Below are 40805 nucleotides of genomic sequence, written 5' to 3' on the forward strand. Positions count from 1 at the left end.
ACCGCGTCCCACACGAAATCGCCACCGCCCCAGGGTCCCGATCCACCTGCGCACCAAACACCACCGGAACCGACACCCCCACCGGCCCCGACCCACTCAACACCGCCCGATTACCAACCCCATCCAGCCAAACCCGCTCACCCTCACCCACCACATCCACCGACGACAACCGCCGCAACGGATCACCAACCAACCCCACCAACACCCGCTCAAAACGCCCCACCAACGCCTCAACACCGCCCACATCAAACACATCGGTGCGGAACTCGACTTCGCCGACGATCCCGGCAGGCTCACCGGCCTCGCTGAAACGCTCGGAAAGCGAGAACGTCAAATCCACTCGCGCAGTGTGTGTCTCGGTCGGCAGCGGAGCGATTTGAACATCACCGATAGTCAACTCGTCGCGGGAGTCATTGTTCTGCCATGCCAACATCACTTGCACCAACGGGTGATGAGTCAGCGACCGCGCCGGATTGAGCCGCTCCACCAACACCTCGAACGGCACATCCTGATGCTCGAAGGCGGCCAGGCTGCGCGCCCGCACCTGTCCCATCAACTCACCCACCGTGGGATCACCGCCCACATCGACCCGTAGCACCAAGGTGTTGACGAAGAAACCCACTAAGCGATCCAGGGCAGGGTCGTGGCGGCCGGCGATCGGGAACCCAACTGCCACATCGGAACTCGCGCTGAGCTTGGCTAGTAGCAGCGCGAGGGCCGCTTGCACCACCATGAAATTCGTCGCATTGTGCTCACGAGCCATCCGAGTGATCCGCTGTTGCAGCTCAGCGGACCACTCAACGGCCACCCGCGCCCCCCGGTAATCAGCCACCGGCGGATAGGGCCGATCCGTGGGAAGATTCAACCGCTCAGGCACCCCAGCCAAGGCCTGTTGCCAGAATCCCAGCTGCGCGGAGATACGACTCTGGGGGTCATCGAGATCCCCCAATTGTTCACGCTGCCACAGCGTGTAATCCGCGTACTGCACCGGCAAGGGCGTCCACTCAGGGGCTCGCCCCGCACAGCGGGCCTCATAGGCGATCCCCAAATCGGCGACCAGCGGGGTGATCGACCAGCCATCGGCGGCGATGTGATGCACCACCGCAACTAACACGTGCTCGTCGGCGGCCACACGTAGTAGCTTGGCCCGCAAGGGAATCCGGGTTGCGAGTTCCAGCGGCTCGCCCACTGCCGCTTCGATGGCCTCTTGGATCCGAGCCTCGGGCCAGCCGCTGGCATCGACGATCTGCCACCCGAAATCGGCCTGCTCGACCGGCACCACCAGTTGCTGAGGAGCCCCTTTCGGTGCCGGGAATACTGTGCGCAGGCTCTCATGGCGGCCCACCACATCAGCCAACGCCGCACCCAACGCCTCGACGTCCAAGCCCCCAGTCAGCCGTAGCGCCACGGCCATGTTGTAAACCGCAGACGGACCCTGCAACTGGTCGATGAACCACAACCGGTTCTGGGCGAACGACAACGGCACCACCGCGGGACGCTCGACTGCGACCAATCGCGCCAACCCGCCACTACCATCACCGATCCGCGGCGCCAGCCCGGCGACAGTGGGTGCCTCGAACACGTCGCGCACTGCGAGACCGGCTTCCAAGCCGGCGTTGACTGCAGCGACCAACCGCATCGCCGACAACGAATCCCCGCCGAGCTCGAAGAACGAGTCGTCGACTCCGACGCGGTCCACGCCGAGCACATGGGCGTAAATACCGGCCAGCAACTCCTCGATCACATTGACCGGGGCACGATAGCTATCGGTGTCGACGTACTCCGGTGCCGGCAACGCGCGAATGTCGAGTTTGCCGTTGACTGTCAATGGCAACGCATCCAGCGCGACGACCGCGGTCGGCACCATATATCCAGGTAGCCGCTGACCCAACATCGCACGGACTTCGGCCGGGTCCACGACTCCGCTCACCGACTCGGTGACATAGCCGACGAGGCGCTTGTCGCCGGGGCGGTCCTCACGGGCGATCACCGCCGCCTGCTGGACTCCGTCGCAGCCGGCCAAGACAGCTTGGATTTCACCGAGCTCGATGCGATAGCCGCGGATCTTGACCTGCTCATCAGCCCGCCCCAGATAGCGCAGTTGCCCGTCAGGACCCCATAACACGAGGTCTCCGGTGCGATACATGCGTGTTGCGGACGTACCACCGAAGGGGCAGGCCACAAACCGTGATGCGGTCAACCCAGCGCGCCGCCAATAACCCACGCCCACCCCGGCACCGGCTACATACAACTCACCGACTACCCCGGGCGGCACCGGACGCAACCAGCCATCGAGCACAAACAGCTCGGCACCCGGCACCGGCGCACCGATCGGCGGTGCACCCGACCCCGCCTCCAGCGGTGCGCTGAGCATTACGACCATCGTCGTCTCGGTCGGGCCGAAGGCATTGATCATCACCCGGCCCGGTGCCCACCGATCCACCAACTCGGTCGGGCAGGCCTCACCGGCGACGACCAGCGTCAGCCCGTCGAGCCCCTCCGGCGACAACACTCCTGCCGCCGAAGGGGTCTGGGTCAGCACATTTACTTGTTCGGCTATCAGCAGCGCACGCAAGTCTTCGGCAGAGCGGGCCACCGCATCGGGCACCACCACCACCCGGCCCCCACCCAGCAGCGGACCCCAGGTCTCCCACACCGAGGTGTCGAAACCGTAGGAATGACACTGCGTCCACGCCTCCGCCACCGGCAGATACGCGCCCAACCGCACCAACAACTGGGTGACGTTGTGATGGGTAACCGCCACGCCCTTTGGCACTCCGGAGGTACCAGACGTGTAGATCAGATACGCGATGTCGTCCGCGGACGGCACCGGCATTTCGGTGCCGGGTTGGCTCTCGATGGCGGGGTCGTCGATATCGATGACCACAAGGTGGTCGTACTCGGCCAGACGCGAGCGCAGGTCGGCGGTTGTCAGCGCCGCGCTCGGCGCAGCGTCGGCGAGCACGAAGCGGATCCGAGCGTCCGGATGGGCCGGGTCGATCGGTACATACGCCGCACCCGTCTTGAGCACCCCCAGCATCGCCACGATCGCCTCAGCAGAGCGCTCCACCAGTAACGCCACCCGCTGCCCCGGGCCTACGCCGTGAGTAGCCAGCAGATGCGCCCACCGGTTTGAGGCCTCGTCGAGCTCCCGATATGTCATTGAGCGGCCGATACCGCTGATCGCCACCGCCCCGGGAGTGCGGGTGACCTCGGCAGCGAACAGCGCCGGAATCGACGCTGCTGGCGGCGCCGAGGTGGTCGACAATGCGCGATTACCCCACCCTTCCAATTGGGCATGCTCGCCGGAGTCGAGCACATCGATCGACGACATACGACGTGACGGGTCAGCAGTCATGGCTACCAAGACGCGCTCGAACCGCTCGATCAGCGCCTCGATGGTGGCCGCGTCGAACACATCGGTGCGGAACTCCACCTCTCCACCGATTCCGGCGGCCGTGCCGGCCTCGCGGAAGCGTTCCGAGAGCGAAAACGTCAGATCCACGCGGGCAGTCTGGGTGTCGGCAGGTATCGGCGTGACGTGCAGATCACCCAACGCCAGCTCGTCGGGCAAGTCGTTGTTCTGCCAGGCCAGCATCACCTGCACCAGCGGGTGATGGGTCAGGCTGCGGGTTGGTTTGACTTGCTCGACCAGGACCTCGAAGGGCACATCCTGGTGCTCATAGGCGGCCAGGCTGCGCGCACGTACCTGACCCAACAACTCGGCGACGCTGGGGTCGCCGGCCACCTCGACCCGCAAAACCAATGTGTTGACGAAGAATCCGACCAGGCCATCGAGTGCGGCGTCGCGGCGCCCGGCGATCGGAAAACCCACCGCCACATCAGAACTCGCGCTGAGCTTGGCCAGCAGCACCGCAAGGGCGGCCTGCACCACCATGAAACTGGTCGCATTGTGCTCACGAGCCACCCGCACCACCTGCTCGTGCAATTGCGCGGACCAGTCCACGGCCACCTTGGCGCCGCGGTAGTTCGCCACCGCCGGATACGGTCGATCAGTGGGAAGATTCAGCCGCTCGGGCAGCCCGGCCAGGGACCGCTGCCAATACGCCAACTGAGTTCCGATGCGGCTGCGCGGGTCGTCGAGGTCACCGAGCTGTGCACGCTGCCAGAGTGTGTAATCGATGTACTGCACCGGCAATGGCGCCCACCCGGGTGCCTGCCCCGCGCGCCGGGCGGCGTATGCCACTCCCAGATCCGCCACCAGCGGGGTGACCGACCAGCCATCAGCGGCGATGTGATGTACCACCGCCACGACTACATGCTCGTCCTCATCAACACGAAAAATTTTGGCGCGCAACGGAATATGAGCGGCCAGGTCAAAAGGCTCACGCACCACCGCGTCGATGGACTGCTGAAGCCGCGCCGCCGGCCACCCGTCGGCATCAATGATTTGCCAGCCGAAGTCGGTCTCCTCGACGGGCATCACCACCTGCTGGGGGCTTCCCTCGGGCGCGGCGAACAGGGTGCGCAGGCTCTCATGGCGGTCCACTACGTCGCCCAGCGCCGTCCCCAAGGCGTCCACATCAAGAGGGCCGCTGAGCCGCAATGCCACCGCCATGTTGTAAACCGCCGACGGGCCCTGCAACTGATCGATGAACCACAACCGGTTCTGGGCGAATGACAACGGCACGACCGCCGGGCGCTCCACCGCCGCGAGCGGCTCCGGCCGACCCTCATCGACGCCGATGCGTGGGGCCAGCCCGGCCACGGTGGGCGCCTCGAACAAGGTGCGGACCTTGAGGCCGGCGTCCAGACTATTGTTGATCGCGGCGATCACGCGCATCGCCGACAGCGAATCGCCACCTAGATCGAAGAACGAGTCATCGACCCCGACTCGCTCCACTCCAAGCACCTTGGCGTAGATGCCGGCCAGGATTTCCTCGGTCAGGGTGGACGGTGCTCGGTACCGGTTGATATCGGCGTAGTCCGGCGCAGGCAACGCGCGGACGTCGAGTTTGCCGTTGACCGTCAGTGGCAGCGCGTCGAGAGCGACTACCGCGGCCGGCACCATATAGGTCGGCAGTCGCTCGGCCGCCGCGGACCGCAGCGTCGCGGGGTCGACTGTGCCGGTGACATACCCCACGAGGCGTTTGTCGCCGGGACGGTCCTCGCGAGCAATCACCACTGCCTGATCGACGCCGTCCAACTTGGCCAACGCTGCTTGAATCTCGCCGAGTTCGATGCGATAGCCGCGGATCTTGACCTGCTCATCCGCGCGACCCAGATACCGAAGCTGCCCATCGGTACCCCAGCACACCAGATCCCCGGTGCGGTACATCCGCGCGCCGATCCCCCCGAACGGACACGCCACGAATCGGGACGCCGTCAAAGAGGCTCGACCTACATAGCCGAGACCGACGCCGGCACCGGCCACATACAGCTCCCCGACCACGCCGGCGGGTACCGGACGTAACCGCGTATCAAGGACGAACAGGGCCGCCCCCGGCACCGGTGCGCCGATCGGAGCGACCCCCGAGCCCGCCTTCAGCGGCGCGCTCATCGCCGCATAGACCGTTGCCTCAGTGGGGCCGTACGCGTTGATCATCACCCGCCCGTGCGCATACCGCTCCACCAACTCCGGTGGGCACGCCTCACCACCCACGACCAACGCCGTCGAATCCAGCCCCTCAAGGGAGAACGTCCCTACCGCCGAGGGGGTTTGGGTGAGCACGCTGACGCGCTCGGCGACCAACAATGCGTGAAAGTCCTCCGGAGAAGCCACCACCGACTCGGGCACCACCACCAGTCGGCCTTCGTGCAGAAGCGCACCCCAGATCTCCCACACCGAAAAGTCGAAGATGTACGAGTGACACTGCGTCCACACCTGCCCCGGCGGCAGGCCGACTCGTACTCCAAACAACTGGGTGACGTTTCGGTGAGTGATCGCCACGCCTTTGGGCACGCCGGTCGTGCCTGAGGTGTAGATCAGATAGGCGATATCGTCGGGTGCAGGCGCCGGCAGCCCCGTGCTGGGTTGGGTCTCAATAGCTGGGTCATCGACGTCGATGACGAATGGTTCGTGCCCGTCCAGCCGAGCGCGCAAGTCCGAGGTGGTGATCGCCGCGATCGGAGCGGAATCGGCCAGTACGAACCCGATCCGCGCATCCGGATGCACCGGATCGATCGGCACGTAGGCGGCCCCGGTCTTGAGCACTGCCATTATCGCCACGATTGCCTCGGCCGAGCGGGAAAGCAGCAGGGCCACACGGGTTCCCGGACCCGCCCCATGAGCGGCCAGCAAGTGTGCCAACCGATTAGCGGCCTCATCGAGCTCGCGATAAGTCATGGACCGGCCATCGCAGGTCAGCGCAAGCGCATCCGGGGTGCGGGCCACCTGCGCAGCAAACAGCTCCGGAACCGACACCGCGGCAGGCGCCGGTTGGCTCAACACCGCTTGATTGCCCCACTGCTGCAGCCGAGTCTGCTCATGCTCATCAAGCAGATCCACCGACGACATCAATCGCTGCGGGTCGGCGGCCATTGCCACCAACATCCGTTCCAGCCGCTGGACCAGCGCCTCGATACTGGCCGCATCAAAAACGTCGGTGCGATACTCCACCGCGCCGCTGATTCCGGCGGGCACCCCGGCCTCAGTCCACCGTTCCCCCAGCGAAAACGCGAGATCCATGCGCGCCGTGTGGGTTTCGGTCGGCAGCTGGGCGACTTGGAGGTCACCCAGGCTCAAGCCGGAGACAGGACCGTTTTCCTGGCCGGGGAAGTTCTGCCAGGCCAGCAACACCTGCACAAGCGGGTGATGAGCCAGGCTGCGCGTCGGGTTAAGCCGTTCGACCAGCACTTCAAATGGCGTGTCCTGATTCTCGTAAGCTGCCAGGCTGCGCTGGCGCACTTGAGCCAATACCTCGGCCACACTGGGATCACCGCCGACATCGACCCGCAACACCAGCGTGTTGATGAAACACCCCACCAGCCCGTCGAGAGCGGAGTCGCTGCGCCCGGCGATCGCAAAGCCCAGCGCCACTTCACTGCTGGCGCTGAGCTTGGCGAGCAACGCCGCCAACGCGGCCTGCACCACCATGAAACTGGTCGCATTGTGCTCCCGAGCAAGCCGAGCGACCTGCTGATGCAGAGCGACCGGGAACTCGACCGCCATACTGGCCCCGCGGTTCTCGGCCACCGCCGGATAGGGCCGATCGGTGGGCAGATTCAGTCGCTCGGGCATCCCGGCCAGCGCGTCCTGCCAATACGCCAGTTGCGCGGCGATGGGGCTGTCGCTGTCGGCCATATCACCGAGTTGTTCACGCTGCCACAACGTGTAATCGATGTACTGCACCGGAAGCGGCGCCCAGTCGGGCGCTCGCCCGTCGCGCCGTGCGGCATAGGCCACGCCCAGGTCGGCGACCAGCGGGGTGATCGACCAACCGTCGGCGGCGATATGGTGCACCACCGCCATCAACACATGCTCAACATCATTGAGACGCAAAAGCGTTGCCCGCAAGGGGATCTCCGCCGCCAGATCGAACGGGTGACCCGCCGCGGTGTCGATGGCCCGCTTGAGCTCACCGTCAGACCAGCCGCTGCCATCAACGATGTGCCAGCCGAAGTCGGCGTCCTCCATGGGTACCACCACTTGCTGCGGGGTGCCCTCCGGAGCGATGAACAGGGTACGCAGGCTCTCGTGGCGGTCCACCACATCACCCAGCGCCGCCCCCAACGCCGCTGCGTTCAGGCGCCCACCCAGTCGCAATGCGACCACCATGTTGTAAACGGGTGAGGGACCTTGCAATTGATCGAGGAACCACAGCCGGTTCTGGGCGAATGACAGTGGCGCCGTCGGGCGGTCGGTGGGCACCAGCGGTGCCAGCCGGGCCTCCTCAGTGCCGATACGCGGCGCCAACTCGGCCACCGTGGGCGCCTCAAAGACCGCACGTACCGACAGCCCGGCATCCAGACCGGTGTTGATCGCCGCGATCACCCGCATCGCCAGCAGCGAGTCCCCGCCCAATTCGAAGAACGAATCGTCAACCCCGACCCGCTCCACCCCCAACACCTGAGCGAAAATGCCGGCCAGAATCTCCTCAGTCGCCGTGGACGGCGCGCGGTAACGATCGGTGTCGGTGTACTCCGGTGCCGGCAACGCGCGTTTGTCCAGCTTGCCGTTGACCGTCAACGGCAACGCCGCAATGGCCACCACCGCCGAGGGCACCATGTACCCCGGCAACCGCTCACCCAGCGCCGCACGCAACTCGCTCGGGTCCGCGGTGCCGGTCACATACCCGACCAACCGCTTATCACCGGGACGGTCCTCGCGTGCGATCACCGCCGCCTGCTCGACACCGTCCAGCGCACTCAGCGCGGCCTGGACTTCACCGATCTCGATGCGATGCCCGCGGATCTTGACCTGCTCATCAGTGCGGCCCACATACCGCAACTGCCCGTCGGGTCCCCACCACACCAAATCCCCGGTGCGATACATGCGCGCGCCATGCGTCCCATACGGACAGGCCATGAACCGCGACGCGGTCAACCCGGCCCGACCCATATACCCGACCGCCAACTGCGGGCCCGCCAGATACAACTCCCCCACCACTCCGGTCGGCACCGGACGCAACCAGGAATCCAACACGTAAAACGCCGCGCCCGGCACCGGCGCGCCGATCGGCGGTGCCCCCGACCCCGCCTGCAAGGGTGCGCTGAGCGCTACCCACATCGTGGCCTCGGTCGGGCCGTACTCGTTGATCATCACCCGACCCGGCGCCCAGCGCTCCACCACCTCCGGTGCACACGCCTCACCACCGACCAGCAACGTCACCGACTCCAAGCCCTGCGGCGACAACATCCCCGCCGCCGACGGCGTCTGACACAACACCGTGACCTGCTCGTCAATCAGCAAGGCGCGCAACGCCTCCGGAGACGCCGCCACCGACTCAGGCACCACCACCAACCGCGCCCCATGCAACAAGGCGCCGTAAATCTCCCACCCCGAAATATCGAAACTGTAGGAATGCCACTGCGACCACACCGCCCCCGCCGCAGCAAGCCGCGCGTCGAACGAGCCCATCAACTCAGTGACGTTGGCGTGAGTGATCCCCACCCCCTTGGGCACCCCCGTGGTGCCCGAGGTGTAAATCACATACGCCAAATCATCAGACTCCGGCACCGACAGCGCCGCACTGGATTCCGCGTCGATGCGCGGATCATCAACATCAATGACCACCAACTCGATATCGACCAGCCGATCGGCGACATCAGCGGTCGTCAGCGCAGCGATCGGCGCGGCGTCGGCAACCATGAACTCGATGCGTGACTCAGGGTGGGCCGGATCGATTGGCAGATACGCGGCCCCGGACTTGAGCACGCCCAACATCGCCACGATCGCCTCAGCACACCGCGGAAATACCAACGCCACGCACCGGCCCGGACCCGCACCCAAGCCAATTAACAGGTGTGCCAACCGATTAGACGCCGCATCGAGCTCGGCATAGGTCATTGCACGGCCCTGGCAGCTCAGGGCTGTCGCCTGCGGGTCCGAGGCCACCTGCGCGGCGAACACCGTGGGGATCGACAGCGGCGTGCCCGCGGGTCGGCTCAGAACCTCGTGGTTACCCCACACCTCCAACCCGGCCCGCTCACCAGTATCAAGCAACTCGATCGATGACAATCTCCGCCCAGGGTCGGTGGTCATCGCACCCAACAACCGCTCCAACCGGCGCGCCAGATCTGCGACATCGAAGTTCGACCACGGTTGCCCCTCACCGACGGTGCTCAGGGAAAGCTCATCACCAGAGCTGGAGAAAAACAGTCCGAAGCCGTCCACGACCGCACCGTTGGTCAACGACGCCGAGGCCTGGGTCCCACCGAAGGGCAACGTGAACCGCGACGGAAGGAAGTTGATGTTCACCCGGCCATCGGAACCCCCGTGCAGGCGAGCTCTGCGTTCCAGGGCGTGCACCGGAAACCGCTGATGCTGCAACGCTTCCCGGATGCGAGTGTCCACAAGCTCGCAGAAATCGGCAACCGTCGACTCGGGGGTAACCCGCAACACCAGCGGAACCACCCCGGCAACCATCCCGGGAAGAGTCTTGGACTCTGGCAGAACTCGCCTGTTGACCGGGAAATCGAACACTACTTCCGAGTTTCCGCCGCACCATCCACGCACCAGGAGCGCACACGCCGCAGTGATCACCGACGAGCGCGGCACACCCCTTGCCCGGCAGAACTCATCCACCCGGCCAAGAACCACCGGATCCAGATGCACGGGCTCGGATGGCCAGAACGAATCTTCCTGGCCTTGCGCCTCAGGCAGCCGATGCGGCGCTTCGCTTTCCGTCGGAAGGTTCTGGGCCCAATAGGCCCTATCATCCAGATAGTCACTGGAGGCCTCGTACGCCTGCTCGCAGTCCACTAGGTCCTGCAGTGAACCGAAAAAACCGGCAGGAATAGGCGCACCGGAAACAACGGCAGAGTAAACAGCGGCCACCCGCTGCCCGATCAAGACAATGCCGGATCCGTCTACGACGATGTGGTGGCCGCAGGCAAACAAATAAAATTCGTCAAACCGCGTCTGGAATAACGCGAATTTGAATAACGGGCCGGAAAGCGACATCGGGGTGCGCTGAATCGACATCGCCAGCGCGCGCGCTTCTTGCACTGGATCGTTGGCCGAACTCAAATCATGGAACGCCAACTCGACATCCGGGTAATCAATAACCCGCTGTGCCACCTGGCCGTCGACCTCGTAAAAGGCCGCCCTGACGGGTTCGGCCTCTGCCACCGCTCGGCGGATCGCCCACTGCAGGGCGTCCCGCTCTACGCGCCCGTCGATCCTGACGAATAGGCCGAGTTCCCACTCCGAACCGGAGTGACGCGTTTCCTGCGCGAGCCAGATGTCCAGCTGGGCGCGCGTTAGCGGAAGCGCCTGGTTATCCGACTCCATCCAGCTCCCCCACCCCCCCAGGCTCAGTTATCAGATGCTCGGCCTGCTGCCAACCTCTCGCGTAGGCTCTTGGGTCGAATATCGGGCCAGTTCTGCTCGATGTAGTCCAAACACGCGGCACGGTCCGCCTCGCCGAAAACCACCCGCCAGCCCGCTGGCACGTCGGCGAAGGTCGGCCACAGGCTGTGTTGCTCCTCGTCGTTGACCAACACGAAAAAACTGCCATTGTCGTCGTCGAACGGATTGACGCTCACAAAATCTCCAGATCATCTCTCGATTTGATTGGAACCGATGCAAACCATACTGAAGGCCAGCACGGTCGCTGCGGGGTTTCGGCAAAGTTCCTGGTATTGCGACCCTGCGAAGCTCAGCAAAGCAGCTCGGCGTTGGGCACCGCGCAGGGTTCCGGCGTGATCGTAACCTGTGGCAGCTCAGCGTCAACCAGCATGTCAACTCATCGCGCGCGAACGAGCAGCCAATCAAAGTCGGCAGCATTAAACCGTCGCTGCGTCGAGAGGGTTGGCTCCAGTTGTTTATTGCCCTCGGAATGCCGTGTTGGACAGCAAGCGCAGGAGTATATGCGACATTATCCGCGGCGAGAGCGAACCACGGCCTATCCTGTCGTGGTGAGCAAGAGCCGACGTACTGCCTCGACGCCCACCGCTAGATCTACACTCCGCAGTCCAGCTGCAGCGCGGACGGATCACCTCCCCGCAGCAACCCCCTCCAAGGGTTTACGAATCGACGCCGCGCGCGTCGCTGGCAACCTTCGACCGGCGTGTCGGACGCCGCGGTCCCTACTGCAAGACCGATGTCCCTTGCGGTGGCAACATTCTGCGCTGGACTCCGCATCAGGATTGTGGGCGTGACCCTTTCCCCCGAGCAGTCAGAGTTCCTTGGCCGTCCGATTGCTCTGTTCGTGCTGGGCATGCACCGATCCGGAACATCGGCGCTGACAAGGGTTCTCACACTGTGCGGTGGGACGCTCCCGACCGCGCTATTGACTGCCGATGTGGCCAACCCAAGTGGCTATTGGGAGCCGCGCGCGGCCGTCGACCTCAACGACACAATCTTGCAGCGCCACGGCAGCGACTGGGCCGACCCGACTCTGCGCCTGCAGGAGGAGGGTGCGTTCGAAGCGGAAGAGCGTGCCGCCTGCGTAGCCAAAATCTGCGATTTCTTTACGACGCTGCCGACCGCGCCACTCGTGGTGATTAAGGATCCGAGGATCACGGTGCTGTCCGGCATGTGGTTCGAGGCCGCCCGGCTGGCGGGATTTGAAATTGCGGTCGCGATTGCGGTGCGCCATCCGCACGAGGTCACCGCGTCGATTACCAAGGTCAGCGGAGCCTCGTCGGAGCCCTCAGCGGACCTTGCGAGTGCATTGTGGCTGACATACAACCTGCTAGCCGAAAGAAACACGCGCCAATTGCCGCGCGTGTTCGTCGACTACGCAAACTTCCTCGACAACTGGCCCCGGGAAGTAGAGCGGATCTCCGCCGCACTTTCGATCGACCTCGCGAGCCGAGATGAGGCCGCAATCGAGGAGTACCTCCAACCGAGTCTTCACCGCCACCGGCACCACGGTCCGGTGACGGACCTTTCTGGGACAGATTGGATTTCTGCCACCTATGAAGCGTTGCGCGCGGCCTCGCGAGACGAGCCTGTAGATGAAACTACGTTCGATCGCGTTTTCGAGCAGTATCGAATCAAGGCACACCGTTTCGAGGTGGCATTCCAGGATTACCGCAAACTGCGTAACCGCGTGCAGCGTAGGCGATCCGTTGTGCGGCCGATCAATACGATGATCGCGTTAGCACGCCGGCGTCGCGGCCCTAGCCGCCGAAGCTGACCAGGAGCCAACGCCCTTATTGAGAGGCGGGCGGAGGTTCTCTGCCGTCGCGGCCAAGCAGGAGTCTCCTGCATCTTCGGGACGATCCACAATCCGAAACGCCTTGACGGCGTGTATCGAGGTCTACGCTCATCGCCGGGAACGCTGGAATGCAAGACTGCCATGCGAGGTAGGGGGTGGCTATTTGGTGACCGATCACGACGCCGGTTCTTTGTACTTGGATCTGACTCGGCGCTACCTCACCAGATACGGCATGGACCAACTGGTACCCGTGGGCTGGTGGTCACCCGAGCGCTCCACCTGGCGGTCATTCCTGTGGAGGCGCCCCCTCATCAAAGCCCACGATCTCATCCTCGCGCGCAGAGGTCTCATGCTCGTGCGTAAACGCCCCTTCGATCAGGCCGCACGAGACGTCGGCGCAGATTGGCCAGCGGACGCCGAAACGATGATTGGAATGCAGAGACTCACCAGTCTGCAGCGTTGCGTTGAGACAGTACTGGCCGACGACATCCCCGGCGATCTGGTCGAATGTGGAGTGTGGCGAGGAGGGGCCTCCATCCTGATGCGGGCAGTCCTGGCAGCGTACGGGGACGAGACTCGACGCGTGTGGCTAGCCGATTCGTTCGCGGGCCTGCCCCGCGCGGACGCCGCAAAATACAAGGCAGACAAAGGGTTTAGGCTTGACCGCTTTTCGCCCATGCTGGCGATTTCCGAAGCGGAAGTCAGGGCTAATTTCCGGCGATATGGGTTGCTGGATGACCAGGTCCGTTTTCTCCCTGGCTGGTTCAAAGACACGCTGCCAAATGCTCCGATTGATCGCATCGCTGTGTTGAGGCTTGATGGTGACTTGTACGAATCGACCATTCAAGCGCTGGATGCGCTGTATCCCCGACTGTCCCCAGGAGGGTTCTGCATCATCGATGATTACCAGCTGAAGATGTGTCGACAAGCTGTCACGGACTACCGCGCGGAACATGGGATACGCGCGAACATCGTTGACATAGACGGCAGAGGCGTGCTGTGGCGGAAGCAATGAAGTCCATGTGACGCTCTGAAACAAAGTAGGCGTTGCGGCGGGTCGGAAGAAATGGGGGGATATGGCGCCGTATCAATTGTCGGTCGTAGTAATCGCTTTCAACATGGAACGGGAGTTACCGCGGACGCTCCACTCGCTGTCGCCCGTCCTGCAGCGTGACCTCGTCGGTGACGACTACGAAATCATCGTTATCGATAATGGCTCTGCCGAGCCGGTCGATGTTGGCCGTTACCGTCAGTGGGGCGGCAACATCTGCGTGCATCGCATGACGAATGCGGCGGTGTCGCCGGCGGCGGCCATCAATGCGGGATTGGCGTTAGCTCAGGGCGAGTTGATCGGCGTGATGATTGACGGGGCGCGAGCGGCTTCACCGGGACTGCTGTCCGCGTCACTCCGCGCGGCCACGCTCCACCCCCGGCCTGTGGTTGCGTCGCTGGGCTTCCACCTTGGCCCGGACGTGCAGATGCGGAGCACTCAAAAAGGCTACGACCAACGAGCAGAGGATGCCCTATTGGCGGGCATCGATTGGCCTACAGACGGTTACCGGCTCTTCGACGTCTCAGTTTTCGCGGGATCCTCGAGAGAGGGTTGGTTTCGCCCGATCACCGAGTCGAATGCGCTGTTTCTCTCCCGCCCTATGTGGCAGGAACTGGGCGGTTACGACGAGCGATTCGCTTCGTTAGGCGGCGGGCTGATCAATCTCGACGCGTACGTGCGGGCGTGCGAACTTCCGGACAGTCAGCTGGTCGTGTTGTTGGGCGAGGGAACTTTCCACCAAGTGCACGGAGGGGTCGCCACAAATGCGCCGGCTAAGCGCCAGCGCAGCCTCCTTCGCGAATTTCATTCGGAATACATTCGAGTACGGGGTAAGCCTTTCGCTCCGCCAACAGCGCGGCCGTGGTACTTCGGGGAGGTTCATCCTCACGTACTCAAGTCGATCGAGCTCTCCGCACGACTGGCTAGGAGGCGCCGGCGCGCACACTCGTTGGCGCCGACGGTCGCTCGGCTGCACGCCGCAACGCAGGCGCTTCGGCCGCGGCTGCTGCGCACGACGAATCGCACGTCTCTGGAAAACACGGCGAAAGTGGCGGAACCCTGAGATCGAAACTGTCTCAGGCAATCCCGAGCTAGAGATGGTGAACGCCTTCCGGGGCCTGTGCCGATCACTTCGACGATTTGCCTTCGCCGATCAGGCCCACGCGCGCATTCTCTTCGAGAAGATCGGCGGCGGCAGCGATACTTGCGGCAGGTTTACTCATCTGGGCGGCCACCGCGCGCGCTCGAGCGACGTACTGCGGTTCGAGGATTGTGCGCAGATCCGCGAGCAACGATTTCTGAGTCGTCGTCGAAAAGCGCCGGGCGGTACCCACTTTCAGTCTTTTGACCACAAGTCCCCATAACGGCTGATCGGCCATCGTCCACAGGATCAACGTAGGGACACCCGCGCGCAAGCTCGTTGCCGTCGTGCCAGAGCCACCATGATGAACGACCGCGCGGCAGGCTGGAAAGACCGCCGCGAAATTCACCGCACTCACCACCTTGACATGCTCCGGATGGGAAATACCGCTGAAGTCACTCCAGCCCCCGCAAATCAAGGCCCGCTCGCCCAACTTCGCGCAGGCCGCGCTGATCATTGCGAACGTGTCGCCCGTGGACTCCAGCGGTGTACTGCCGAAGCTGAAGAAAATGGGTGGCGTTCCCGCGGATATCCACGCGGCGACCTCTTCGTCGGCATCAGTCGGCAACTCGAGTGTCATAGCGCCAACAAAAGGCCTTTTAACGTCCCGTTTCGCCCACTCGGTTGCCAGCCCAGGGAAGCAAACCTCATCGTAGGCCTGGATTTCCAGCGATCCGCGCTCGGCGATCCGCTGCGGTGCGGGGCCGGTCGCCTTCGGTAGGCCGAGTTTGTGGCGCTGCGCATCGTTTATCTTCTTGGCACCCATGCGCCAACTCAGCCACTGGTTGAATCTCATAGCGGAGCGGGCCAACGCCCCTGGTACAAACGGCAGGAGCTGCCCGTTGGCCTGAACCGGGCGGTAGTAAAACGTAGCCAGTGGAATCCCGTGATATTCCGCGACGTTGACGGCGGCCTGCTGAAAACTGAGGCCGCTCAGGAGGAGATCGAAGCCGTCCGCCAAAGACGTCAACGTCGTCGTGATCTCCTCCCAGCAGCGGGTAACCTGCGCCATGAGTTCCGCGTTCAACCTACGCCGCTCCTGGATCTTCCAGAAGTTGCGAAAGATTGACACCCACGCGTTGCGGTAGGTGTCCAGCCACGCCTGCGTCTCCAACCCAAAGCCGACCGCCGAAAGTCCAGCCGACTCGGCAAAGCCAGTTAGGTCGGGCGGAACGGCGATGCAGACCTCATGCCCGCGACGCTGCAATTCACGACCGACAGCGACGCCGGGTTCGACATCTCCACGGGTTCCATAGCATGCCAGCAGAAATTTCATCGCGCGGATCTCTACCTCTCCCATCTCCTACATGTAGGCGACATCGTCGGTCGAGATAACTATCCCGAATATTCATCTCACGGGCTGGGCGTTCAACCGTTGGTTCGGCTGATTGTTAGTTCCGTGCGGCGTCTACAGGGCTTTGAAGTTCGCTGTAGCGTACGGTATCGACCGACATCAAGGAGGACCGTGAAACCCGCTTCCACCAGGTTGGCCGCAAAATTTGCCGAGTCCGTCGCGCACGGGTTGATCCTCTTCCTGGCCGCAGGCACGTTTCACTACTGGCAAGCGTGGGTCTTTCTCGTCGTTTACAACCTTGCCGGATGGATTCCGAGCATCTATCTGATGCGAACCAATCCCGATGCCTTCGAGCGCCGAATGCGAGGTCCGACCGCCGAAACTCGAATTGCGCAGCGAATCCTGATCGTCGGCTGGCTCCTGTCGGTGCCGGCGGCGTTCGTCATCAGCGGCTTGGACCATCGCTTCGGGTGGTCGCAGGTACCGACCGCGATCTGTTTAGCCGGTGACGTGCTGGTAGCCGTCGGACTGATCCTGGTGACAGTGGTCGCAGTCCAGAACAGCTATGCGGCGGCCAACGTCCAAGTCGAGGGAGGCCAGAAGATCGTCTCTACCGGCCTGTACGGGATGGTTCGGCATCCGATGTACACCGGCAGCATGATCATGATGATCGGCATCCCCCTTGCGCTCGGTTCTTATTGGGGACTTCTCACCGTGCTCCTCGCGGCAATATCACTCGCCCTGCGAATCCGGGACGAGGAAAAGATGCTGCAGGAAGAACTCGAGGGATACCGCGACTACACGCAGAAGGTCCGCTACCGCCTGGTGCCGTGTGTCTGGTGAATTGACGACACCTCTGGGCTGAACCAAGCGCCGAATTCCGCGACGACACATCCCAATTCGAACAAAGCCGGTATTCCGCTGCGACGGCGACTCTATTCCAATGAGCCGGCGACATCTGCGAGCTGCTTACTCAAGCTTCTGACCGACGGCGCGTTGAAGATGCCGGTGACCGCAAGCTGGACGTCAAGAGCCGCGTTGATTGCGGCGATCAGCCGCATCGCGGAAAGCGAGTCTCCGCCGATGTCGAAGAATGACTCCTCGACCCCCACCCGGTCGACACCGAGGACCTCCGCGAAGATGTCGGACAGAACCCGCTCGATCGGCGTGGTCGGGGCGCAATACTCTCCGACCGCGCCGGAGTATTCCGGTGTCGACGCCTTGGTGGTCATTGCCTGACTCGACGTTCCCCGGTCTGTCTCGCCGAGGTGGTCGACGTCGACCGCAGGGACCAGACCAGTCGATGAAAGCTGCTGTGCCGGATCCTCGATCATCGCCGACAAGATCCGCTGCAACCGCTCCATCAGTGCCTCGATATCGGCCATGGAGAAGACGTCGGTGCGGAATTGGACGTGGAGCGCCAGTTCGCTCCCCGGTTGTGCCTGCACCGCGAGTGGGTAGTGGTAGTAGTCACGTGCCGCCAAGTCGGTGATGGCCAAGTCATGGCCGCTCGACAACGCCGCACTGTCCACTGGATAGTTCTCGTATACGAAGACCGTGTCGAACAACTTGTCGTGTCCGGCCAGTCGGTGGACTTCGGCCAGCCCCAGGTGCTGATGCTCGTAGGTGTTGTTGTGCATTGTCTGCAGCTGCTCGAGCAGGTCGCTGGTGGTGGGCGCGTGCGCGAGGCGTGCGCGCACCGGCACAGTGTTGATCAGAAGTCCCGCCATCGATTCGGCGCCAGCCAACTCGGCAGGCCGCCCGGAGACCACAACGCCCAGCGCGACATCCTGCCTGCCGGTCACGGAGCTCAACAGCAGAGCCCAGGCAGCCTGGAGCACGGTGCTGACCGTGGTCTGATGTGAGCGGGCCAGCTCGCCAAGGGCGTGCGTGGCTTGTTCCGGCACCCGGAACTCCGCAATCGAGCGCGGGCCCAGTCCCAATCGGTCCGGCGGCGCCACCAAGGTCGGGTTCTCGAAACCGGCCAAGGCATCTGCCCAGGCCGTACGCGCGGCCTGCAGATCCCGCTCGGCCAGCCAGGCGAAGAACGAGCGATACGGCAAAGGCTCAGGCAGGCGCTGCCCGTAGTAATCGGCGATGATCTCCTGCAGCAGGATCGGCATCGACCAGCCGTCGAGCACGATGTGGTGATTGGTCAGCACCAACCGGTGCTGCTCTGCGCTGATGCGGGCCAACGCCACCCGGAACGGCGGTTGGTTCGCAAGATCGCAGACGGTCGCGCGCTCGGCAGCACCCAGGCGCTGCATCTGATCGTCGATGTCGACCCCGGCCTCGGTCAGGTCGACGTGGCGCCACGGCACCACCGGATCAGACGGGATGAGCTGAACCGGCTCATCGTACTGAGCGCAGAAGTGCGCCACCACGTTCGGATGGCGAGTGACGACGGCGTTCACCGCATCACGCAGGCGCGTCGGCTCTAGCGGACCGGTGATTGTGAGATCCAGTTGCACGGCGTACACGTCGTCACCGTCACCCTGCGCGGCGCCGGCGTGGAATAGCAGCCCCTGTTGCAGCGGAGTCAGCGGCAGAACATCGGCGACCGCATGACGCTGGCACACCTCGTCGAGCTGAGGCTGGCTCAGCCGGGCGGGCGCGATGTCCGACGGGGTCAAACCGCCGCCGCCGCCGCGCACATGCGCGCAGATACCTGCCAGCGCCTCGAACCACAACTGGCTCAGTCTTTCCACCTGTGTGGCGTCCAGCGCCGACGTTGCCCATGTCCAGTCGGCGTGCAGCTGCGGGCCGGTGTCGGTGTCGGCGGTGGCGGCGTTGAGCTCGACGGTGTGCGCCAGCGGCAGAGGCAACGCCGTGACTGCACCGGTCAACGCCAGACCTTCGGGGCTGATACGCCACGCGTCCTCGGAGGTCTCCCCCGCCGCGCCCAGCCGGCCCAGATAGTTGAACCCCAGCACCGGGGCCGATCCGGCCAATTTCACGTCGGGGTTCAGATACCGCAGCAGACCGTACGTCACGCCGTCCGGAAGGCCGCGCAATTGCTCTTTGGCGTCCTTGACCGCCGCCCCCAGCGCCGCGTCGCCGGCGCTGACCTGGCCCCAGTCCAGTCCGCCCCCGGCCAACGCGACCGGATAAAGGGCCGTGAACCAGCCCACCGTGCGTGACAGGTCCACCTCGGACGAAAGCTCCTCTGCACGGCCGTGGCCCTCCACGTCGATGGTGATCGGCGCACCACCTATGCCGGTGAACTCCGCTGCCGCCAACCCGAACGCGATCAACAAGATTTCCTGGATCCCCGCATGGAAGGCCGTCGGCACCTCCCCCAACAACATCCGGGTGGTCTCGACATCCAGTGACACTGACAAGCGTCCAGCCGTCTCGAATGTGTCTAGGGCGGGTTGCACCGCCGGCAGCGCGGGCGCGGTGTCAGTCACCTGGCGCCACATGTCGGCCTGCGCGACGACTTCCGGGCGCTGCGCGTAGTCGGCCAGCAGTGCCGACCATCGGGCAAACGACGTCCCGCCTGAGGGCAGCGCGATCGGCTGCCCAATGCGGTGCTGCGCCCAGCCGATGTTGAGGTCTTCCAACAGGATTCGCCAGGACACCCCATCGACGGCCAGATGGTGGCCGATCAAGGCCAACTGCCCGGTCGCACTCGCCCACACCGCGGCCAGCATCACTCCCGCTGCCGGGTTCAGCTGCGACCGCGCGTCCACCAATGCGGCCTCGGACAGCACGTCGACGGTTCGCAGGCACTCATGCGCGTCCACCGTCCCGGGCTCGGGCACAGTGAGCGCCCACCCTCCCGCGCCGTCATCGGAGACACGCAGGCGCAGCATCGCATGCCGATCCATAAGAGCCTGCAACAGCGCAACCACGTCGGATTGGCTCACCCCAGCCGGAGCCTGCACCGCCACGGTCTGGTTGAACTCGTCGGTCGGACCCCGCATGCCCTGCAGATAACGCATGATCGGCGTGGCCACTACGGGCCCGACGCCCGCATCAACGATGTCATTCGTACCGTCGGTCACCTCGGCCACCCGCGCCAACCGGGCGACGGTCTGCTCGGCGAAAACATCACGCGGCCGGCACAACACACCCGCGGCCCGCGCTCGGGCCACCACCTGCATCGACAAGATGCTGTCGCCGCCGAGCTCGAAGAACGACTCGTCGACCCCGACCCGCTCCATACCCAACACCTCGGCGTAGACGCCGGCCAGTACTTCCTCGATCGCATTTGATGGGCCGCGATAGTTATCGGTGCCGGTGTATTCCGGCGCCGGCAGAGCGCGGGTGTCGAGCTTTCCGTTGACGGTCAACGGAATCGCGGCCAACACCACCACCGCTGTAGGCACCATGTAGCCCGGCAACCGGTCCGCCAAGGCGGCGCGTATGCCGTTCGGGTCCACCGTGGCGCCGAGCCCCTCGGTCACATAACCGACCAGACGCTTGTCACCGGGGCGGTCCTCGCGGGCGATCACCACCGCGCGGTCGACGCCTTCGCAGCCGGCCAGCGCCGCCTGGACCTCACCCAACTCGATGCGGTACCCGCGAACCTTGACCTGCTCGTCCGCACGTCCCCAGTACCGCAGTTGGCCATCGGGGCCCCACGACACCAGATCGCCGGTGCGGTACATGCGTGTCGCTTGCGCTTCGGCGCCGGCGAATGGACACGCCACAAAACGCGTGGCGCTCAATCCGGCCCGGCCCAGGTATCCGCATGCCAGACCTTCACCGGCCACATACAACTCGCCGACCACCCCAGCCGGCACCGGACGCAGCCAGTCGTCCAGCACGAACAACGCCGCGCCCGGGACCGGCGCACCGATCGGCGGCGCACCCGTGCCCGGCATCAGCGGCGCGCTGAGCAGCACGACCATTGTTGTCTCGGTCGGGCCGAAGGCGTTGATCATCACCCGTCCGGGCGCCCACCGGTCCACCAACTCCGGCGGGCAGGCCTCGCCGGCCACCACCAGCGCCATCCCGTCCAACCCGTGCGGCGACAACACGCCCGCCGCCGACGGCGTCTGGGTGAGCACACTGACCTGCTCGTCGACCAATAAGGCGTGCAAGTCCTCCGACGACCGCGTCACTGCGTCGGGCACCACAACCGTCCGGCCCCCGTGCAGCAGCGGACCCCAGGTCTCCCAGACCGAGGTGTCGAAACCGTAGGAGTGACACTGCGTCCATACCCCGGCCACCGGCAGGTACGCGCCCAGTCTCTCCAACAGCTGGGTGACGTTGTGATGGGTGGTGGCCACGCCCTTGGGCACACCGGTGGTGCCCGAGGTGTAGATCAGGTAGGCGACGTCGTCTGGAGATGGCGCCGGTAGCGCGGTATCGGGCTGACCATCGATAGCGGGGTCGGCGATATCGATGACCGACAGCTCGTGGCCGGCCAACCGGTGGGCCAGACCCGCGGTGGTCAGCGCCGCGATCGGTGAGGCGTCGGCGAGTACGAACTCGATCCGCGCATCCGGGTGCGCCGGGTCGAGCGGCACATAGGCCGCCCCCGTCTTGAGCACCCCCAGCATCGCCACGACCGCCTCGGCCGAGCGGTCCAGCAGCAACGCCACCCGCTGGCCGGGGCCCACCCCGCGAGCAGTCAGGAAGTGCGCCCACTTGTTGGCGGCATCGTTCAGTTGGCGATACGTCCACGAGCGGCCCTGACAGGTCAGCGCCACCGCCTCCGGGGTCCGAGTGACCTGTGCGCCGAACCGGGCCGGAATCGAGACTGCCGGCGGTGCGGGCGCGGTCAACGCCTCCCGATTACCCCACTGTTGCAGCCGGGCGTGCTCATGCTCATCGAGGAGGTCGATCGACGACAGCCGCCGTGCCGGGTCGGCCGTCATGACCACCAGGATCCGCTGTAACCGCTCGACCAACGCCTCGATGGTGGCCGCGTCGAATACGTCAGTGCGGAATTCGACGTGCCCGCCGATTCCGCCGGGTTCCCCGGCCTCGGTGAACTGCTCGCCGAGCGAGAACGTCAGGTCCATGCGGGCGGTGTGGGTGTCGGCCGGCTTGGGGGTGACCTCTACGTCACCGAGTCTCAGTTCACCGCCGGCGTTGTTCTGCCAGGCCAGCGACACCTGCACCAGCGGATGATGGTTCAGGCTGCGAGTGGGGTTGAGTCGCTCAACGAGCACCTCGAACGGCACATCCTGATGCTCGAATGCGGCCAGGCTGCGCTGGCGCACCTGCTCCAACACCTCTGCGACCGTCGGGTCGCCTGCGACGTCCACCCGCAGCACCAGCGTGTTGACGAAGAAACCGACCAATTCGTCCAGCGCCCGGTCGCGGCGCCCGGCGATCGGGAAGCCCACCGCCACATCGGAATTCGCGGTCAGCTTGGCCAGCAGGACCGCCAGAGCGGCCTGCAACACCATGAAACTGGTCGCGCCGTGCCCACCGGCGAGCCGAGAGACCGCCTGCTGCACCTGCGCCGGCCACTGCACCGCGACGTTGGCGCCGCGGAAGTCGGCCACCTGCGGGTAAGGCCGATCAGTGGGCAGCTGCACCCGCTCGGGCATATCGGCCAGCGCCTGCTGCCAGTAAGCCAGCTGCGCAGCGATGCGGCTGTCCTGATCATCGAGATCACCCAGTTGCTCGCGCTGCCACAACGAGTAATCGACATACTGCACCGGCAACGGTGCCCAGTCCGGGGCGTGCCCCGCGCACCGGGCGGCGTACGCCGCGCCCAGATCGCCCACCAGCGGTGCGATCGACCAACCGTCAGCAGCGATGTGATGCACTACCGCCACCAGCACATGCTCGTCTTCGCGGAGCTTGAAAAGCGTTGCCCGCAAGGGAATTTCAGCGGCGAGATCGAATGGGCGGCGTGCCACCGCGCCGATTGCCTCTTCCATCTGGGTCTCCGGCCAGCCGGTGGCATCGACGACCTTCCACCCCACCTCGACGTCGTCGACCGGCACCACCCGCTGCTCCGGGATCCCGCCCGGCGCAAGGAACAGCGTGCGCAAACTCTCGTGACGGGCCACCACGTCAACCAGCGCCGCAGCCAACGCTTCCGCGTCCACGCGGCCGTCCAACTGCAACGCCACCGCCAAGTTGTAAACCGCTGACGGGCCCTGCAGCTGGTCGAGGAGCCACAGCCGGTTCTGGGCGAACGACAACGGAACCACCGCAGGGCGCTCCATCGGCACCAACGGCTCCAGCCCGTCGCCTTCGCCGATGCGCGGCGCCAATTCGGCCACCGCGGGCGTCTCGAACAAGGCACGCACCGACAGCCCGGCATCCAACGACTTGTTGACCGCTGCCACCACCCGCATCGCCGACAACGAGTCGCCACCTAGTTCGAAGAACGAGTCGTCCACACCGACCCGTTCCAGTCCCAGAACCTGGGCATAGATGCCGGCCAGGACCTCCTCGGCAAGGCCGGACGGAGCACGATAACGATCGGTGTCGGTGTACTCGGGTGCCGGCAGGGCGCGCTTGTCGAGCTTGCCGTTGACCGTCAACGGCAGCGCCTCGAGGACCACCACAGCGGTCGGCACCATGTAGCCGGGCAAGCGCTCGCCCAACACCGCACGGATCTCGGCCGGTTCGGCGGTTCCGGTCACATAACCCACCAGCCGCTTGTCACCCGGCCGGTCGTCGCGCATGACCACGGCCGCCTGGTCCACCCCGGCGCAGCCGGCCAATGCGGCCTGAATCTCACCGAGTTCGATGCGATAGCCGCGGATCTTGACCTGATCGTCGGCGCGTCCGAGGTACTGCAGCTGCCCGTCGGCACCCCAACGCACTAAGTCTCCGGTGCGGTACATGCGTTGTCCGGACGCCTCCGCACCACTGAACGGGCAAGCGACAAATCGTGATGCCGTCAACGGGCCGCGGCCCACATAACCGGACGCCACCCCGCGGCCGGCCACGTACAACTCGCCAACCACCCCCGGCGGCACCGGCCGCATCCACGCGTCGAGCACGAAGAACGCAGCGCCGGGCACCGGTGTGCCGATCGGAACCACACCCGAACCCGCGCGCAACGGCGCACTGAACGAGGTGTACCAGGTTTCGGTCGGGCCGTAGCCGTTGATCATCACCCGTCCGGGGGCCCACCGGTCCACGACCTCGACCGGGCATGCCTCTCCGGCCACCACCAACGCGACTGACTCCAGACCCTCATGAGAAAGCGCCGCGGCTGCGGACGGGGTCTGATTCAGCACACTGACCTGTTCACGGATCAGCAACGCGTGGAAGTCATCCGGCGAGCCAACCACGGACTCGGGCACCACCACCAGGCGCCCACCGTGCAGCAGCGCACCGAAGATCTCCCACACCGAGACGTCGAAAGCGAACGAATGCCACTGCGACCAAACCTGATCCGTCAGCTTCAGTTCGATGTCCAACGACTCCAGCAGCCCGGTGACGGTCTGGTGAGTGACCGCGACGCCCTTGGGCACGCCGGTGGTTCCGGAGGTGTAGATGATGTACGCGAATTCGTCTGCCGCAGGCGACGGCAAGTCCGTGCCCGGATAGCTGCCGATCCGCGGGTCGTCGACCTCGACAACCAAGACGTCAAGCTCGTCGAGACGCGACCGGATACCCGCCGTCGTGACTACCGCGACAGGTGCCGCGTCGGCGAGGATCACCGCGATGCGCGTATCCGGATGCGCGGGGTCGATCGGCACATACGCCGCTCCGGTCTTGAGCACTGCAAGGAGTGCCACGATCGCCTCGGCCGAGCGCGGCAGGAGTAGGCCCACGCGTTGTCCGGGGCCTGCACCGTGCGCAGAAAGCAAATGCGCCAACCGGTTCGACGCCTCATCGAGTTCCCGGTACGTCGTGGAGCGGCCCTCGAAGGTCACCGCCGCAGCCTCCGGGGAACGCGCCACCTGGGCGGCGAACAGTGCCGGAACAGACGCCGCAGCCGGCGCCGGTGCGGTCAGCACCGCACGTTGACTGATCGCGTCCAGGCGAGCGTGCTCGACCTCATCTAGCACGTCCACCGATGACAACCGCCGGCCCGGGTCGCCGGTCATCGCGATCAATACCCGCTCGAACCGCCGAACCAGAGCCTCGATGCTGGCGGCGTCGAACACATCGGTGCGGAACTCGACCGCCCCGCTGATCCCGGCGGGCTCACCGTCGTCGCTCCAACGCTCCGAAACCGCGAACGTCAAATCCATTCGTGCACTATGCGTTTCGGCCTCAAGAGGTGTGGCCTGCACATCACCCAACGGCAGTTCCGCCCCACGACCGTGCCGCGGCCCGGCGAAATTCTGCCAGGCCAACAACACCTGGATCAACGGTTCATGGGCCCGGGAACGCATGGGGTTGAGCCGATCGACCAACACCTCGAACGGCACATCCTGGTGCTCAAAGGCGGCCAGGCTACGCGCACGTACTTGCCCCAGCAACTCCTCGACGGTCGGATCTCCAGACAGATCGACCCGCAGCACCAAGGTGTTGACGAAGAACCCGATTAGCTCATCCAGCGCCGGGTCACGCCGACCGGCGATGGGGAATCCAACAGCCACATCGGTGGTAGAACTCATCATCGACAGTAGGGCGGAGAGGGCGGCTTGAACCACCATGAAGCTGGTCGCGTTGTGTTCACTGGCCAGCTGGATGACCCGTCGGTGAAGCTCGACCGGCCAATCGATGACCACACTGGCCCCACGGTTGGAAGCCACCTGCGGATACGGCCGGTCGGTGGGCAGTTCCAAGCGCTCGGGTAGCCCAGCCAATGCGTCCTGCCAATAGGCCAGCTGCGCGGCGATCAGGCTGTCGTCGTTGTCGAGATCCCCGAACTGCGCACGCTGCCACAGCGTGTAGTCGACGTACTGAACCGGCAGTTGCGCCCAGCTCGGGGCCTTCCCCGCGGAGCGGGCGGCGTACGCCGTCCCAAGATCTGCGACCAGTGGCGCGATGGATGAGCCGTCGGCCGCGATGTGGTGCACCACACCCACCAGCACATGTTCGTCAGCGTCCAGATGGAAAAGCGTTGCGCGCAAAGGAATTTCGGCGGCGAGATCGAAGGTGTAGCGAGCCGCCTCTTCGACAGCCTCAGTCAACCGGCCATCGGTCCATCCAGTGGCCTCGATGAGTTGCCAGCCGATGGTCGCATGCTCGGCCGGCATCACCACCTGGTGCGGTATGCCGTCGACCGCTGAGAACAGCGTGCGCAACGACTCGTGACGGCCCACCACATCGTTCAGTGCCGCTCGCAGCGCCTCGGCGTTAAGCACGCCCTGCAGCCGCAACGCGACCACCATGTTGTAGATCGGTGAAGGGCCCTGCAGCTGATCGATGAACCACAGCCGGTTCTGCGCAAACGACAACGGAATCACCGCTGGCCGCTCGACAGCGACCACCGGTTCGAGCGCACCTGAACCGGCACCGACTCGAGACGCCAACTGTTCGACGGTGGGCGCTTCGAACAAGGTGCGAACCGCGACGCTGGCGTCCAGCGACTTGTTGACCGCGGCGATGACCCGCATGGCGGAAAGCGAATCTCCGCCCAGTTCGAAGAACGACTCATCGACCCCGACCCGTTCGAGCCCTAACACCTGCGCGTAGATGCCGGCCAGCAGCTGTTCAGTGAGATTGGCCGGCGCACGGAAGTGACCGTCTTTTTGATACTCGGGTGCCGGAAGTGCCTGCTTGTCGAGTTTTCCGTTGGCGGTCAGCGGCAGGGCGTCGAGCACGACGACCGCGGACGGCACCATGTAGGAAGGCAGCTGCTCGCCCAGTGCGGCGCGCACCTCGTCCGGGTGCGCCGAACCGGTGATGTAGCCGACCAGTCGCTTGTCACCGGGGCGGTCCTCGCGCGCGATCACCGCGGCTTGGCCCGCTCCGCTGCACGACGCCAAGGCGGCCTGCACTTCACCGAGCTCGATGCGATACCCACGGATCTTGACCTGCTCGTCGGCCCGACCGACGTAGTGCAGCTCGCCCTTCGCGCTCCAGGACACCAGGTCTCCGGTGCGGTACAGCCGCGCGCCGGGCGCGCCGAACGGGCTGGCGACGAAACGCGTTGCGGTCAACCCCGCTCGGCCTACATACCCGTAGGCCAGGCCTGCACCCGCCACGTACAGTTCCCCGACGACCCCGACCGGCACCGGCCGCAGCCAGGCATCAAGCACGAAAAAGCCAAGGTCTGCCAACGGGCCCCCGATTGGGCTAGCGGCCCTGTCGAGATCGGCGGCGACGATCCTGCGGTACGAAGCATGCACCGTGGTCTCGGTGATGCCGTACATGTTGATCAGGAACGGGATTCCCGGGTGATTGTCCAGCCACGTATCGAGACGTGGTGGCTGTAGCGCTTCCCCGCCGAACACGACCCGCTGCAGCGCGAGTTCACCACCCGACTCCTGCGCTTGGTTCTCGCCGAAGCCGAGCCAGCGGGTCACCTGGTGTTCCCACGCCGTGGCCACGTCTTGCCAGTTGTGTTGCGCATCGGCGGTTTGAAGCGCATAGAACGCCGAAGGGGTCTGGCTCAGCACGGTGACCTGCTCGGCGATCAGCAACGAGTACAACTCTTCCGGCGACCGCACCACCTCGTCGGGCACCACCAAGAGGCGTCCGCCTCCGAGCAGCGCACCGAACACCTCCCAGACTGAGAAGTCGAACGCCAGGGAGTGACACTGCGACCACACGCCCCCAGGGGGCACTTGGGCGTCCAAGGTTTGCAGCAGCCGAGTCACGTTACGGTGCGCGACCGCGACACCCTTGGGTGTTCCGGTCGTGCCGGAGGTGTAGATGAGGTAGGCGATGTCGTCAGCGGCCGGCGACGGGAGCGCGGTGTTGGGTTGGCTGCCCAGAGCGGGGTCGTCGACGTCGACGATCAACAGGTCGTGCCCGTCGAGACGCGCACGGAGGTCCGACGTAGTGATCACCGCTGCGGGAGCGGCGTCGCCAATGACGAACCGGATCCGTGCATCGGGATGCGCCGGGTCGAGCGGCACATAGGCCGCCCCGGTCTTGAGCACCGCCAGCATCACCACGATCGCGTCGAGCGATCGGGGCAACATCAAGGCGACCCGTTGACCCGGGCCCGCTCCGTGGCCTGCCAGCAGATGCGCCAACCGATTGGACGCCTGATCAACCTGCAGATAGGTCAGCGAGCGGCCGCCGCCACTGATGGCCACTGACGATGGTGACCGCTGCGCCTGCGCGGCAAAGGATTCCGGAATCGACACCGACTCGGACGCGGGCTGGGTCAGCGCCGCCTCATTACCCCAGTCCTCGAGCCGTGCGTGTTCCGCCTCGTCGAGCACGTCGACGGACGACAACCGCGCCGCGGGGTCCGCGGTCAGCGCCAGCAACATCCGCTGCAGCCGCTCGATCAGGAGCTCGATGCTGGCCGCATCGAACACGTCGGTGCGGAATTCGACGTCTCCGCCGAGCCCGGCCGGTTCACCCGCCTCAGTCCAGCGCTCGCCGAGGTGGAACGCGAGGTCTGTGCGCGCGGTGTGGGTGTCGAGGCTCGTCGGCGTGATCTGTACATCACCGAGGGCCAGCCCGGCGGAGGCGTTCTGCTGACCGGGCATGGTCTGCCAGGCCAACAGCACTTGCACAAGCGGGTGATGGGCGAGGCTTCGAGTGGGCTTGAGCCGCTCGACGAGCATCTCGAAGGGCACGTCCTGGTGCTCGTACGCGGCCAAGCTGAGTGCCCGCACCTGAGCCAACAGCTCAGAGACACTCGGGTCGCCGCCCAGGTCGGCCCGCAACACCAGGGTGTTGACGAAGAAGCCGACCAGCTCATCCAACGCGGGATCGCGCCGGCCCGCGATCGAGAAGCCGATTGCCACGTCATGGCTGGTGCTGACCTTCGATAACAACGCCACCAGTGCGGCCTGGACGACCATGAAACTGGTCGCGTTGTGCTCACGGGCCACCCGAGTCACCTGTTGCTGCAATTCCGGCGACCACGCGACCAGCACTCGAGCGCCGCTGTAATCGGCAACCGCCGGATATGCCCTGTCGGTGGGTAGCACCAGCCGGTCGGGCATCCCGGCTAGGGCCTGCTCCCAATAGGCGAGCTGGGCGGTGATGCGGCTCTGCGGATCGGCCAGATCACCCAGCTGCGCGCGCTGCCACAGTGTGAAGTCGACGTACTGCGCCGCCAACGGTGCCAAGTCAAGCGGCTGGCCGACGCATCGGCTGGCGTAAGCCGCCTGCAAATCCCTCAGCAGCGGACCAATCGACACGCCATCGGCCGCGATGTGGTGCACCGCGGCAACGAGTACGTGTTCTTCGTCGTCGACGCGAAGAAGCCGTGCCCGCACCGGGATCTCGGCGGCGAGGTCGAATGTGTGACGCGCGGTCTCACCGATCGCTTCGTGCAGCCGGTCCGGCGACCAGCCCGCGACATCCACGATCTGCCAGCCGAAGTCCGCCTGCTCGACGGGAACCACCACCTGCTGAGGCACACCCTCGGGCGCCGGGAAAACGGTGCGCAGACTTTCGTGACGCGCCACTACATCGGCCAGCGCCGCACCCAGGGCAGCAGCGTCAAGTTTGCCGTGCAGACGCAACGAATGCGCCATGTTGTAGACCGGCGACGGCCCCTGCAGCTGGTCCAGGAACCACAACCTGCTCTGGGCGAACGACAGTGGCACCACGTCCGGCCGCTCACCCGCCACCAGCGGTTCCAGTCCGCCCTCGTCGGCTCCGACCTGACGCGCCAACTCTGCCACCGTGCGCGCCTCGAACAGAGTGCGCACCGCGAGCTGGGCATCCATGCTGGCGTTGACGGCGGCGACCAGGCGCATCGCCGACAACGAGTCTCCGCCCAGATCGAAGAATGAGTCGTCGACACCCACGTGTTCAACCCCGAGGACCTGGGCGTAGATCCCGGCGAGGATCTCCTCGGTGAGGTTCGCCGGGGCACGATAGCTGTTGGTGTCGCCGTACTCGGGCGCCGGTAAGGCGCGGGTGTCGAGTTTGCCGTTGACGGTCAGCGGCAGCTCTTCCAGCACGACGACCGCTGTGGGCACCATGTAGGCCGGCAGCCGCTCGGCCAGCGTGGCGCGAAGCTCCGCCGAGTCGACGGAGCCGGTGACATAGCCCACCAGGCGCTTGTCGCCAGGACGGTCCTTGCGGGCGATCACCGCCGCCTGTTCGACGCCTTCGAGCGCCGCCAATTGGGCCTGCACCTCGCCAAGCTCTATGCGATAACCGCGGATCTTGACCTGCTCATCAGCGCGGCCTAGATAGTCAAGCTGCCCATCTGCGCGCCAGCACACCAGATCGCCGGTGCGATACATCCGGGCACCCGGCGCTCCGAACGGGCATGCGACGAATCGCGAGGCCGTCAGCCCCAGCCGACGCACGTAACCAGTCGCGACGCCGTCACCGGCCACATACAACTCTCCGACCACACCCTGCGGCACGGGACGCAACCAGTTGTCCAAGACGAACAGCGCCGCTCCGGCCACGGGCGAGCCGATCGGCACTGCCTGCCCGCCTGGCGTGAGCGGTGCGCTGATCGCCACACACATCGTGGTCTCGGTGGGGCCGTAAGCGTTGACCATCCGACGCCGCGGCGCCCAGCGGTCCACCACCTCGGCCGAGCAGGCCTCACCGACGACTACCAACGCCATCGAATCCAATTTCTCGGGTGAGAGCACACTGACCGCAGACGGAGTCTCGGTGAGGACGCTGACTTGCTCAGTGGCGAGCAGCTCCTGGAAGTTCTCCGGCGAGCGCGTCACCTCTTCGGGCACCACCACCAGGCGGCCACCGCGCAGCAAAGCTCCGAAGATTTCCCACACCGAGACATCGAAGGCCAGCGTGTGACATTGCGCCCACACTCCGACGGCCGGTAGGGCGGCGTCCGGTGACGCCAGCAGCTGCGTCACGTTGCGGTGGGTCACCGCTACACCCTTGGGGGTGCCGGTGGTTCCGGACGTGTAGATCACGTAGGCGATGTCGTCGGGAGTCGGCGAGGCGGGCACGATACCGGGCTGGCCGTCACCGGCGAGGTCGTTGACTTCGATGACCGCCAATCCATGACCGTCCAGTCGATTGGCCAAACCGGCGGTGGTGACTGCGGCCAGCGGCGCCGCATCGGCGGCTATGAAACCGATGCGGGCATCAGGCAGCGTGGGGTCGATCGGCAGATATGCCGCCCCGGTTTTCAGCACGGCCAGGATCGCGACCACAGCCTCGGCCGATCGGTTGAACAACAGAGCAACGCGATGTCCCGGACCCGCCCCTCGACTGGCGAGTACCTGTGCCAGCCGGTTGGCCGCCAGGTCGAGCTCTCGATAGGTCCACGACTGCTCGCCGCATACCAGCGCCACCGCATCCGGCGTCTGTTCCGCCCACGCCGCGAACAATTCGACGATGGTCGACCCACGCGCCGGGGTCCGAGTCAGAACCGCCCGATTACCGAACTCGTCGAGGCGGGCGTGCTCACCGGAATCGAGGACATCGACCGACGAGAGCCGCCGTCGCGGATCGGCGGTCATCTCCTCCAAAATCCGATCCAGCCGGTCGATCAGGACTTCAATGCCCTGCGCATCGAACACATCGGTGTCGTATTCGACGCGAAGGCCGATCTCGTCGCCCGGAATGGCTTGGACACTCAGTGGGTAGTGGTTGTATTCGCGGCTGGTGAATTCAGGGACGACCAGGTCGTCGTCCGCCGCCAAGGCGGCAGTGTCGACGGGGTAATTCTCGTACACGAACATGGCGTCGAACATTTGGTCGTGGCCGGTTAGACGGTGTATCTCGTTCAGCGCAAGATGCTGGTGTTCCAGCGTGCGGCTATATGCGGTTTGCAGCTGTTCGAGCAGATCTGCAGTTGTAGTCACCGGCGTGATGTTCGCCCGGACGGGCACTGTGTTGATCAACAAGCCGACCATCGAGTCGGCGCCGACCACGTCGTCGGGCCGCCCTGAAACCGCGGTGCCAAAGGCAACGTCGTGTTGCCCGGTCATTGAGCTCAACAACTGCGCAAACGCGCCCTGCAACACAGTGCTGACCGTGGTGTGATGAGCGCGCGCCAGATCACCGACGGCCCGAGTGGTCGACATCGGCACTCGAAACGACGCGACGTTTCGCGTGCCGCGGCCGACACGATCCGGCGGGCCCACCATCGTTGGGTTCTCGAATCCGGCCAGCACCTCACGCCACGCGGTCCGAGCCGCCTCGCGATCCCGACCGACCAGCCAGCTGATGAAGTTGCGGTACGGAACCGCCACCGGTAGCCGCTGACCGTAATAGCTGCCGAAGATTTCCTGTAGAAGAATCGGCAGCGACCAGCCATCCACGACGATGTGGTGAAAGGTCAGTACAAAGTTGTGCCGGTCTTCCGCGCTACGAATCAAAGCCACTTGGAAGCCCGACCGATGGACGAGATCGCAGACCGCAGCGCGCTCGGCTGCGCTTTCCGCCCGAATCTGCTCCTCGAGATCCACATCGGCAGGGTTCAACTCGACATACCGCCAGGGCACTGCGGGTTCAGCCAGAATGATCTGCACTGGCTCCTCGAACTGCGCACAGAACCTGGCCGCAAGGTTTGGGTGACGGTTGACTACCGTTTGCACCGCCTCGTGCAGTCGATGGTGATCGAGCGGCCCGTTCACGGTGATATCTAGCTGAACCGCGTAGACATCGTCGCTGACCCGAGGGTTGCTGCTGTGGAACAGCAGGCCGTGCTGCAGCGGGCTCAACGGCAAGATATCGGCGATCGCATACTGCTGGTTGAGCTCGTCCAGCTGCTGCTGGGTCAGTCTGGCCGGCGCGATATCAGAGGGCGTCAATCCTCCGCCACCGCTGCTGACGTGCGTGCAGATACCGGTCAGGGCCTCGAACCACAAGCGGCTCAGCCGGCTGATCTGAACGTCGTCGAGCGCCGAGGGAGCCCAACTCCAGTTCGCCTGGAGTTGCGGGCCCGCCTCAGCATCTACGGTGACCGCGTTGAGCTCCAGGCTGTGCATCAACGGCATTCCGATATCCGCGGCCGCCGCCGCGGCTGACAAGCCGTCCTGACTCATACGCCAGACTTCGCCCGACGTCTCGGCCGCCGAAGCGCCCAGCCGACCTAGATAGTTGAACCCGATGACGGGATCCGGATCAGCGAGCTCAATATCAGTGTTCAAATACCGCAGCAGACCGTAGGTCCAGCCGTCAGGCAGGCCACGCACTTGCTCTTTGGCGTCTTTGATCACCGCCCCCAGCGCCGCCTGGCCGGCGACCACCTGCGTCCAGTCCACGCCGTTCATCGTCAGCGCGACGGGATACTTGGTGGTGAACCATCCCACCGTCCGCGACAGGTCCACGTCCGCGCCCAGTTCCTCGTGCCGCCCGTGGCTCTCCACATCGATACCGATGGGTGCGCCGCCGGTCGCCAGGAATTCGGCCAGCGCCAACCCGAATGCGATCAGAAGAATGTCATTCACGCCGGCATGGAACGCCGCGGGCACCTCCCCGAGCAGCATCCGAGTGGTCGACACATCCAGGGACAAGGAGAGGTGCCCGGCGTTCGCAAACGTATCCACCGCGGGTTGCACCGCCGGCAACAACGCGGGTGCTGCGGCTATCTGCCGCCACGCCTGCGCCTCCTGCGCCACGTCCGAATCGTGCGCGCGCTCGTCCAACAGCAATGCCCACCGGGCAAACGACGTTCCGCCGGGCGGTAACTCCACCGGGTGACCGTTGCGATGCTGCGCCCACGCGATGTTGAGGTCCTCCAACAAGACTCGCCAGGACACACCATCGACGGCCAAGTGGTGAATCACCAACACCAATTGATTCGTCGACGTCACCCACAACGCTCTCAGCACGACGCCGGCGGCGGGGTTCAACCGCGACCGCGCGTCGATCAGCGCCTCATCGGACAGCGTGTAAACGGTGCGTATGCACGCCGCGGCATCGACCGCGCCCGCCTCGGCCACCGTCAGCGACCAGACTGCTGCGATGTCGTCGTCGACGCGAATCCGCAGCATCGCATGGCGATCCAACAACGCCTGCAACAGCGCCACCACATCGTCGTCGGTCGTCTGCGTGGGCGCCTGCAGCACCACAGTTTGATTGAACTGGTCCACGGGGCCATCGACACTTGCCAGCCAGCGCATAATGGGTGTCGCCGGAATCGGCCCGGACCCTTCGTCGCTCACCTCAGTGGTACTCGTGGCCGCCGCAGCCGCTCGGGCGAGCCGGGCGACGGTCTGCTCGACAAAGATGTCCCGCGGCCGACACGTCAAGCCGGCGGCACGCGCACGGGCAGCTACTTGCATCGACAGGATGCTGTCCCCGCCCAGCTCAAAGAAAGACTCATCAATACCAACCCGGTCGACCCCGAGAACCTCGGCGTAGATGCCGGCAAGGATCTCCTCGACCGCATCGGTTGGCGCGCGGTAGGTTTCGCTGCCCTGGTATTCCGGTGCCGGCAAGGCCCGCTTGTCCAGCTTGCCGTTGACTGTCAGCGGCAGCGCCTCGATCACCACCACTGCTGTGGGAACCATGTAGGCCGGTAGCTGCTCTGCGAGTGCGTTGCGCAACTCGACCGGATCTGCTGTCCCGGTGACATAGCCCACCAGCCGTTTGTCGCCGACGCGGTCCTCGCGGGTGATCACCGCCGCCTGTGACACGCCGTCCTGTCGAGCCAGGGCAGCCTGTATCTCACCGAGCTCGATGCGGTAACCGCGGATCTTGACCTGCTCGTCGACGCGGCCTAGATAGTGCAACTGCCCATCAGTGCCCCACCGAACCAGATCCCCGGTGCGATACATCCGCGCACCGGCCCCCGCGAACGGACACGCCACGAACCGTGAAGCGGTCAGCCCGGCACGGCGTACATATCCGGACGCCACGCCACGGCCGGCCACATACAACTCACCGACCACACCCGGGGGCACGGGCCGCAACCAGCCGTCGAGCACAAACAATGCGGCCCCAGGCACCGGAGCGCCGATCGGCACCACACCCGACCCTGCTTGGAGGGGGGCACTGATCGTGGCATACACCGTGGTCTCAGTCGGGCCGTAGCCGTTGATCATCACGCGCCCGGGTGCCCATTGATCCACTACGTCGGCCGGGCAGGCCTCTCCGGCCGCCATCAACGCGGCTGACTCCAACCCCTGCGGCGAAAGAGCCGCCACCGCAGAAGGTGTCTGGCTCAAGACGCTGACGCGCTCAGCAACCAGCAGAGCATGGAAATCTTCCGGCGAGCGGGCTACGTCTTCGGGCACCACCACCAGACGACCACCATGTAGCAGCGCACCCCAGATCTCCCACACGGAGAAGTCGAAAACCAACGACGATGTCTGCGTCCAGACCTGCTGCGGCGTCAGCTCAACCCCGACGTCCATTCCATCGAAGAGCCGGGTGACGTTGGAATGGGTGACGGCCACCCCCTTCGGCATGCCAGTGGTGCCGGACGTGTAGATGATGTGGGCGAGGTCATCGGCGGCGGGCGCTGGCATTGCGGTGCTGGGATAGGAGTCAATGCAGGGATCATCGACATCGATCACCGAAAGCCCGTGCACTTCCAGCAGGTCGGCCAAACCGGCTGTGCTGACACCGATTATCGGTGTGGCATCCTCCAGCATGAATTTGATGCGGGCCGCGGGCAGTTTCGGATCGATCGGCAGATAGGCCGCGCCGGTCTTCAGCACCGACAGGATTGCCACGATCGCCTCGGCCGATCGGTTGAACAACAGCGCCACACACTGTCCAGGGCCCGCACCTTTTTCGGCTAGCGCATGCGCTAATCGGTTCGCCGCCTCATCCAACACTCGGTAGGTGATGGAACGGCCCTGAACGGACAGCGCCACCGCCTCCGGGGAGCGGGCCACTTGAGCGGCGAACACCGTCGGAATCGATAGCGGGGTCGCGGGCTGCGTCAAGATTTCCGCGTTACCGAACGCGTCCAGAAGACTGTGCTCGGCGGCATCGAGCAGATCTATCTTCGATAGCGGCCGAGCCGGGTCGGCGGTCATCGCGCTCAACACGCGCTCAAAGCGATTGATCAGCGCCGCGACGCTTCCCTCGTCGAACACGTCGGTATCGAATTCGACACGGAGACCGAGTTCATCCCCCGGCTGCGCCACGACGGCAAGTGGATAGTGGTTGTATTCGCGGGTCGCGACCTCAGTTATCGCTAATCCGTTCACGTCCGACAGTGCAGCGGTGTCGAGCGGATAGTTCTCAAAGACAAACAGGGTGTCGAACAGTTTGTCCTGACCGGCGAGCCGATGTATCTCAGTGAGCGCTAGGTGTTGGTGCTCCAACGTGCGGCTGTAAGCGTGTTGTAGCTGTTCGAGGAGGTCTGCGGTAGTGGTTGTCGGCGTGATGTTCGCCCTCACCGGCACCGTGTTGATCAGCAACCCGACCATCGTGTCCGCGCCGAGCACCTCTGCAGGCCGCCCCGAGACCGCAGTCCCGAAAACGACGTCATCCTGAGCAGTCAGCGAGCTCAGCAGCTGCGCGAAGACCGCTTGCAGTACCGTGCTGACGGTGGTGCGGTGGGATCGGGCCAGTTCGGTAAGCGACCGCGTGGTCTCTTGAGTCAGCCGATGCGCGGCAACACCTCGGCCCCCGAGGCCCAGCCGACCTGACGCACCCACAAAGGTCGGTGTTTCGAAACCTGCCAAGATCTCACGCCAGACTGCTCGTGCCGCATCGCGATCCCGACCGGCCAGCCAGCTAACAAAGCTGCGAAACGGCGTTGCGGCTGGGAGGCGCTGACCGTAGTAGCTAGCAAAGATTTCCTGAAGGACGATCGGCAACGACCAACCATCCATCACGATGTGATGATTGGTAATCAGCAACCGGTGCTCGTGCTGGGCGGTTCGTATCAGCGCCACACGAAAAGCCGGCTCATCGGCTAGGTCGTAGACCGCGGCGCGTTCTGCAGCGCACACATGCTCGATTTGTTCGTCGATATCATCCTCGTCGAGATTTAAGTCGACATAGCGCCAAGGAACCTCCGGGTCGGCGGGAATGATCTGCACAGGTTGGCCAAACTGCTCGGAGAATCTGGCCGCAAGGTTCGGATGCCGGGTAACGACCGTCTGCACTGCCTCGCGCAGCAAAGAGCCGTTTAGCTCCCCGGTGATGGTGATATCCAGCTGCACCGAATAGAGGTCGTCGCTAGAACCCGGCGCGGCGTCGGCGTGGAAGAGCAGACCGTGTTGCAGGGGCGTCAGCGGCAGTACGTCAGCGATCTGCATATTGCCGCTGGAGCTCCTCAATTTGCTGTTGGCTGAGATTGACGGCGAGATCGGATGGGGTCAATCCACCTCCCCCGCCTCTGACATGTTTGCAGATTCCGAGAAGGGCCTCAAACCACAACCGGCTCAACCGATTGACCTGAGCGTCAGTGAGAGCCGAAGGCGCCCATGTCCACGTGGCGTGGAGTAGCGGGCCCGCGTCGGTGTCGGCGGTGACAGCATTGACTTCCACCGTATGCATCAGCGGCATAGGTATATCCGAAGCAGCGTCGGTCCACGCGAGACCATCCTGGCTGACCTGCCACACATTGCCGGACACCTGGCCCGCCGAAGCGCCAAGCCGCCCCAAATAGTTGAAGCCGATCGCCGGATCCGATTCAGCGAGCTCGACATCGGGGTTCAAATAGCGCAACAAACCATAAGTCAGCCCGTCCGGCAGAGCGCGCAACTGTTCCTTGGCATCCTTGATCAACGCCCCCAGGGCGGTCCCTCCGCCGCGCACCTGCGCCCAGTCCAATCCCCCGACACTCAAAGCCACCGGGTATTTGGTGGTGAACCACCCCACCGTGCGCGACAGGTCCACCTCATCAGCCAACTCATCGACTCGACCGTGGCCCTCCACATCGATACCGACCGGCGCGCGACCAGTGCCCAGGAACTCCGCAACTGCCAGACCGAACCCGATCAACAAGACGTCGTGAACCCCGGCATGAAACGCCGTCGGCACCTCTCCCAACAGCATCCGGGTCGTCTCGACATCCAACTCCGCCGTCAGACGCCCAGCCATCGCGAAGGTGTCCACCGCCGGCTGTACAGCCGGCAATACCGACGGAACCGCTGTCACCTCGTGCCAGGCCTGTGCCAAATCCACTACATCGGGATGCTGGGCGTGCCCGGCCAGGAGTGTCGACCACCGGGAAAACGATGTGGCGGCCGTAGGCAGCGCGATCGGCTGCCCCTTCTGATGCTGAGCCCAAGCGACGTTGAGGTCCTCCAACAGGATTCGCCACGAGACCCCGTCGACAGCCAGATGATGGACGATAAACGCCAGTTGTCCGGTGGTGTTGACCCACAGCGCGCTGAGCATGGCCCCGACAGCAGGGTTCAGACGCGACCGTGCCTTAACGAAAGCTTGCTCGGACAGCACGTCGACGGTTTGCAGGCATGCGCCAGCATCCACCGACCCCGGCTCCGGCACGACCAAAGACCAACCATGGGCACCGTTGTTCTCTACACGCAAGCGCAACATGGCATGCCGATCCAGCAACGCTTGCAACAGCATCACCACGTCGGCTTCGCTCACCCCAGTCGGGGCCTGAACGACTATCGACTGGTTGAACTCATCAACCGGGCCTTGAACGCTTTCCAACCACCGCATGATCGGAGTGGCTACGACGGGTCCGACGCCATCGTCGAGCACTTCAGCGGCGTCATCGGCCACCCGGGTCACCCGAGCCAGTCGGGCGACCGTCTGCTCAACGAACACGTCCCGGGGACGACACAACAGACCCGCCGCGCGGGCGCGAGCCACCACCTGCATCGAAAGAATGCTGTCCCCGCCCAGCTCGAAGAACGACTCGTCAACCCCCACCCGCTCGAGGCCCAGTACCTCGGCGAACACGTCGGCCAGGATCTCTTCGATGAGGGTATCCGGGGCGTGGTAGTCAGCGCTGGGCTGCTGGTATTCGGGTGCGGGTAGTGCCCGAGTGTCGAGTTTGCCGTTGACTGTCAATGGCAAAGCTTCCAGCGCCACGACCGCGGCCGGAACCATATATCCCGGCAACCGCTCGCTCAGCTGTGCGCGGATGGTGGCGGGATCCGCGCTGCCGGTCATATAACCCACCAGCCGCTTGTCACCGGGACGGTCCTCACGGGCGATAACCACCGCCTGCGCCACTCCATCCAGTCCAGCAAAAGCGGCCTGCACTTCGCCGAGCTCGATGCGATACCCGCGGATTTTGACCTGCTCATCAGCCCGGCCCACATACCGCAGCTGCCCATCAGGACCCCACGACACGAGATCCCCTGTGCGATACATCCGCGCTCCAGCACCGGCAAACGGGCACGCCACGAACCTCGACGCGCTCAACCCCGACCGGCCCACATACCCGTATCCGGCCCCGCCACCAGCCACATACAACTCACCGACCACCCCGGTCGGCACCGGATGCAACCAACTATCGAGAACGAAAAAACCAAGATGAGCCAATGGCACCCCAACCGGGCTGGCGTGGTCAGCCAGATCGGCATCGACGATTTCGCGGAACGAGGCATGCACCGTGGTCTCGGTCGTGCCATACAGATTCAGCAGCCGCGGTGAACTCGGATGATGCTGTCGCCACGGCCCAAGACGCTGCGGATCCAACGCCTCTCCGGCGAAAAGAACAGCCCGTAGTGCCAAATGGCCATGCCGCTCGGCAACCAGCTCATCCGCAGTCTGCAACGCATAGAACGCTGACGGGGTCTGGCTGAGCACACTGACCTGTTCCTCAACGAGTAAGGCGTGGAAATCCTCTGGCGAGCGGGCCACTGATTCCGGCACCACCACAAGCCGCCCGCCATACAGCAGCGCACCCCACATCTCGCAGACCGAGACATCGAAAGCCAACGAATGCCACTGTGACCAAACCTGCCCCGCCAGCTCCATCCGAGGTTCCAGCGCGGCCAACAACTCGATCACGTTGCGGTGATTGATCGCCACGCCCTTGGGCACACCGGTGGTGCCCGAGGTGTAGATCAGATACGCGATATCCTCTGCCGCCGGCACCGGCAATTCCGAGAACGATGAGACCGCGGTGCACGACTCCTCGACGTCCAAGATGAGCAAGTCATACCCATTTAGTCGCGACCGCAGCCCCGCCGTGGTGATAGCCGCCATCGGCGCGGCATCGGCCAACATGAAGTCGATTCGCGCATCCGGATGCCCCGGATCGATCGGCACATATGCAGCTCCGGACTTGAGCACACCCAAAACTGCCACGATCGCCTCGACCGAGCGGGACGCCAGCAACGCCACCCGCTGCCCGGGACCAACTCCATGTCCAGTCAACGTGTGCGCCACCCGGTTAGACGCTTCATCCAGCTCGCGATACGTCAGCGACCGATCTCCGCAGCTGACCGCTATCTCCTCAGGGACGCGCGCTACCTGCGCTGCGAACAACCCAGGAATCGACACCATCGACCCCAACACGGGCTCGGTCAACCCCGCCCTATTACCCCACGCGAGTAGCCGGGCATGCTCATGCTCATCGAGTACCTCGATCGACGACAACCGCCGTGACGGATCGGCAGTAAGCGCCACCACCACCCGGTGCAACCGGTCAACCATCGCTTCGACGCTCGCGGCGTCGAACACATCGGTGCGGAATTCGACATCCCCGCCGATTCCGGCGGGCTGACCCGTCTC

The 40805-nt window shown here is 64.8% G+C and carries 9 protein-coding genes; 4 read left to right on the plus strand and 5 right to left on the minus strand.

Annotated features, from left to right (window positions below; genetic code table 11):
- A partial coding sequence (locus ACIA48_RS30075; RefSeq protein WP_396739963.1) for an amino acid adenylation domain-containing protein occupies nucleotides 1-10915 on the minus strand: 10915 nt, incomplete at its 3' end.
- Nucleotides 10916-10938: 23 nt separating this feature from the next.
- A complete protein-coding gene (locus tag ACIA48_RS30080; RefSeq protein WP_396739965.1) occupies nucleotides 10939-11169 on the minus strand; it encodes an MbtH family protein in 231 nt (76 codons plus the stop codon).
- A gap of 557 nt (nucleotides 11170-11726) precedes the next feature.
- Here ACIA48_RS30080 and ACIA48_RS30085 point away from each other — a divergent pair.
- The 3 genes from ACIA48_RS30085 (at nucleotide 11727) to ACIA48_RS30095 (ending at nucleotide 14902) form a co-directional block, all read left to right on the plus strand.
- Nucleotides 11727-12767 carry a sulfotransferase family protein gene (locus tag ACIA48_RS30085; protein WP_396739967.1) on the plus strand — a complete coding sequence of 347 codons (1041 nt, stop codon included), beginning with the start codon at nucleotides 11727-11729 and terminating at the stop codon, nucleotides 12765-12767.
- Nucleotides 12768-12954: 187 nt separating this feature from the next.
- Nucleotides 12955-13803 carry a TylF/MycF/NovP-related O-methyltransferase gene (locus ACIA48_RS30090; protein WP_396739968.1) on the plus strand — a complete coding sequence of 283 codons (849 nt, stop codon included), beginning with the start codon at nucleotides 12955-12957 and terminating at the stop codon, nucleotides 13801-13803.
- 61 nt (nucleotides 13804-13864) lie between these two features.
- Nucleotides 13865-14902, plus strand: a complete 1038-nt coding sequence (locus tag ACIA48_RS30095; protein WP_396739970.1) for a glycosyltransferase — start codon at nucleotides 13865-13867, stop codon at nucleotides 14900-14902.
- Between the two features lie 64 nt (nucleotides 14903-14966).
- On the opposite strand, the gene ACIA48_RS30100 is transcribed toward ACIA48_RS30095, so the two are convergent.
- Nucleotides 14967-16256 carry a glycosyltransferase gene (locus ACIA48_RS30100; protein ID WP_396739971.1) on the minus strand — a complete coding sequence of 430 codons (1290 nt, stop codon included), beginning with the start codon at nucleotides 16254-16256 and terminating at the stop codon, nucleotides 14967-14969.
- A gap of 189 nt (nucleotides 16257-16445) precedes the next feature.
- Here ACIA48_RS30100 and ACIA48_RS30105 point away from each other — a divergent pair, with 189 nt between their 5' ends.
- The gene (locus ACIA48_RS30105) at nucleotides 16446-17117 is read left to right on the plus strand and encodes a methyltransferase family protein (protein WP_396739972.1); all 672 of its coding nucleotides are present in this window, start codon (nucleotides 16446-16448) and stop codon (nucleotides 17115-17117) included.
- Nucleotides 17118-17209: 92 nt separating this feature from the next.
- On the opposite strand, the gene ACIA48_RS30110 is transcribed toward ACIA48_RS30105, so the two are convergent.
- Nucleotides 17210-37399: a non-ribosomal peptide synthase/polyketide synthase gene (locus ACIA48_RS30110; protein ID WP_396739974.1), complete on the minus strand. Its 20190-nt coding sequence runs from the start codon at nucleotides 37397-37399 to the stop codon at nucleotides 17210-17212.
- The coding region (locus tag ACIA48_RS30115; RefSeq protein WP_396739976.1) for an amino acid adenylation domain-containing protein at nucleotides 37386-40805 on the minus strand (3420 nt) is incomplete at its 5' end. The genes ACIA48_RS30115 and ACIA48_RS30110, both read right to left, overlap by 14 nt.

The sequence above is a fragment of the Mycobacterium sp. NPDC051804 genome (assembly GCF_044452905.1).
Taxonomy (GTDB): Bacteria; Actinomycetota; Actinomycetes; order Mycobacteriales; family Mycobacteriaceae; genus Mycobacterium.

Bases quoted from the DNA above. Each gene is read 5' to 3' on its own strand.
- ACIA48_RS30110 (WP_396739974.1), bottom strand. From the start codon at position 37,399: ATGCAGATCGCTGACGTACTGCCGCTGACGCCCCTGCAACACGGTCTG.
- ACIA48_RS30095 (WP_396739970.1), top strand. From the start codon at position 13,865: ATGGCGCCGTATCAATTGTCGGTCGTAGTAATCGCTTTCAACATGGAA.
- ACIA48_RS30100 (WP_396739971.1), bottom strand. From the start codon at position 16,256: ATGAAATTTCTGCTGGCATGCTATGGAACCCGTGGAGATGTCGAACCC.
- ACIA48_RS30085 (WP_396739967.1), top strand. From the start codon at position 11,727: ATGTCCCTTGCGGTGGCAACATTCTGCGCTGGACTCCGCATCAGGATT.